Raw genomic sequence first — 57,671 nt, forward strand, 5'->3', positions numbered from 1 at the left:
TCATTAACAGTAGATGTTGTAGACGGTGCTGTATTTTTATCATCGACTGTTGAAGTTGTCGTCTTTGTTGTCTCATCAGTGTGTTGTTGATCTGAGTCATGCGCTGTATGATGAGCCGCAGCAACACCACTTGCAGCAGTCGTTGACTTTAAGCTGTCTGAAGACGATGTGCTTGTCTTATTTTCATCTTTAACACTATCTTCATCAACATCATCATCAGTTTGTGCATCGTTTTCAGAAGTTTCATTAACGTGATCAAGGTAGTTGTTATCATCCACTTCATCTAAATTACGTTTTGTGAAGAAATAAAGAATCGAACGAACGATAATACTTAATAGAATGTAAACAGCAGCAACAGCGGCTGTAGTTAAAGCAATTACTTTCATTGGGAACACATCGCCCAATTCTTCGTTAAATAAGAAAACGAATCCAAATGACATTGTCGCATGGAATATTGTCGCAATGTATATTGTACGTCCTTTTGTAGCACGAATAAGTTCTCCAATAATCATTGAAAAAGCGAAAGAATAAAGGAAACTATATATCGCATAATCAAAGCTAAATGAAATATTAACATTCCATATTGAATACATAATGCCCACGATAATAGATGCGATAAATGTATTCATCTTAGTTTCAACAATATGTTGTAAATAAGAACGGAAACCAAACTCTACTAAGAAAGCCATGATAATTTGACCAATAATAATTGATATAATTGAAACAGATAAATCGTCTGTTTGTAGAAGTACAAAACTATCAGCATAAACATTGAAGCAAATCATAGCAATAATAAAAATAATTAATGGTATGACAAGTGCTAAAATGATACGTTCTATAACTTTTAAACTAATTGAAAACTTTAAACTACCAAGTTGCGTACCTCTGTGTTTAAAGACGAGTAAACATATAACGGCAGCAATAAATGGTGCTAAGCTGCTCATGTCAAAGACAAAAGTTTTAAGAGAAATTGTACCTTGAAAATCTTTAAGTATAATAGGTGCTGCATAAGCAATAATGAAGAAAATAAATATCATCATTGCCCATTGAAAACCTGGTATACGTTTTGTATTCATTATGTAACCTCCAATAGGGTTCAGAAAAATCATTTATTCCTAATTATACATACTTCTTAGTGATAAATAAATTAAATTCAAATATTTATCATTGAAATGTAATACTTTTACAAAATCAAACGTCTAAATGCAACAATTTTAATATGAATTTCAAAATTAACTTTTAAACAAGTGGGTAAAGATAATTATAAATATAATTGAATTGGTAAAAATGTAAGCGTATACTTTAAGTGTCGATATAGTTTCAAAAGGAGGAGAACTATGTATAAATTAGCACAACGTGATTTATGGACAGGAAGAGTAGATAGTGAAACAGAGGAAACAGAATTCAGGCATTTTCAAACAATACAATTTCGTAATATTGAAGATGAGTACGATGAGCCACGTCACGGTGTAGGTATGTTAGGTTATGCGGTTGATAAGGGTGTTGAACTTAATAAAGGAAGAATTGGAGCTAAGTTAGGCCCAGACGCAATCAAGAAGACTTTTGCTAATTTACCAGTCTTGAGAACATGTTCAATTTATGATTATGGTAATGTTGAACATAATCATGAGACTTTAGAAGAAACACAACAAGAATTTGCGCATTATGTTGCTTCATCGATACAAAGACATAACCAAACCTTTTTGTTAGGGGGCGGACATGATATCGCTTATGCACAGTATTTGGGCACACGTGAGGCGTTTCCTGATGCTTCTATTGGTGTCATCAATATTGATGCACACTTTGACACTAGAAAAGAATCTGGTTCTACTTCTGGTACGAGCTTTAGACAAATTTTAGAACAGGATGAAAATACTGATTATTTAGTATTAGGTATTCAACAAGGTGGTAACACGCAAGCACTATTTGATTACGCGAAAGAAAGAGACATCGGTTTTGTTTATTCTGATGAATTGTTACATCAAATTTCTCCTCCAATTAAGGATAAGATAGAACGTTTTATACATGATCATGATGTGATTATGTTTACGATATGTATGGATGTTATTGATAGTGCATTCGCACCGGGGGTAAGTGCAAATGCTGTATTAGGCCTATCACCACATGTTGTCCTTGAATTGGCGAAACGTATTATTCCAAGTGAGAAAGTTTCGACTGTTAGTATTGCCGAAACGAATCCAAAATATGATGTGGATAATCGAACTGCTAAATTATCTGCTAATTTTTTACATCATTTTATTCTTTAATATTCCAATAATCAATGCATTGATTTATAAAAGAAAGTACTCGTTCTGAGTGCTTTCTTTTTTTTAGGTAATTGATATAAATAGAACGACCTAATTTGGGACGCATTTCCAAAGCATCCAAATCCCGAGCGTTAAATGATTGATAATATACACGTGGAATAACTGCATATCCCAATCCTCTATGGACAAAATTAGTAGCCGCTTCAAAACGATCAACTTCCATAATGATATTCGGATGTATATTCATACGTGTAAAGTAATCATCAAGATGTTTACGTACTTGAGAACCTTTGGTAGGTAAGATTAATGGCAATGATTTAATAGACGTTATTTTAGTATCTGGAAAAGCATTTTTAGGTGTAATAACGACATAGGATTCTTCATATAAAGGAATAGATTTAATATCTTCATGACTAATTTGTTCATTGGTCAATGCAAGGTGATTTTCAAAATTGATGAGCTGTTCCAGTATTTTATTTTGGTCATGCACTTCAGATACAAGATAAGTCTGGTTGGGGTTATATTTTAAATGGATAGAAAGCACTTGAGAAATCCATTGATTTGCTGATTCTAAAATAGACAATTTGATTTTAGGCGCATGTCCCATACTAAGGTCATACATTTTTTCGATTGTTTGATGATAATTCTGTATCAATTGTTGGGCGTAATTATAAAAATGAATTCCTTTTTCAGTGATTTTAATATCCTTAGTAGTTCTCATAAAAAGGTCATAACCTAAATTGGCTTCCATTTTTTTTATTGTAGTCGTTAAAGACGGTTGACTAATATGTAAAAAGTTAGCAGCTTTAGTGAAACTATTATATTTCACAACAGCGACAAAATACTCTAATTGAATGATTTTCAACACAATGCCTCCTTGAATCCGTATTTCATTTATAGTTTTAAACTATTAATAATTAGTTTATTTATATTGGTAGGATATATCATATCATATTATACTTAGTAATATAGCGGGAGGCGTACTTTCATGTTAGGGGCGTGAAGTACATGTGGAAATTTTTCATTTATAGCTTGATTGGCATTATATGTTTCTTTGTACCTATAACGATTAATGGTAAATCAACAATTCTGATTGATCATATTGTTCAGTGGATTACATATTTGGTGAATCCAATTTTGCCATATTATGTATTACTTTTAATCATTATAGGTGCATTACATCCATTTATTAATAAAAAGTGGAACAAATCAAAAACTGATATTATATTTAGCTTATTTAAAGTACTAGGCGTCTTCATTGCTTTCATGATTGTCTTTGATTTTGGACCAGGATTTGTATTGAAAGAAAGTATTGGACCGTTTTTATACGATAAATTAGCGATACCACTAAGTGTGTTAATCCCAGTAGGAGCTATTTTATTAACATTTTTAGTGGGTTACGGTTTATTAGAATTTATTGGCGTAATTATGAGACCAGTAATGAGACCTATTTTTAAAACGCCAGGTAAATCAGCAGTTGATGCGGTTGCTTCGTTTGTAGGGAGTTATTCAATTGGCTTATTAATTACAAATAAAGTCTATAAGAAAGGCGGCTATACGCATAAAGAAGCAGTTATCGTTGCGACAGGTTTTTCAACTGTATCTGCTACTTTCATGATTATAGTAGCTAATACACTAGGTATTATCGAACATTGGAACCTTTACTTTTGGTTCACACTTGCAGTGACTTTTATAGTTACTGCCATTACCGTACAACTCCCACCTATAAGATTTGAGAAAAACACGACATATCAGAACCAACCATATAAAGAAGAAAAACGCAGAAATATGCCTTTATTAAAAGAGTCTTGGTTAGAAGCTAAATTAGCTGTTAAAAATGCTGACTCGCTAATAGGAAATGTACGTGAAAATTTACGTGACGGCGTCGTAATGACAATTGCGATATTGCCTTCTATTATGTCTATTGGCTTCTTAGGTCTAATTATTGCTGAATACACACCGATAATCGAATATGTATCTTATATTTTTTATCCATTTATAAGTATATTCCCAGTCCAAGATGTAGCAATATTAGCACAAGCCTCAACCATTTCGATTGTTGAAATGCTGTTGCCTGCAGCGATTGCACAAACTGCTGATTTAGCTACGAGATTTATAGTAGGCGTAATGAGTGTTTCGGCAATTATCTTTTTCTCGAGTGTTGTACCTGTGATTCTTTCAACTGAGATAAAAATATCAGTTGGTAAATTGGTCTTGATATGGTTTGAAAGAGTAGTACTTACTTTACTCATCACGATACCATTCGCATTATGGTTATTTTAAGATTTATTAAACAAAGGTTAATTAATTAAAATGAGGAGTGATTTTTCATGAGAAAAATAGTAGCAAAAAAAGGTTTAGATATTGAATGTAAAGGCTGGGAACAAGAAGCAGTGCTTAGAATGTTGTATAACAACTTAGATCCAGAAGTAGCTGAACGTCCTGAAGATTTAGTTGTATATGGCGGTATTGGTAAAGCAGCTAGAAATTGGGAAGCATTTGAAGCGATAGAAGAGACGTTACGTTCATTAGAAGCGGATGAAACAATGTTAGTGCAATCCGGAAAACCAGTTGCTGTATTTAAAACACATGAAGAAGCGCCGCGTGTATTAATTTCAAATTCAGTGCTTGTACCAGAGTGGGCAAATTGGGATCACTTTAACGAATTAGATAAAAAAGGTTTAATGATGTATGGACAAATGACAGCAGGAAGCTGGATATATATTGGTTCCCAAGGTATTGTTCAAGGCACTTATGAAACATTTGGTGAGCTTGCTAATCAACATTACGATGGCACGTTAAATGGGACAGTGACTTTAACAGCCGGTCTAGGCGGCATGGGTGGTGCGCAACCACTGGCCGTTACAATGAATGGCGGTGTTGTAATCGGTGTAGATGTTGATGAGACACGTATTGATAAACGTATAGAAACGCGTTATTGCGATGTGAAGACACATGACTTAGATGAAGCTTTACGTTTAGCCGAAGAAGCACGACAAGAAGGCAAACCATTATCTATCGGACTTGTTGGTAATGCTGTAGATACACACAAAGCCATTTTAGATAAAGGCTTTAAAATTGATATTGTTACTGACCAGACAAGTGCACATGATCCATTGAACGGTTACATTCCACAAGGTTATTCTTTAGAGGAAGCAAAAGCACTACGTGATAAAGATCCTAAAGCATACGTTGCGTTATCGCAAGATTCAATGAGAAAACATGTTGAGTTAATGATCGAATTCCAAAAAAATGGTGCAGTTGCTTTTGATTACGGGAATAACATTAGACAAGTTGCCTATAATAATGGCTTAGAAAACGCTTTTGATTTTCCAGGATTTGTACCAGCTTATATCCGACCTTTATTCTGTGAAGGCAAAGGACCATTTCGCTTTGCAGCTTTAAGTGGAGATCCTAAAGATATTGAACGTGCAGATGAAGAAATGAGAAAACTATTCCCAGATAATGAAAAGCTCATTCGCTGGTTAGATTTAGCACAAGAAAAAATTGCATTCCAAGGATTACCTTCTCGTATAGCTTGGTTAGGTTATGAAGAACGTGCCAAAATGGGCTTAGCTTTAAATCGTTTAGTTCGTGACGGAGAAATTTCTGCACCAGTTGTTATTGGTCGTGACCATCTTGATTCAGGATCTGTTGCGAGTCCAAACCGTGAGACAGAAGGCATGAAAGATGGTTCAGATGCTGTGGGAGATTGGGCAGTATTAAATGCTTTAATTAACACAGCAGCTGGTGGTTCATGGATTTCGTTCCATCATGGCGGTGGTGTAGGTATGGGTTATTCATTACATGCTGGTATGGTCATTGTCGCTGACGGTTCAGAACGCGCAGATCGTCGTTTAGGACGTGTATTAACGACAGATCCGGGTATGGGTGTTGTAAGACATGCAGATGCAGGTTATGAATCAGCAATTAATGTTGCTAAAGAAAAAGGTATCAAAATTCCAATGATTACGGGTAAAGGAGATAAAAAATGAATGATTTAATTATACAAAATATTAAACAATTAATTTTACCAAAATCTACAGAGCGTCCTTTAAAAGGAAAAGATTTAGACAAATTAGAAATCGTTGAAAATGGAACGGTAGTTGTTAAAGATGGCAAAGTGGTTTACTCAGGTGCCCATACAGATGAATATGAGGCGAAGGAAACAATCGACGCTACAGGAAAAGTTGTATCACCATCACTTGTTGAAGCACATACGCATTTAGTACACGGCGGTTCAAGAGAACATGAAATGTCGCTTAAAAGACAAGGCGTCTCATATTTAGAAATACTTGAACAAGGTGGAGGTATTTTATCCACAGTGGAAGCTACACGAAATGCCACTGAAGAAGAGCTGTTTAAAAAAGCTGAAAAGAATTTGTTAACGATGATACAACACGGGGTTTTAGCTGTTGAAAGTAAGAGTGGTTATGGTTTAGATAAAGAAAGTGAACTCAAGCAACTACGTGTATCTAAGTGTTTAGCAGATAAATATAACTTAGATATGAAACATACTTTCCTAGGTCCACATGCAGTACCAAAAGATGCGAAATCTAATCAAGCCTTTTTACAAGAAATGATTGATTTATTACCTGAAGTTAAACAGTATGCTGATTTTGCAGATATCTTTTGCGAAACAGGCGTATTTACAGTAGAAGAATCTAGAAGATATATGCAAGCAGCAAAAGATCTAGGTTTTGATGTTAAAATTCATGCGGATGAAATTGATCCATTAGGTGGTCTTGAATTAGCAATTGATGAAGGCGCAATTTCTGCAGACCATTTAGTAGCATCAAGTACAGAGGGCAAAGCGAAACTTAAAGATAGCGATACAGTAGCTGTATTATTACCAGGTACAACGTTTTATTTAGGAAAAGAGCAATACGCAGATGCTAGAGGGATGTTAGATAATGATGGAGCTATCGCAATTGCAACAGACTTTAATCCAGGAAGTTGTGTAACGAATAATTTACAACTTGTAATGTCGATTGCTGCATTGAAATTAAAATTATCACCAAATGAAATTTGGAATGCCGTTACGGTAAATGCAGCGAAAGCAATTGATGTTGACGCTGGTACAATTAATAAAGGTGACAAAGCCAATATTGTCATTTGGGATGCACCAAACCATGAGTATATTCCGTATCATTATGGTATAAACCATGCTGAAAAAGTAATTAAAGATGGCAAATTATTGGTTGATAACCAAGTTAAGTTAAATAACTAATAACATTGAGTCTGGGGCATAAATACATGTCTCAGACTCAATTTTTTTCTAGTCAACATTATGGGCGGGAATACGAAATCAAATTTGATATCTATCCCGCTTCATTTTAAGGGTAAAACAAATTAAGTTTGAGTTGATTAAATATTTCGACAATTATGGTACCATGTTATTTAAAGCATACATGGGAGGTGACATCGAATGTGGGGCAAATTACTTATGTTAAACAATGGAGCGGGGATTTAAGTCAAAATATGCTCACAGGTATATTACTTGCCCTTGCATTACTTCCAGGCGCAATTGCATTCTCTTTCATCGCTGGTGTAAGTCCAACGATAGGCATGTTAAGTACTGGTTTGATGATGCTCGTGTTGAGCTTTACTGGGAATAGAACGTTGATGGTCTCAGCGCCAAGTAGTGGTGTGTCGCTAGTAGTCGCACCATTAATGGCAAGTCATGGTCTAAACGCGCTTATATTAGCTACATTGTTTATGGGTGTCATACAAATTATATTGGGATATTGTCACATAAATAAATTGTTAGACTTCATACCTACGGGTGTAGTCATTGGTTTTATGAATGCATTAGGTTTATTATTGTTTACCTCCCAATTAAAGCATATATTTAACATTTCAGCCTCGACATATGTGTTTGCAATTGCTTCATTCTTTATTATTTGGCTTGCAGGGCAATATATCAAACTTATACCAGCACCTTTAATAGCTATTATTATATTGACGCTACTTGCAGGAGTGATGAAACCAAACATTCAATATGTTTCTGATATGGCTTCAATACATATAAAAATGCCAATACCTTCCATACCAAATGAAATAAGTGATTTGAATATAGTGGTGATTGCATTGCTTTATGGTATAGCAATGGCTATTGTAGCCGTGATACAAACGACTTTAACTGCGCAAATGGTTGATGTTGTAACTTCGACAACCAGTGATAAGAATAAGGAATCTATTGGTCAAGGCATCGCGAACTTTATCGTTGGCTTGTTTGGAGGGTTTGGCGGTAGTGCACTTGTTGGACAATCACGCTTTAATGTAGCAATGGGTGCGAATTCAAGGTTGTCGACTTTCATCACAGGCAGCTTTTTATTGATATGTTTATTTATTTTTGGAGAGATTATCGGACGCATACCTATGGCCGTGTTAGCCACTGTGTTAATTACGATTTCACTTGGTACGTTTGATAGACGAACGTTGCCATTCATTCGCAAAGCACCTTTGTTAAATAGCATTTTAATTATTTCTACCGTAGTGATTATTTTAATTACGAATAATCTTGCCTTAGGCGTCGTTGTTGTAACAATAAGTTATTACATGATTTACCGTTTTATTAATAAGAAAGGACGTGACATATAATGCCACAATATGAAGATTACGTGAATTGGAGAAGAACATTACATCAATACCCTGAACTTTCAGATGCTGAATATGAGACGACAAAAAGATTGAAACGAATATTAGAAGCATATGATATTAAAATAATTGATTTACCACTAGAGACTGGTTTAGTTGCTGAAGTAGGACAAGGTGAAACATTCGTAGCTGTAAGAACAGACATTGATGCTTTGCCTATCCATGAGCAAGTGGTACATGAATTCACTTCAACGAATGAAGGTGTGATGCATGCATGTGGACATGATATACACATGGCCAGTATTTTAGCGGTAGCAACAAGACTTAAAGACATTGAAAGCCAATTAAAAGGGCGTGTCCGTATTATTTTTCAACCTGCAGAAGAACTGGGTTATGGGGCGCTACATATCACTGAATCAGGAGCGATTGATGGCGCAAAAGCTGTATTAGGCTATCACAATTATCCGTCGTTAGATGTGGGTGAATTTGCAGTGAAGTCGGGTGTAATTACATCATCTGTAGACCGTTTTGAATTTAAAATAAAAGGCACAGGTGCGCATGCTGCTAAACCAGAACAGGGTAACGACCCTGTCATCGTTCTAGGACAATTAATTAATAGTATTCAATCGATTGTAAGTAGAAATTTATCTGCTTTTGATAGTGCAGTCGTAACTATAGGTGAAGTATCTAGTGGCAATACATGGAATGTTATTGCTGATCAAGCGTACGTACAAGGTACTGTGAGAAGCTTTGATGAAGATAAACGTGTTTATATTGAAGAACGACTTAGAGCAATTGGAAGTGGACTTGCAGAAGCATTTGATGTCGAAATAGAAACACTATATCATCGTTTACCAGGTGCCGTTAAAAACGATGAAAAATTAACGAATGACGCTATCGAAGTTGCCAAACAAGTTGGATATAATGTAGAAGTTATGGATAAACCTTTAACAATTGGCGAAGACTTTTCTGGTTTTGCAAATAAATATCCAAGCGTCTTTGCATTCATTGGGTCGAATAGTGAATATGATTTACATCACCCTAAGTATGACCCAGATGAACGTATTCTAGAAAAAGTACCTGAGTATTTTGTTACATTTGTTCAAAAATTATTGAACGAAGTATAAGTTGTTAAACAATTTGTATATGTATTAACTCCTATGAAATTTGGGTAATGTATAGATATAATAATTATTTAAGGAGTGTTGTATTATGGCAGCCCAAGATCCAAGAACAAAATTTTCAAATGAAGATTTTCCAAAGCAAGAACAAACGGTTCCTGGTTTACAAAAAGAATTAGAACCTAAACCAGATTGTGGGGAAACTTCATATATTGGTTATGGTAGATTAACAGATTATAAAATGTTAGTGACGGGTGGAGATTCTGCCATTGGAAGAGCTGCTGCTATAGCGTATGCGAAAGAAGGCGCAGATGTAGCGATAAATTATCTTCCTGAAGAACAAGCAGACGCCGAAGAAGTACAAGAAGTGATTGAATCAGTAGGTAGAAAAGCTGTTTTAATACCAGGAGATCTCCGAAATGAACAATTTAACTATGATTTAGTTGAGCAAGCTTATAATGAATTAGGTGGTTTAGACAATGTAACCCTTGTAGCAGGACATCAACAATACAGAGATGATTTAAAAAGTTTCGATACAGCTAAATTTACTGAAACATTTGAAACAAACGTTTATCCTATATTTTGGACAGTTCAAAAAGCACTAGATTATTTACAACCGGGTGCTACAATTACGACAACATCATCCGTGCAAGGATATAATCCAAGTCCTATCCTACATGATTATGCAGCATCAAAAGCAGCAATCATTTCATTAACTAAAAGTTTATCAGAAGAATTAGGTGCCAAAGGTATTCGTGTAAATTGTGTAGCACCTGGGCCATTTTGGTCACCCCTACAAATATCTGGCGGACAACCACAATCGAAGATACCTACATTTGGTCAAAAAGAAGCGTTAGGTAGAGCAGGACAACCTGTTGAACTTTCAGGAGTATATGTACATTTAGCTGCTGAAGAGTCGAGTTATACGACTGGGCAAGTTTATGGTGTAACAGGCGGAACTCAGTTAGACTAATGATATCAAAAGTTAGTAATCTCTTATAGATTATCTAGCTTTTATTTTTTGAAGGGTATGGTAATAAAATATGAAACAATTTAAAGCAGATAGACTCTCTAAAAAACAAAATTATAAATTATTGAGTGGGAGTATAATTCCAAGACCGATAGCATTTGTTACTTCTCAAGATAAATCAGGTCATTTAAATGCAGCGCCATTCAGTTTCTTTAATATAGTGAATAGCGCACCACCAATGATTATGATTTCTACGGTCCGTTCAGAAGGTGAACGAAAAGATACCTCAGTAAATATCGAAGAAACCGAAGAATTTGTCGTTCATATTACTGATGAAACAATTGTTGAAGAAGTTAATAAAACGGCAGCACCAATAGAGCATAAGCGTAATGAGCTAGAAAGAACAAATTTAACATGTATTGATTCAGAACTTGTTTCTGTCCCAGGGATACAACAAGCAAAAGTCCGCATGGAATGTAAATTAAACAGAATTATTCCATTAGGCGATCCACAAGAAGGCTCTGATTTAATTATTGGTGAAGTCGTTATGTTTCATATCGATGATGATGTATACTTTGAAGACAGTAAAATTGATGCTCAGGCATTAGCAGCTGTTTCGCGCTTAGCCGGTAATGACTATGCATCATTAGGAGAAACATTTACGATTGTGCGACCTACTGAATAAGGGGGTCGCACTTTTTGTATATAGCGTATGATTGCAAAGTAATGTTGACAAACGTGCTTTAACGTATTAAGCTAAATCAGTATTTGACGAATTACAGTTCAAAATGTACTGTAATAGAACAATTTAATAACTTATCTAGAGAAGTGGAGGGACTGGCCCGTTGATACTTCGGCAACATGATGATGCGTGTGCCAATTCCAGTAGCATAAATGTATGCTAGAAGATAAGAATGAAAACACAACGTTTACTCTTTTCTTCAATAGAAAAGAGTTTTTTTATTTTCAAAAAAGGAAACACAAAGAAATAGCGATGAGTAAATTTCACGCTTTTACCCTTATAGAAAGTTGGTTTTGTATGGAGAAGACAAAGAAAGGTAACGCTTGGGCATTGATTCCATTGCTCGTATTTGTAGGCTTATTTTTAGGTGTAGGTATTGGTACAGGAGATTTTTCAACAATGCCGTTAAATGTAGCTATTCTAGTAGCATCTATTGTAGCTTTGATTTTAAATAGAAAAGAAACGTTTCATAAAAAAGTGGAAGTTTTCACAAAAGGCGCGGGTCATTCAAACATTATTTTAATGATGCTCATCTTTATACTGGCTGGAGCCTTCTCTCAAACTACTGAAGACATGGGTGGCGTGCAATCTACAGTTAATTTAGGATTGTCACTTATTCCAGAAAATTTAATTATCGTAGGCTTATTTATTATTTGTATGTTTGTTTCGCTTTCAATGGGCACCTCTGTAGGTACAGTAGCAGCAATAGCGCCTGTTGGATTTGGATTGAGTCAAGCAACTGATGTCTCAGCAGCTATTACGATGGCTACGGTTGTAGGTGGTGCAATGTTTGGTGATAATTTATCAATGATTTCAGATACAACAATTGCAGCCGTACGTACTCAAAAGACAAAAATGAGTGATAAATTTAAAGTGAATATTAAAATTGTGTTGCCAGGTGCTATATTTACGATTATAGCTTTGTGGTTTTTAACAAATGGAGCACAAATTGATGCAACTAAAAGTTATGACTATAACATTATCAAAGTCTTACCTTATTTAATGGTACTGATATTAGCATTAATTGGTATTAATGTGATTATTGTACTTATAGGTGGTATCGCACTATCAGCAATAATTGGACTTATAGATGGATCATTTGGTTGGACAGGATTATTAGGATCTATTTCAAAAGGTATTATTGGTATGGAAGATATAGCGATGATTGCCTTACTTATCGGAGGTCTTGTAGCACTTATTCAACATAACGGCGGTATTACATGGTTACTCCACTTTGTTCGTAATAGAGTGAAATCAAAACGTGGCGCAGAATTAGGTATAGCTGGGTTAGTCAGTGCAGCGGATATTTCAACAGCGAATAATACGATATCGATATTGATGGCTGGTCCACTAGCAAAAGAAATTTCGGAAGAATACGATGTAGACCCAAGAAAATCTGCAAGTATTTTGGATATGTTTGCGAGTTGTTTCCAAGGACTCTTACCTTATAGTCCACAGTTAATTGCAGCAGCAGGTGTGGCATCTATATCTCCATTTGAGTTATTACCTTACTCTATTTATCCTATGATTTTAGGAGTTTGTGGTTTGATTGCAATCTTCTTTAACTTACCAAGATTAAATAAAAAATAAGGGGTTAAAAGGGAAGGAGAATCAGTGCATTGTTTGTATCTGATGAACCTCCCTTTTTATTATGCTGGAATATACTGTGATTTTATAAAAAGTCTTAAATACATGTTTTTACGGAAGTGACGTTTAAAATTTTGACGTTTACTGACTATTGACGATAAAATATAGAAGTTGATCGTTTTAAAGTAAAGACTAGAACATTTTATGATTCATATGATTATTGTTTAGAAGTCTTGTAGAATAGGTTAGAATAGAATTAAGAGTGAAAGTAGGTGAACAATCGTGGGTAAATATAATGTTGAAAATGAATACGTTGAGATTCGACTTGAACGACTATTTAAAGTTGAACCAGAATTATTATATCAAGCATGGACAGATCAACGTTTTCTTAAACAATGGTTTATGACAACAGATAGAACAAATAAATCAATTCATATTAACGCTGAACAAAATGGAAGTTATGAAATAGTTGACGTTCGTAAAGGGAAAGAAAATGTAGTAAAAGGTTCTTTTATTACGTTAACACCGTATGAATATATCGTCATGACAATTGGTATGCCAGAGTTAAGTGATTCTGAAGATACAATTGAAATTGAAATATTCGAAAGAGAAGCGGGCATCACACAAATGATTTTTAATTATAAAGCTTTTGTGCCAAAAGAACGTAGATATACAACACTGGAATATAAGCAGAAGAAAAAAGAATATCATGATTCTACTGCGCATGGTTTTGAAATATTATTTGATAAATTACAAGTGGTATTGGAAGAATTTGAATCAGACCTTTAACATGTAATGAGATGTTGTGAATATAAACTGTTAGCAAAGTTGTCGCTTTGTTGGCAGTTTTTTTGTGCGTTTTCGGCCAAGTATAACTTCTACTGTACAATATATACTTCATACTCGCTTACCTAGGGCATGGTCTCAGCTTGTATATAGTCTTCGGCTCGTGCTGTTCCTCTCAGGCGTCTCGTATGTAATCAGGTTGAAAATACCGTAGAACAAATTAAAATAACACCACGCCATAAGTAGATGTTAATGGTGTGGCGTACTGATATTTGAACTTAGAGAAGTTTAGTTGTATTGCAATAGTAAGCTCAGCATAAAGTTTGTGAATTATTAAGAAATAATTTCACCTTTTTCTATGCGCTCGTTAAACTTACGCAATAATGTTTCGAAAAATATGTGATAACTTATAAAGCTTGAATAATCTATACCGTCAGCAAGATAAAAAGTATTGCTAGAGACATAAATATTATAATCAGCTTTTTGAGCAAGTGTATTATCATTTAAAGTAGTTATGGAGAAAAAATATTTTTGACGTAACTGTAATAAGTTGGTGATATCTGTTAATTGATGAGATTCACCAGAAAGAGAAATAATGAAGAAAATATCTGTAGGTGTTGTTCTATTAAGGACCATTTTAAATTCGTGTACATCATGTAATACAATAATATTTTTATGAATTGTTAACAAAATGCGTTGCGCTTCTTGGGCGACATTCATTTGCGCGACGCCTGTCCCATACAAATAGACGGTCTCTGCTTCATTGATTTTATCAGTGACAAGATTATAATCAATGCGTTCTAAATATGTAAAAGTATTTTCGACGTCTTGTTTAAAACCTTCGATAGAGTCGGAAGGGAGATTATGAGATTTTTCAGTTTCAAACTTTAAATAAGATTTAAAGTCACTATAACCATCAAAACCTAATTTACGTGTAAAACGATGAATAGTTGCATTTGAAGCATGTGTATATTCTGCTAAGTCTTGAATTTTCATTGTTTTACATTTTGTCGTATGTGTATTGATAAAATGAGCAATATGTAAGTCATTCTCATTTAATTTATTAAAGTTATTATTAACGCGTTCATCTAAAAACAATATGATAACCTCGCACTTCATGAAAATATTTTCAACTTTTGGAAATATAATCTGATTATACAAAACTATTCGTAATATAGTCAAACCATTGCTTATATGTAAGCGTTTCCTTTAGTATTGAGATAAGATTTGAAACAGACGTATCTAAAAAATGATAAGTTTACATATAAGTATTTGAATGTAAGTTATCTAAATTTAATAGAATTTGGGGGGTATATTTCTATGAACGCAATTAAACGATTTGGGAGTGCGATGATAGTTCCAGTACTGATGTTTGCTTTCTTCGGTATTGTTTTAGGGTTTGCTACATTATTTAAAAATCCGGCAATAATGGGAAGTATTGCAGAAGATGGGACGACTTGGTTTAGAATATGGTCCGTAATAGAATCTGGTGGTTGGGTAATATTCGATCATATGGAAATTGTATTTGCTGTCGGATTGCCACTTTCTTTAGCTAAAAAAGCACCTGGACATGCTGCACTAGCAGCGTTAATGGGCTATCTCATGTTTAATACATTTATTAACGCTATTCTTACACAATGGCCACATACTTTTGGGGCTAATTTTGAAAAAGGAGTCGAGAATGTTACTGGACTCAAAGCAATTGCTGGGATTGAAACGTTAGATACCAATATTTTAGGTGGTATCATAATTTCTAGTATTGTGACATGGATACATAATAGGTTCTACAGTAAGAAACTGCCTGAAATGCTAGGTGTGTTCCAAGGATTAACATTTGTAGTAACGATTTCGTTTATTGTTATGTTGCCGATTGCATTGATAACATGTATTGTTTGGCCGACGATTCAAGGTGGTATTTCTTCATTACAAGGATTTATCATAGGATCAGGTTACATTGGGGTATGGCTATATCACTTCTTAGAAAGAGTACTTATTCCAACAGGTTTACATCACTTTATATATGCACCAATTGAAGTAGGTCCAGTAGTGGTAAACCACGGATTAAAAGCAGAGTGGTTTGCGCATGTAAATGAATTTGCGACGAGTACGAAGTCATTGAAAGAACAATTCCCTTATGGATTTATGTTACAAGGTAATGGTAAAGTATTTGGTTCGATAGGTATTGCATTAGCAATGTATTCAACTACACCTAAAGAGAATAAGAAAAAAATTGCAGCGTTACTTATTCCAGCTACATTAACTGCTGTAGTTGTAGGTATTACAGAGCCATTAGAATTTACATTCTTGTTTATTGCACCTTATTTATTTGTATTGCACGCACTATTAGCTGCAACAATGGATACACTGATGTATGGATTTGGCCTTGTAGGTAACTTTGGTGGCGGTCTATTAGACTTCTTTGCTACCAATTGGATACCTTTAGCACAAAATCATTGGTTAACATATGTAATTCAAATCATTATTGGTCTTGTATTTACAGCTATTTATTATTTCTTATTCAGATTCTTAATTTTAAAATTCAATATTCCACTTCCTGGTCGTAAGAAAGACGAAGAAGACGTGAAGTTGTATAGTAAAAATGATTATAAGAGTAAAAAAGGCAGTGATGACAAAGGAAACGCAACATCTACTGGTAATGAATACGAAGATAAAGCAAATTATTATTTAGAAGGCCTTGGTGGTAAAGAAAATATCAAGGACGTAACAAATTGTACGACACGCTTAAGATTAACAGTGAATGATATAGATAAAGTAGAAGATAGTGGTTATTTCACACATAATCAAATGGCACATGGATTAGTTAAAAGTGGTAAAAATGTCCAAGTCGTTGTTGGTATGTCAGTACCACAAGTAAGAGAAGCCTTTGAAAACATCGTTAACGAGGGAGAGCAAGATTAAATAGATAATAAAAAATAAGCACAGCCCGTATGGAATCGTTCCATGGGCTGTGCTTTATTATATAAACGAATTACGAAATTCTAGCTTTATTCATTAATCGTGGTTGATATATTGCACCAAGTACATCAATGTTATGAGTAGCAATCATTTGGATGAGTTTTGCGAAAACTTTAGGAGAACAAGAAACATTTATTTTATCTCTATTGAAGGTATATGTAATATGCTCCGTTTGATTGATTAAGTTCAAAATATCAATGACTTTGTCTTTAACAAAAGCGTCGTAAAGTCCATCGATAGTTAGTTCAAAACGTTTAGAAGATAACAATAAATGATCAAGATCTAATAGTTTTTCAGAATGATTACTTTCTATAATTTGATAAATTAAATAATTATGGAAGCTCAGAAAACTAATAATATATGGTAACTGGTATTTTGGTAAGTTGACCTTTAATGCATACAAGTTATTTTCTTTGAAAATTGAAAACTTGAATGAGTTGCAAAAATTAATTTGCTTACATAATTTAGTTAAATTTTTACGTGTGGCACGTTTGTTAAGTCCACCTATATTTAACACAAAAGTTTCTGTTCTATCTAAAAACATATTATACCTCCATATCTATATAAAGTGTCATATGGATATTAATCATAATATTCTTTACACTTAAAATTATACAAGTTTTTATTTCTATTAAATTGTACCACTCTTTTAAAATGTTGGCACTAGGTCTTTAGAACGAAGTTGAAAATTATTTTTGAAGTTAAATTTTTGGCTTTTAAAAAGTTGGAATATTTTGAAAATTCAGTTGTATAGCTGTTTAAAGTATGATACATTTTTCATTATTAATACATAGAGGAAGTGTTTAGAGATGTTATCAAAAGTGAGTAAGTTTGCAACAAACACATTCTTGATATGGATGTTAATCGCTGCAATAATTGGCTTTATTTTTCCAACTCAGTTAGCTACGTTAAGTGGTTGGGTGCCATATTTACTTGGTATCGTAATGTTAGGGATGGGATTGACCATTGACCCTAAAGATTTTAAGATTGTATTTCAATCGCCTAAGTGCGTAATAATTGGTGTGATTTTGCAATACACAATCATGCCTTTAGCGGCTTTTTTAATTGCTAAATTATTTCAATTACCACCAGAAATTGCAATTGGTGTGATATTAGTTGGGTGTTGTCCAGGGGGAACATCAAGTAACGTTATGAGTTATTTAGCAAATGCGAATGTTGCGTTGTCTGTAGCTATTACAAGCGTCTCTACGTTACTTGCTCCGTTCTTAACGCCAGCATTAATTTATTTATTCGCACATGAATGGTTACAAGTTTCATTTATGAGTATGTTTTGGTCAGTAGTGCAAGTGATACTTATTCCTATTGCGATTGGTTTTATATTACAAAAAGTATTTAAAAAATTCGCTGATAAGACTGCAACTGCATTGCCAATCGTTTCTGTAATTGCTATTTCACTGATACTCGCTTCTGTAGTAGGTGGGAGTAAATCACAAATACTAGAAACAGGATTGCTCATTTTTGCAGTAGTCATACTACATAACATTGTTGGTTATGTATTAGGATATACATTAGCAAATATATTTAAACTGGAACGCGCTGATAAAAAAGCTGTTTCGATTGAAGTTGGTATGCAGAATTCAGGGTTAGCAGTAACATTAGCTACTGTACACTTTAGTCCTTTATCGGCAGTGCCTGGGGCAGTATTTAGTTTGGTACACAATATTACCGGACCAATTTTAGCAAAATATTGGAATAAACGGTAATAACACTAGAAGCATAAACAATGAGGCTGGGACATATCACATGTCTCAGCCTCAATTGCTATATTACCATTTTAAAATCTAAACTACATATTTCGATTTTAAAATATGATAAGCTAGCATTAATATAATTTAACGAAACAACAAGTGGACAGAGGAGGATATATTATGTATAGAGCAGTCATATTTGATTTTGATGGCACGATTATTGATACAGAAAGGCATCTATTTGAAATCATTAATAAGCACTTGAAAAAACATAATTTAACTGAAATAACATTGGATTTTTATCGTCAATCTATTGGCGGAGCTGCGACGGATTTACATCATTATTTAGAAAGTCAATTAGGCAAAGAACATAAGCATGAAATTTATGTCGAACATAGTAGCACAAGCGTTGATTTGCCAATCATTGATGCAATGAAACAGTTAATGGACTATTGCAAAAAATGTCATATACCCATGGCGATTGCGACGAGTAGCTATAGAGCTGACATCAAACCAGCTTTTGAAAGTCTAGGATTAAGCAATTATATCGATATCGTTGTAGGTCGAGAAGATGTTGAAGCAGTTAAACCAAGCCCTGAGCCATACCTCACTGCTGTTCAAAAACTGAATTACAATCCTGGAAATTGTTTAGCAATCGAAGACTCAGTTAATGGTGCAACTGCCGCAGTTTTAGCCGGTTTAGATGTTATCGTCAATACAAATACAATGACAGAAAAACAAGATTTTAGCGAAGTGGCATTTACTGGAAAAGATTTAACCGGTGAAGAAATCATTAAGACGTACTTTGAGAAAAATAGAGGCTAATTAAATGAGTGGATATTTAATTTTATTTTTCTTGGGTGGGCCCATTGTATTGGCGATAAGTAATTTGGTATTAGGTCCGATTTTTAATAAAAAAATACCTTTTAAAATACAATTTAGATCATTTATGGTAGGAACAGTGGTTTATTTGTTAGGCGCTAGTTTAATATATTATTTTGTGCTTCAAGATAAATTATAAATTTGTACCTGATTTTAAATATAAAAAGGGAGCTTCCATATGGAGGCTCCCTTTAGCACGCAAACAAAGCACTGTTGCGAACTCAACTGCATTATATATGTTAGCTTATATTTAATATAAACATTGTTAATTATAAAAGTTGGAAAATCAATGTTGCTACAACGAGGACAAGTAGTATTGAATCTATACCTACCATGATTGCAAAACGCGTATTTTTTTCCCCAGTTTCTTTAGAGGCTTTTACTGCTTTTAAATTAGGAATCAAACTTACAATCAGTAAAATAATTACAATAACGCCTATAATCATACTCATGATTTGTCACCACCATTTTTATTTTTTTCTATATATTCCCAAACATAACCAGCGATGATACCAACAATTAAACCGACAATAATACCAACTTTTATGGTAGATATTAAAGCACATATGATAATAGCTAATAACAATGCGATTGGAATCGTGATACCAAATTTATATTTTCGTTCTGGTGAATCAACAATAGAAAATAAGACATAATATAATATAGCAAATACTACAATTACAAGTAGACTTTTTAAAATTAATTGTCCAATTGAACTATCTGAACCAGTAACATAATTTAATAAGAAAAATAACACACCAAAGATAAGAGAAACTGTAATTGTTTTTTTAAGTAAAATTTTATTCATGTTGAACTCCTTTGTAATAAAATCTAATGAAAATTATACCATAGAAAGTTTGAAATATAGAACGTCACAAAATTAATGCAACCTTTGGCCGTCATATTGATGATGATCATTTAAATAGGCGTAAAACAATCCGATGATCAAACCCCCGCCAATATAGTTTCCAATTGCAGCACCAAGTAAATTGATTAATGTAGGAATAACTGCCAATAAATCACTTTGATAAACGAGTCCACCAGCAAATAATACAGAATTATAAACGACATGTTCATAACCCATAAAGGCGAATATGGATACGCCAAACATCATGACAAACATTTTAGCTAGAATGTCATCAATTTGCATGGCGATGACTAATGAAATATTGATAAAAAAATTAGCGAATATCCCTTTGATTAAAATTGCCAAAAATCCTGCGGCAAATAGTTTATGCTCTATTGTAATTTCAAGCTGTATGAACATCTCCGGAGACATAATATCTGAATGTCGTGTGAGTGTGAAAAATATTAATCCTCCTGCCACGTTTCCTATAAAGCATAAGGTGAAAATTTTTAAGATACGCATAGGGCTAATAACACGATAATACAATCCAACAGTGAAATACACAAAATTACTTTGCTTTTTTTGACGAAATAAAATACAATTAATAACGGAAATGTAAGCCCTTACATAAATCAAAAAATAATTGTTCCAATTTTTAGATTTTATAGTATAATGGCGACATGATAAGTGTTTCATCTTTATTTATAATCGAAAGAGATGGGGTTTGAATTATGAATGAGAACAATGAGTTACAGAGGGGACTAGGTGCGCGTCAGATGAGAATGATTGCACTTGGTGGAACAATTGGAGTCGGACTGTTTTTAGGAGCTACAAGCACTATAAAATGGACAGGTCCTTCAGTTATATTTGCATATTTAATTGCAGGTATATTTATATTTTTAGTAATGAGAGCAATGGGAGAGATGGTTTATTTACACCCAACTTCTGGTTCCTTTGCTAACTTTGCAAGTGATTACATACATCCAGTAGCTGGTTATTTAACAGCCTGGAGCAATATTTTCCAATGGGTAGTTGTTGGTATGAGTGAGGTAATAGCTGTTGGAGAATATATGAATTATTGGTTTCCTGATTTACCGCAATGGATACCAGGCGTTATTGTAGTAGTATTATTGGCTTGTGCAAATCTTGTGTCAGTTAAAGCTTTTGGTGAATTTGAATTCTGGTTTGCAATGATCAAAATCGTAACGATTATCTTAATGATAATTGCTGGTTTTGGAATTATCTTCTTCGGGTTAGGTAATGGAGGAGAGGCAATTGGACTTTCTAATTTATGGTCTCACGGTGGTTTTATGCCTAATGGTTGGTTAGGATTCTTCTTTGCACTATCTATTGTAATTGGTTCATATCAAGGTGTAGAGTTAATTGGAATCACTGCCGGAGAAACAAAAGACCCACAAAAAAATATAAAAAGTGCAGTTAATGGTGTCATTTGGCGTATATTAATTTTCTATATTGGAGCTATTTTTGTAATTGTTACAGTTTATCCTTGGGATCAATTAGGTAACATTGGTAGTCCATTTGTTGCTACATTTGCAAAAGTTGGTATTACATTTGCTGCTGGACTAATAAACTTTGTTGTACTTACTGCAGCAATGTCTGGCTGTAACTCAGGTATATTTAGTGCAAGTCGTATGACATTGAATTTATCTCAAAAAGGTATGCTACCTAAATTCTTTGGTAAAGTTATGAAAAATGGTGTGCCAGTCTGGACTGTAATTGCAATTGCATTAGGTATTTTAATCGGTGCATTATTGAACGTTATTTTACCACTATTTATTAAAGGTGCAGATAGTATATTTGTATATGTTTATAGTGCATCTATATTACCAGGCATGGTGCCTTGGTTTATGATTTTAATTAGTCACTTAAGGTTTAGAAAAAATCATCCTGAAGAAATAAAAGGGCATCCATTTAAAATGCCAGGTGGGGCTTTTACTAACTATATTACAATGGCATTCTTTATTGTCGTATTGATAGGCATGCTATTTAATAAAGAAACAGTAGTCTCAGTAGTAATAGGTATAGTATTCTTATTATTCATGACGATGTTCTTTTTCTTAAAAGGCTATCATAAGTTAGGTAAAGATAAACAAATTTAACATAGGTTGATAATTCAAATGAAATATAGGTTAGCTATTTTATGACTGAAACTACTAAGTTATAAAATAGCTAACCTTTTTATTATAAAAAATAGCTCTAAAACTGTGGATATAAGTGCTTGTACAACTACTATTTTACAGAAAATTTACATTATTAAAATGTTGACGCAAAATTAATGGATTACACTTAACATGTAAGCACAATAATACATATCAAAGGAGTTATTAATTTATGAAACTATTTAATAAGTTAGCAACTGTAACTGTAGCTAGTGCAATTGTTGTTGGCTCGGCATTAGGCAATGTACAACCAACATATGCTTCTGGTAATGGAAAAGCATCAAATGATACACCTGATGTATCGTATATGGGAAATACTGAAAACCCTAAAAATGTAATATTCTTAGTAGGCGATGGTATGGGACCATCTTATAATTCAGCGTATCGTTATTTCGCAGATAATCCTGAAACAAAAGAAATGGAAAAAACTGCGTTCGATAAACATCTTGTCGGTAATCAACGTACAAATCCAGCTGATCCAAAAGAGAATGTAACGGATTCAGCAGCATCTGCTACTGCATTTAGCTCTGGTCATAAGACATATAATGGCGCAATAGGTGTAGATGAAAATAAAGAAAATGTTAAAACAGTATTAGAACAAGCGAAAGAAAATGGTAAATCTACCGGTTTAGTTTCAACTGCTGAGATTACAGATGCAACACCTGCAGCTTATGCATCACACGTAGATTCACGCGATAAAAAAGATGAAATCGCACAACAATTTTATAATGATAAAATTAATGGCGAACATAAAGTAGATGTCTTACTCGGTGGTGGTGCAAAATATTTCGGTGAAGAAAATGGTAATTTAACAGATAAATTTAAAAAAGATGGCTATGATGTTGTAGATAATAAAACCGATTTACAAAAATCAACAAGTAAACAAATATTAGGTTTGTTCGCTGATGGAAATATGCCATTACAAATAGACGCACCTGATAAAAATCCTAAACTATTAGATATGACAGAAACTGCAGTTAATAAATTACAGCAAAATGATAAAGGTTTCTTTTTAATGGTGGAAGGCGCTTCGATTGATAAAGCAGGGCATCCAAATGATGTTACTGGTGTAATGTCAGAAATGGAAGGTTTTGAAAAATCATTTGATTATGCCATGAACTATGCTAAAGAACATAAAGATACACTTGTAGTAGCAACTGCAGATCACTCGACAGGTGGTTTATCAATTGCCAAAGGTGAAGATTACCTTTGGAATCCTCAAGTAATTCACGATATGAAACATTCAGGCACATACATGACTGAACAAATTGCCAAAGGTGAAGATGCTGAACAAGTAATTAATGAAGGTTATGGTTTTGATGTAGAAGCAGCTCAAATTGATAAAATTAAAGATGAAGCTGAGAAACTGAAAAAATTAAATGAAGATGATGAGGCATATGAAGGGCAATTACAAGAATTACAAAATGCAATTCAAAAACCAATCAATGATAAATCGAATACGGGGTGGACTACAACTGGACATACAGGTGAAGACGTGAACACATATGCGTTTGGTCCTGGTAGTGATAAATTCCAAGGAAATATAGATAATACAGATAATGCTAAAAACATTTTTGAACTCTTAAAAAGTGATGCTAAATAAACAGAATATCAATATTTAGGGTAACTTGTAATAAGGGACTAAAAATCGCTATACGTTTTACTAGTCCCTTATTCAAATTCATAAAAAAGCACCTATCAAAACAGCGTATTATGCTGACGATAGGTGCTTTTCTTTAATATAGTTCAACTTAACATATCGATTAATGTTTAAATTGAATTTTAGATAAATGCTTACGGTAATTATCTAAAGCCATTTTAGACTGCGTAATAGAGTCTAGTGCACTTTGATAATTCAATGCAATATAACGATAGTAAAGTATATCTACTGTAAAAAGTTGAGCAAATAATGATGTTGTCGCGGCCATACGCAGTTCGTTTTCATCCGTTTGACCATATATTAAAGTATGGTCTGAAACTTTTGCGACTGGATTATCATTAGAACTAGAAATTGTAATAATTGGAATATTATAGTCCATTGCGACTTTAGCCATAGATTGCATTTCACTGTGATTACCTTGATTTGTTACAAAGATAATACAGTCATTTTCATCGTGTGTTGCTAATGTTGACATAAATAAATGCGTTTCCTGTAACAAACGGACATTGAGTCCAATGCGTGATAATTTTTGAAATAAATCAGTAACGATGACGAGTGAAGCACCATAACCAAATAGGAATATTGTGTTTGAACGCTTCATTGTTTCACAAATACTATCAATACTATATTCATCTATGTACGTTGATACATAGTTCATCGTCTCTGTTGCACGAGATAGCATTTTTGTTTTTAGCGTATCGACTGACTCATTATCCGCCAATTCAAGGTGATTATTATGGATTGCATCATCAGGTAAATAACGAGAAATGGCAATTTTTAATTCTTGGAAACCTTTATCTGTAATTTTTTTACTAAATCTAACGATGGATGCAGTGCTAGTATGAATCTCGTTAGATAAATCTTGAACTGACATATTGATGATTTTATGTGGTGAATTCAAAATAAAATCTGCAATCTTTTTCTCACTTTTAGTTAACTGAGCATAATTGCTGTCAATTTTGTAAAGTACGTTGGTCATAGTTAATCACCTAAGCTATCAGATTCTCTCATAGTCTTCGTCGTACCTAAGAAATAGGTGAAGACGAAACCACCTGCATACGCAGCGAGTAGTCCAGCAATATATCCTAAATACATATGATCTGAAATCAAAGGTAACAATGAGATCCCACTAGGTCCGATTGCAGTTGCCCCAATGTGACCAATACCTCCAACAACAGCGCCACCAATACCTCCACCAATACATGCAGTGAAGAATGGTTTGCCTAATGGTAAAGTGACACCATAAATTAAAGGTTCTCCTATTCCTAAAAATCCTACAGGTAGTGCACCTTTGAGTGTATTTCTTAAAGTCGTATTTTTTCTACATCTTACCCATAAAGCTAAAGCAGCACCAACTTGACCAGCACCTGCCATTGCAGCAATAGGAAGTAAATAAGTTGCACCCGTTTGATTGATCATTTCAATATGAATAGGCGTAAATATATGATGTAATCCTAACATAACTAGTGGTAGGAAAAAAGCACCGATGATAAAGCCGCTAAAAACGCCACCGATACTGATTGTAGCATTGATGACAGATACTAAACCGTCAGAAACAAAACCAGCTAATGGCATAAAGATAAATATAGTTAATAAACCGATGATAAATAACGTAATAGTTGGTGTGACAATAATATCTACTGCATTAGGGACAATTTTATGTAATCGTTTTTCAACGATACTAAGAAGCCAAACTGCAAAAATAACGCCAATAATACCACCTTGACCAGGTTGTAGTGGTTCGCCTGTAAATATGTTAATAATCGCATTTTCATCAGTTAATCCTGTGAGTAATGTAGTACCACCAATAACACCACCTAATCCTGGTGTTGCGCCGAATTCTTTGGCTGCATTAATACCTGTAAAGATAGCTAGATAAGCTAACATACCATCTTTAATTACATTGAACACTGTGACAAGTTGTGTAACCCAGTCACCTGAAATTTGACCAGCAGCTAAAAGGTTACTTAATACTGCTGCAATACCACCAATTAATCCGGCACCAATAAAGGCTGGAATTAACGGAATAAAGATATTGGCAATTGTTTTTAATAATTTATTAAAGGCGCCGCGCTTTTGTTTGCTTTGAATTGCTGTTTTATTTTCTTGTGCTTTTGCTTCAGCATCAGCTTTATAATTCGTTGAATTATGAGGAATTGTTTCCCCTAGACGTACACCGCTTAATTGAGATATATGATCCGCTACTTTATTAACAGTACCTGGACCAACTACTACTTGCACGCGTTCGTCTTTTACGACGCCCATAACGCCTTGAGTTGCTTTTAATTTATCATAATCTACTTTGTTTTCATCAATCACTTTAATTCTGACACGTGTCATACAATTAATAACATTATCCATATTATCAAGACCACCAACAGCGTCTATAATATGTTCTGCGAGTTTTTGTTCTTTTGTCATCCTATATACCTCCTTATTGCATCATAGTTATATGGTTCATGTGGCAACGTGACATTGCTATTTAAATCAGTGTAAATTAATTTTTTATTGCTTGTTTAATAATATTGTCATTTTGACGTAATTTTGTTTCTGCTTCAGCTTTTGAAACATCACATAGAAACATAACGACTGCTTGTTTAAGGTTTTGGTCTGCGTCATTATAAAGCTTTTGAGCTTGTTCATATGGAATATCACAAATGTCTTGAATAATGCGCACTGAACGATCAACTAATTTATGGTTTGTGGCTTTTACGTCTACCATGAGGTTGCCATAAACTTTTCCCACACCAACCATAGTTATTGTGGAAATCATATTAAGAATGAGTTTCTGTGCTGTTCCTGATTTTAATCTCGTAGATCCAGTTAATACTTCGGGACCGACATTAACTTCTACAGGGAATTCAGCTAGTTTGCTAATTTCTGTATCGACATTGCAAGAAATGGCAACTGTATGTGCACCTACCTCTGTAGCGTATTTTAAACCGCCTTTGACGTAGGGCGTAGTTCCACTGGCCGCAATGCCAATAACTACATCGTTGTCTGTTAAGTCAATGTGTTTTAAATCATCATGTGCTAGTGATTCACTATCTTCAGCACCTTCGACTGCGACTGTCATAGCAGGTTGTCCACCGGCTATTAATCCGATGAATTCATCAGGTGTTGTATTAAATGTAGGCACACATTCTGCTGCATCGAGTACGCCGAGTCTTCCACTCGTGCCTGCACCCATATAGATAATACGGCCACCTTTTTTAAATTGCTTCGTTGTAACTTCAATGACTTTAGCTAAGTCAGGCAATATTTGTTTTATCTGTTGAGGTACTTTTTGATCTTCTTCATTCATAGTCTCTAAAGCTTGTTGAATAGTCATTTCGTCTAAGTGCATTGTAGCTTCATTTCTTGATTCAGTTATTAAATTACTCATCTTTACAGCTCCTTATTCTTGTACGTAAATTCAAATGTGTCATTAGGCCGCATACATTGAATTAATGGTAAATCGTTCTTTTTCACTTCACCTACAACATTGATATGATCATGTGGTGGTAAATCATTTTTAATAATCTGTAATTCACCTTGATAACGTCCGTTCAGTTTATTATCCACGGTTATAGCACCGAAATTACGACCATTTGTTGAAAAGGGTTGAATCTCTGTATCACAATAAAGACGAGCTTCTTGTGATCTAATAACGTGAGCTGGATTATCAGCACGTACCGTATGAGGTTTAAATAATATTGATGATACTTGGTCATCTAAAAGCTCAATATTTAAGTTGAAATGTCTGTGGTGTAAAAAAGTAATGAGTTGTTGTGCAGTATGTGAATCAATGAGTGGATCTCCAATCATTACATGTTCGACTAAGTTATCTTTAAGTAACTGTGCACTTTGAATAGGATGCTGATATCTTGTGGATTCAATTGTTGGCAAACCTTTATATAGAGGGCCACGCAATGTTGAACCAGTGATGAAGCCAAATATATCTGCTTGTGCGTTATATTTTAAAATCAAATTATTTTGTGACGCTACGAATTGCGGCTCCAAACCGGTATCAGGTCTCGGATAATAATTATGGCAATAACAGAGATAAGTAAAATCTTTAAGCTCATGGTAAAGCTGTTGCAATAATTGCTCTGAGATGATGCTAGCATTGATACAACATTTGAATCCGTTACTGATAATATCGTTGACGACATTTAAAGAAGTACTATGATCGATACGGATCATAAATTCGGCTGTCTCATATTGATGTAAAAATTGGTAGAAATTGTGATCCAGCAACAAAGGATTGATATCAATCATATATGTAAGCTGATCATTAGATAAATAATCTAAAAGTTCTCCCAAATAGCGATATTTAGTACTTTCGTTTTCTTCAGGAATTTGTACAGATGTAAAAATGGTGCTGTAACCTGAAGCAATCATCCGTTTGATATATGGTTTGTCGATGGGCTGTCCAAGATATATAGAAAATCCATGCATTACTATCACTCCTTATATTGCTGTAATCGTTTTCATTGTACAACACATGAAAAACTATTACAATTTTAATTTATAAAAATCTTTTAAGTGTAATATTGTTACAAAAGAGGAGTTAATAATTGGTGGATACGAAATAAACGTTGCTGAATATCACTTATATATTTCGTTGTATTACCTATAGTTAGTTCATCTATAGGTTGCTCAATTTGATCAGAAAGAAATTTAAAGTAATTGTAGTGAATAAGAGAAGTGTGATGCTTTGAGACGCTTTTTAAAGCTGCGTATTCTTTATCGATATAATCATGAATATTTTGTTTAAAGTCGTTTTTCTTTTTATGATTGGTGACGATTGCGAATTTATATATTTCTAGTAAGTTTAATAATTTACTGATGTGTTGTTCTAAATGATGAAATTCTAAGTTATACATAAAGACTTCCTTTCATATGCTTATCGAAAAAATATAATTAATAAAAAATCCAACTGAGACAATTAGGACTCAGTTGGATTTAAAAATTGCTGATAATTATTTATTGTAATGTCTTGAGTCTTGATTGTCTTTTCAAATGAATATGAGATATCGTGTATATCAATAATAGGAATCTCATTTGTTTTACCCAAACCAATTTCAAAGACGACTGCTTTCCATAAACCTTTTTCACATAATAATCCGATAAAAATAACATTTTCAGTGCCTATATTTGTACCGTTATTGTATTCCATTGCCATAACATTTCTTTCAGTACAATAAATGAGGACTTCAGAAAATATAGGTGGTAAATTTGTATGTTGTCGGTGATCAAATTTAATATAACGATCTAGCTTTTTCAAAGCGCGTCGCATTTTTGTATAAGGTAAATTCAAACACTTTTTAATAATTGCATTAACTTCTTCTTTATAAGGTAACGTAGTGTAAGACTGACTTTCATTAAGCACTAAGAACAAAGCGGATAGTTGATTCTCAGTCAGCTCAATCTCATAACTATTTGGTGTTTCTTGAAGTTGGTAGCCACCTAGTTTACCGTGCTTTGCTAAAATTTTCACACCTTGATCTTCTAAATCTTGAATATCTCTTAAAATCGTTCGTTTTGATACTTCTAAATTTTTTGCTAACTCTGAAGCGGTAATTTGTCTATTCTCTTGAATAGCTAGAACAAGTTTATTTTGTCTCTCGCGTTTATTCATTAGAAAGTCACCTCCCAAATGATTACATATTACATTTATTATATCATAAAAGTGACAATGACGACATTTAGAAAAACTTTTTTTAAAAAAATAAAGAAAACGCTTACATTCGTTAAAAACTTATGTTAATATGTAGTTAGTAACAAGGGGGTAGCGAGTAGATGACAAAGGGGTAGGCTATTACATATAGTTTTGTTAACATCTAATTCGTTCACGTTACTAATCAAACATCTTCAATATTTATTACTTACTTTCCTTTCTATTTAACCGACTAGCTACGCTGGTCGGTTTTATTTTTATGTCATAACGTCAATATGTGTGCCAAAATGTTTTGATGGTTATGATATATCATATATTTCATTAATATTTCTATGATAAAATATAATAAATTAAAGATAGTTGATCCTTAATAAGGAACATAATAATTTATAAATATAAAGAGGTGCCTATACATGGAAAAAGAACAATTAATTTATATCGATGATGCTGTGAGAGCTTGGCTTGAAACATTGGATGAGATCATCCCGAAGTTAATTGAAGATATGGTTACAAGTACGAAACAAAATAGATTTGATTTAGTGACAAATGTTGATAAATCAATACAAAACAACTTTGAACAATTTTTAAACCAAAACTTCCCGGAACATCAGTTGTTTGCTGAAGAAAAGTCAAATGAGGAAGTGCGTCCTAAAGAAGGGCATGTATGGGTTATGGATCCTATTGATGGAACGACGAATTTAGTTAAACAACAAGAAGATTACTGCATTATTCTAGGTTATTTTGTTGATGGTGAACCAGTGCTGTCATATATTTATGACTACCCACATGGTCAACTGTACAAAGCAGCTAAAGGATACGGTGCATATGTGAATGGTAAACCACTAGAAAAACCTGAAAGTATTGATTTACAAGACGCGATTATTTCATTTAATACATTAGTTATGAATGATGAAACGATTCATGGTTTAAATGATGCTTCATTTAGTCATCGTTTTATCGGATCTTGTGGTTTAGATTCAATCCGTGTAATCAAAGGACAATTTGGTGCACATGTTAATACAAATCCCAAACCTTGGGATATCGCAGCACAATTCTTGTTTGCAAGTGAACTTGGACTTAAAATGACAACTTTAGATAATACGCCACTAGACTTTTCTAAAGCAGGTCCATTTATTATTAGTAACAATGCTTGTCATGAAAAAGTATTAGGTATACTAAATTCAGGAGATGGATACAAAATACAATAAGCAATCACTGTATTAAATATTTATTATATAAATAATAGGTCTAAAGCACTATGCCAAACCCAACTTATTAATATATAATGTATTACTAAATGAGAGAAAATTGAATACAGAAACGGAGAATGATAAGAGTGAATCGTTCTAAAAAAAATAAAAAAATGGGATTACCAACAAAATTAATATTGTGGTTCTTTGGTATATTAGTTTTATTAGCTTTATTAGCAGTTATTTATCTAGGATTTAAAATATTTTCTGTTGGTGGATCAATTCATAATCCTTTAGACAGAGATAAATCTTCATTAAGAGATAAAGACGTAAACTTAGATGATGGTGATCCATTTACGATTGCGCTGTTTGGTGTAGATTCTGACGCTAAAAGGGATGCAGATGGTGGTGGACAACGTAGTGATACAGTAATGGTATTATCAATTAATCCGCAGAAAAAAACGACAGAAATTGTCAGCATTCCAAGAGATACACAAGCAGAAATTGTCGGTAAAGGTACTACTGAAAAAATCAATCATGCATATGCGTATGGCGGACCTGACATGGCAGTGAAATCAGTAGAGAATTTATTGAATGTACCTATTGACCACTACGCAACGATAGATATGGATGGTATGCAAGATATGATAGATACTGTCGGTGGTATCAATGTAACGAGTAACGCATCATTCTCATATGATGGGTATCAGTTTAGTGAGGGCGTTCAATCCCATATGGATGGAAAAGAAGCGATGGCATTTATTAGAAGTCGTAAAGAAGATGGCGCTGGCGGAGATTTTGGTCGTCAAGAACGTCAACAACTTGTTATTCAAGGCTTAGCTAATAAACTTACAAGTATCAGTTCAGTTACACATTTTAATTCATTAATGAATCATGTTGAAGATAATGTGAAAACGGACCTTACAGTTGGAGAATTAAACAAAATAAGAAGTAATTATAATGACGCGAACGAACAAGTCAATAGACATCAATTAGATGGACAAGGTGGCATACAAGATGATGGCTTGTATTATTTTATACCAAGTGAGAGTTCACTTAGTGAAATAGAAGCAAACATTAAAGATAATTTAGGAATGTAATTTGAATGAACTATAGATTTTGGCGAATGCTAAAATCTATAGTTTTTTTATTATGCCAATATATATGAAATAATATAAAGCTTATTAATCAAGAAGAATTAGAAAAAATTTCTATAAATATTAAGTTTTGGACTATAAAGTACATCTAATATAATAAAATGTGAAATAAGGTGGAAATCCTTAACATTTATACGAAATAGATATACAATATAGATAACATTATCTTAAAAAAGTGTGGGCTTTTTAGATGGAATGTTATTCAGCACCTAATAGATATATATAACGCGGGCATCATAAATAATAATAGGGGTGAAGAGAATGCAAGAACATTTGATTGTCTCATTGGATGGCAAAGATTATCTTGTAGAACCTGGGACGAATTTACTTGAGTTCATCAAATCTCAAGATACATTTATTCCATCAATATGCTATAACGAATCGCTAGGTCCAATACAAACTTGTGACACGTGTACTGTTGAAATAGACGGTAAAATGGCACGCGCGTGTGGCACAACAATTGATAGACCGATGATTGTTAATACGCAAAATGATAACGTACAAACAAGTCAAAAAGAAGCTTTAGACAGAATCTTAGAAAATCATATGTTGTATTGCACAGTTTGTGATTATAACAATGGCGACTGTGAAATACATAATACAATGGACCAATGGGGTTTAGAGCATCAAACTTATGAATATAAAGAAAAGCCATACGAAAAAGATTACGGTCCTTTCTATCGTTATGATCCAAATCAATGTATCTTATGTGGACGTTGTGTAGAAGTATGTCAAGACGTTCAAGTAAACGAAACACTTACAATTGATTGGGAACGTCAACAACCACGAGTGATTTGGGATAACGATACATCAATCAACGAATCATCGTGTGTAGGTTGTGGTCAATGTGCAACAGTTTGTCCATGTAATGCAATGATGGAAGTCAACATGGAAGGCAGTGCCGGATATATGACTGATTTAGAGCCAGGTTCATTAGCTGCTATGATTGATTTAACGAAAAAAGCAGAACCGGGTTATGGTCCATTGTTCGCAGTTTCTGACTCAGAAGCAGCAATGCGTGAAGAACGCATCGAAAAAACTAAGACAGTATGTACATATTGTGGTGTTGGTTGTTCTTTCGATGTATGGACAAAAGACAGAGAAGTTATAAAAGTTCAACCTCAACAAGAATCACCAGCTAATAAAATTGCAACGTGTGTTAAAGGTAAATTCGGTTGGGATTATATTGATTCAGAAGAACGTCTTACAAAACCATTAGTACGTAAAGATGGTCAATTTGAAGAAGTTGAATGGGATGAAGCACTGAAAGTTGTCTCTGATAACTTTAATAAAGTTAAAGCATCACATGGTTCAGATGGTTTAGCATTTATATCATCTTCAAAAGCAACAAATGAAGAGTCTTACCTTATGCAAAAGCTTGCAAGACAAGTCATTGGCACAAACAACGTAGATAATTGTTCACGTTATTGCCAAGCACCAGCAACAAAAGGACTATTTAGAACGGTAGGTCATGGTGGTGACTCTGGTTCAATAGACGATCTTGAAATTGCAGATATGGTCGTGTTAATTGGTACGAATACAGCAGAAGCTCATCCAGTTATTGCTTCACGTATTAAACGTGGTCATAAGCTATATAACAATACTTTAAATGTGTTTGATATACGTAAGCATGAAATGGCTGAACGCGCAGATAATTTCTATCAGCCTAAACCAGGCACTGATTTAGTTTGGTTGTCAGCAGTGACTAAATATATTATCGATAACGATCTTCATGATAAAGCGTTTATCGACAAATGGGTGAACAGTTTTGAAGCGTATCATAAATCATTAGCGCCATTTACAATGGAGTTTGCTGAAGAAACAACGGGTATCTCTAAAGAGGCCTTAATAGACTTTGCACACCAAGTTGTTGATGCAGAATCAGTATCAATCGCATGGGCAATGGGCGTAACACAACAAGACATTGGTAGTGACACTTCGACAGCGATATCTAATTTATTATTAGCAACAGGTAACTATAGAAGACCAGGCACAGGCGCTTATCCTTTACGTGGTCATAATAACGTACAAGGTTGTAGTGATATGGGAAGTATGCCTGATAAATTCCCAGGATACCAAAGTGTTACTGATGAGGAAATAAGAGCGAAATTCGAACGAGAATATGGCGAAACATTACCAAACGAAGTAGGTAAAGATAACCATCAAATGATGGAAGGTATTCATGAAGGTGAAATTGATGCTCTTTATTTATACGGTGAAGATACAGGTATCGTCGACTCAAACATCAACTATGTACAAGCTGCATTAGAAAAAGTTGGTTTCTTAGTCGTACAAGATGAATTCTTTACATTTACAGCTTCATACGCAGATGTAGTGTTACCAGCTAGTCCATCATTAGAAAAAACAGGTACATTTACAAATACAGAGCGTCGTATTCAACGTCTATATCAAGCTTTAGAACCAAAAGGCGATTCTAAGCCAGACTGGGAAATTATTCAAGCTGTAGCGAAAACGTTAGGTTATGATTGGAACTATACGCATCCAAGTCAAATTATGGACGAAATTGCAAGACTCACTCCGTTATATTCAGGTGTGAACTATGATCGTTTAGAAGGATATAATAGTTTACAATGGCCAGTAGCAGAAGATGGTACAGATCAACCGACACTTTTCTTAGAAGGCTTTAACTTTGATGATGGAAAAGCGAATTTCTATCCATTAACTTTTGATAATTTCTTTAAAGTAAATGAAAAATATGATTTACACGTAAATAATGGTCGTGTATTAGAGCATTTCCATGAAGGTAATATGACTTATAAAGTGCCAGGACTTCAATACAAAATGCCAAATCCATTTGTCGAAGTGTCTCCTGAATTAGCAGAAGATAGAGGTATTCACGAAGGTGCAGAGATTAAATTGATTTCTGATACTGGTGAAGTAGAACTTGTGGCCCATGTCACAGATAGAGTTAAAGGTAAAGAAATCTATATTCCATTAAATAACAATGCTATGGAATATGGTGATCAAGGTGCCATTAACTTATTGACAAATAGTGATGTAGATAAAGACACAGACACACCATCTTATAAACGTACAAGTTGTCGTATGGAAGTGAAGACACGAAGAGGTAAATCACCACTCAATCCTACAAACTTCCGTGTAAACAAACAACGTCAACCACAATATAGCGTTCGAGTTGAAGACAAATGGAATCGTAAAGATTATACTTTCCCAGGAAGTCAGGTGGATAAATAATGGCTGAAAGAATAACAAATATTAAACGCATGCAAAAAACTGAAGCAGAGGTTAAAGAAGAAAATTTAGCTGAAGTGACCGATGCGATTGTAGCAAATAAAGACAGCATTTTAAAAGCGATTAATATCATTAGTACTTTAGATGATGCTAAATTGCTAGATGCTATGTCAGGTGCAGTTAAGAGTAGAGGTGTTATAGCCAATAAATTCTCTGTTGAATTAAATAAAGAACAATATTCAGGGTTAATTTCAAATATGGCTTCACTTGTATTTTTATTAGGCGATTTAGATGTAGATGATTTATCTGGAATGTTAAATAAAGTGAATAAAGGCTTACGCGTCGCAAATCAAGCCAATCCAAATCAAAAAACATCTATCACTGGTTTGATGGGTATGTTGAAAGATGATGAAATGAATCGTAGTTTAACATATATGATGAATATGCTTAGAGGAATGTCAAGATAAGCACTTTTAAATAAATATATAGTTAGAGGCTGGGACATAGCACATGTCTCAGTCTCATTTTTTATATTAGCAGTGGTTGACTGAATTGAAAATGCGTTTATATCAAGCTTGTATTCAACTTTACAGTCAGCTGTGCCGGGGTGGACGACGAAATTTTATTAGAAAAATTATATTTCTGTCCACTTCCTAACTGTTTATTGTTTTAAAAATGACATATTGAAACAATGGGAACTATGATACAATTTCTATTATTAGAATTAAATTTTATATATTTTTAAGGGCGAGGAGTGGAGGACTTATTAACGCGAAAATGATTAAAATCATGGCGATTATCTCAAATGTATTTCTAGTTTTGGGAATTATATTTTTAATAATGATGAATATGGTTATGGCAATTACAATGTTTGCTGTTTCATTAGTAATCAGTTTAATGATATTCAATATGTTGTTTAGAGATAAGAAAGCTATGAGGATAGCGCTTAACATTTCTTTTGTAGTTGTCTTAATTGCTATTATTATTGCTTATGTTACATTAACTAAATAAGTGTAAGCTAGGGAGTTATTATATAATGAATGGAATTTTAAAGAAAAGATTAACATTATTTATTATGCTCATTATCATCGTCATATTTGCGATTTTATTAATTATAAATGAAACACATCTATTTGATAATCAAAAGACACATTCTTTTAATGAAGCGGTAGATAAGCAACTTGGTGAAGGCACTTTAAATATGACAGAAAAAAATGGTCGATTTGTCGAGGCTTCAAAAACTGATGTTAAAAAAGCTATGGATGTAAATAATGACAAAGATAACTTAAATCATATGGATATATCTGAAAAAGTATCAATGTCAGAAAAAGAAGTAAATGATATTTTAAAAGATAAAGGTATATTGAAAAATAAAGGTGAAGCATTTTTAAAAGCACAAGATAAATATGAAGTTAATGTGTTATACCTTGTGAGTCATGCGCTTGTTGAAACTGGCAATGGTAAATCTGAATTGGCCAACGGTATAGAAGATGATGGTAAGCATTACTATAATTTTTATGGTATTGGTGCATTTGATGAAAATGCAGTACACACAGGTAGTAGCTTTGCTAAAAAGCAATCATGGACTTCACCAGAACGCGCAATTATGGGCGGAGCTAAATTTATAAGAGGTAATTATTTTAAAAATGAACAATTATCGTTATATCAAATGCGCTGGAATCCAAAATCACCTGGAGAACACCAATATGCTAGTGATGTAGAATGGGATGAAAACATCGCCACATTTATGAAGGTTTATTATGATAAACTAGGTATAAAGAAAGATCATATTAATAAAGATTATTATTTATAAAAGTTGAGTTATCATATATTTATAGGAAAGATAACAGGTGTTTTCATGATACGTTTGTTATCTTTTTTGTGTGATGACTTATTGACAATACTTAAGTTAATATCAAAGGACTTATTAATATATAGTTTTGCAAAAGTGTTAATATCGAATAGACTAGGAAAATTTGGAGTGAATTGAAAATGAAAATAGCTATAGTTGGCGCGGGCATTGGTGGATTAACAACTGCAGCATTATTAATTGAACAAGGACATGATGTCAAAGTATTTGAAAAAAATAATGAAGTAGCTGAAATAGGCGCAGGCATCGGCATTGGTGGTAACGTTATTGAAAAATTAGGAAAGCATGATTTAGCAAAAGGCATTAAAAATGTCGGGCAAATTACTGATACGATGGAAGTGCGAGATGATAAAAATAACTTGCTATCCAAAGTGAAGTTAAAAAAGAATACGGTGAACTTAACAATGTCTCGTCAAGATTTAATAGATGTTATTCAATCTTATGTACCAGACACAGCAATCTATACAAATCATTTTGTGACTCATATTGATAATGGCGATTTAAAAGTGACTATACATTTTGATACACAACAAGAAGAAGCATTTGACTTATGTATTGGTGCAGATGGTGTACATTCTAAGATAAGAAATACGGTTGAACCTAATAGTAAGCCTGAATATCAAGGCTATACGGTATTTAGAGGATTAGTAGAAGATGTGGATATTAAAGATGCTCAAATTGCTAAAGAGTATTGGTCGCCAAAGGGTAGAGTAGGTATAGTTCCCTTATTAAACAACCAAGCCTATTGGTTTATTTCTATTAATGCGAAAGAAAAAGATAGTAAAATGAAAACCTATGGTAAACCTCATTTACAAGCCAGATTTAACCGTTTTCCAAATGAAGTAAGAACTGTATTAGATAAACAAAGCGAAACAGATATTTTACTAAATGATATTTATGATCTAAAACCGCTGAAAACCTTTGTTTATCAACGTGCTATTTTACTTGGTGATGCAGCGCATGCAACGACACCAAACATGGGACAAGGGGCAGGGCAAGCAATGGAAGACGCCATTGTCTTAGCAAATTGTCTTGAGTCATATTCGTTTGATGAGGCGTTACAACGCTATGATAAATTACGTGTAAAACATACCAAAAAAGTAATTAAACGTTCTAGAAAAATAGGTAAGCTCGCACAACGTAGTAATAAACTGGTTGTAACTGTAAGAAATGGCGTTGCAAAAGCTTTGCCTAATAAGTTAGTTACGAACCAAACTAAATTTTTATATAAATCCAAAAGTAAATAAACTTGAAATATTTCAATAGAAAGCACCCATCCATATTTTTAATGGATGGGTGCTTTAATTTGTACTAAGTATTTAGAACTAAACTTTTAGCAACTCATTTGTTAATTTACTAAAAACTTAGGTTTTTTATCATTTAGCTTACTAATTGTGTCATTCGCAACAATTTTAGACATCATATCACGAGATTCAAATGTCGCATTACCAATATGTGGTGTGAGCACTACATTGTCTAGTGATTTCAATTCGTCATTTATTTCTGGTTCAAATTCGAAAACATCTAAAGCTGCGCCCTCAATTTCTTTATCTTTTAAAGCTTGTACTAAAGCTTGTTCATGGACGATAGGGCCTCTCGAAGCATTAATTAAATAACTCGTTGGCTTCATCATTTTAAATTGTTCAGTGTCAATTTGATGATGTAAATCTGGATTATATGCAGCGTTAATTGTTACAAAATCTGCATTTTTTAATAAAGTTTCTAAGTCTACATACTTGGCGCCGATTTCACGTTCTTTATCGACTTTTTGGTTAGGACCAGTATAAAGCACATTCATATCAAATGCTTTGGCACGTCTTGCTACAGCAGCACCAATTTCACCTAAACCAATAATACCAATCGTTTTACCAGAAACTTCTCTGCCACGGAAGAACAGTGGCGCCCAGCCATCGAAGCCAGTTGTACGGCATAATTTATCACCTTCAGCGATACGTCTTGCAACTGCAAGTACGAGCGCAAAAGTTAATTCAGCTGTAGAATTTGTTGAAGCTTTTGGTGTGTTTGTAACGTCAATGTCTTTTTGACGAGCATAGGCTACATCTACGTTATTAAAACCTGCACCATAGTTTGCGACGATTTTTAAATTGCTACCGACATCAATTACTTCTTTATCTACGTTGGTAGACAAAAGACTAATTAATACATCAGCATCTTTAACCCCTTGCTTTAAAGTATCTTTATCAATGATACCTTCGCCTTCATACATTTCAACTTCATAACCTTGATCTTTTAACAAGTCAAAACCTACTTCGGGTACTGGACCTGCGATATAAACTTTTACCATGTATAATCCCTCCATTATATATTTAGTATAGTAAATTTCAAAGCACTAAACAAATTATTATATTTATTAAAGAAATAGTTGGGTGTTCTTTTTATATAATGCCTAAAAGCTATAGAAAGCGATTTCTATGTTACTTATTTATATATTTTAATGTATATAAGTCAAACATAGCCATTCTCAAAAAAAAGCAATAATCCATTGTTAAACAGTGGATTATTGCTTTAGAGTGTCGACAAAGTCTCCGACTTTGTTGGCACTCTTTTGTGCACGCTTTCCGCGGGCACAGCCTCAGCCTGTAGTCTTCGGCTAGTGCTTTTCCCGCAGGAGTCGGCACAAATTACTGCTATTTTTTAAACAAAAATAATATAATATATTTAAATTAAACAGTGGATTATTGCTTTTATTTTAATATCATGATTTAGAAAGTATCTTTTTATATTTGTTTTTCTAACTTATAAGCTTTAAGCCTACAATTGAAAGAATAATCAAGCCAATAAAGAATATACGTTTTGCATTTTTAGATTCATTGTATATCAACATACCCACAAGTGTGCCACCGCCAGTACCGATGCCACTCCAAATTGCATAAGCAGTTCCCATAGGAATGTCATTCATTGCTACTTTGAGCGTGCTAAAACTACAGATAAAAGCAATTGCTAATAAGACTACTAAAGATTTCTTTTTAGTGCGTGTAATTTCATTTAATATGACTACACCGACTACTTCTAATAGCCCTGCAATAAGTAAAATAAACCAAGCCATTAGTTTTCAGCCTCCTCTGTAGTTAATTTTAGACCGATAATACCTATTACCAATAGTATAATTAAGATGATTTTCATAAAGTTAAAAGGATCACCGAAAAATAACATATCCACTAAAACAGTACCAACTGCGCCAATACCTACGAATACGGCGTAAACCGTGCCAACGGGTAATGATTTACACGCAGAAATAACAAGAAAGAAACTTATAATAATAATGATAATCGTACCAATCCAACTAAGTAATGAATCAGCAGTATTTAAGCCAGTGACCCATAATATTTCTATAAGCCCAGCAAGTATAACTTTAAACCATTGCATCGTTGTGCCTCCTTTTTCACCAAACGCTCTTATTTTCTCAAATATTCTATTATACTGCAATATTAAAAATAATCTAAAAATATTGAGCACTTAATACTGAATTTTTAGATTCGTTTTAATTATAGCGCGTGTTGTCTTGCTTAATTACTTTGATGTGGTGAACATTTATAAATGTGCAATCAATCGATATGTCTGAATGATTGAGTATATTGTTTTAAAAAGGCAGTGGTTTGCTTGGACGCTTGACTAGTTAATAAAGCACGAATTGAAGACTATAGGTTGAGGTAGCGTCCGCGAAAAGTGTGCATAAAAAAAGTGTCAACAAAGTTTTAGACTTTGTTGACACTCTATAATGTTCTAAATCCTGTTATTCTAATTTATATTGTAGTAGCGAATATTAGTTAACGTGGATATAGTTATATGAACCTGCTTCACCAGCAGAGATAGTACGTTCACTTACAGAGTAAGGTCCGCCGCTATAATTCATTTCTGAAACATTTACTGAACCGTCACTGTTTACATTTTCAACGTATGCAACGTGGCCCATTGGTCCTTCAGATGATTGTAAGATTGATCCAGCTTCTGGAGAGTTGTTAACTGTGTAGCCTGCAGATGAAGCTGCTGACGCCCAGTTATTTGCATTGCCCCAAGTAGAACCGATACCTCCGCCTACTTTATCAAATACATACCAAGTACATTGACCTGAAGTGTATAAGTTAGCACTTGAGCTTGCAGTTTCTTGTGTAGTAGTTTGGTTTGTTTGTTGAGTTTGTTCTGCTGCACTTGCTTCATTTCCTTGATCTAATCCTACGATTGCTGCGCCAATACCTGCTGTGATAGTTGTTGCTGTTACTAATTTATTCATAATTAAAAAATCCTCCCAAATTTGTTCGTTCTTTATATTTATTATTTATGTTATTCGTTCGATAGTCTTTAAAGTTAATGTTTTTATTTTTCGCTTTGCTTTCAACGACAAGTAATACTCTAACAGATGAATTTAGGTTTGTGTGGTTTGTTACGCTTTTGTAAAACAATTAAAAAAACCTCACATATCGTTGTAATAAACGACATGTGAGGTTACAGAAAGGTAGCGGCTCGTAATAGTTTGTAAAGAGCTGTGGTATAAGGTTTTACAATAAATTAACATTCAAAATAACTAATTTGTATTACAAGAGTTGTAATAAGTCACAAAATTTAGATTCGTTTTATTTGAAAAATCTAATTGAAAGTGGTGGCAGATAGTCTTCTCCATTATATGCTTTTACAGCAGCTACGATAGTAAATATGAAATTCAAAATAGCTATAATAGGGAATAAGATAAAGCCTATTATGATAAACATCGCTATTGAAGCAACGATTAACCAAATCATATAAGAAAGTAAAAAGTTGAAGTAATTTTTACCAGCCTTGTCAATGAATGGTGAATCTTCACGTTTAATAAGCCAAATAATAAGTGGTGCTATTAACGAAGTGAAAAAACTTAGCACATAGATTAAAGTTCCCATTAATCTATCGTCGCTACTTGGTTCTTGATTTATAACTGTAGAAGATTGGTTTGCATTATATTGTTCATCCATAGAATCACGCCTCCCTTATTAGCATAACTATAACAAATATTATTGTTGATTGATATTTAATTTTAAAGGCTACAATTAAAAAATTGATCATTTTAAAACGTAGTACATTTAATTGAATGAAACAAATGAATATAATGCAACTAGTAAAGGTTGAATACCAGTGTTTATAAGAAATCTAAATTGGATATACATTATAGTAATGTTTAAAACACTCATACATACAAATCATTAGAGAAAGAAGGGTATTTATGAAGATAGCAATCGTAGGATCAGGAAATGGTGCTGTTACAGCAGCATTAGATATGAAGCATAAAGGACATGAGGTGAAGTTATATTGTCGAAATCAATCTATTGATAAGTTTGACAAGGCAATAGCACAAGGCGGATTTACGTTTAATAATGAAGGAGAAGAAACGTTTATCGAATTTACTGATATCAGTGATGATATGGAATATGTTGTTAGTGATGCAGAAATCATTCAAGTCATTATACCATCTACATTTATTGAACACTATGCGCGTACGATGGCGCCATTTATTAATGATAAGCAATTAATATTCTTTAATATGGCAGCGGCAATGGCTTCGATTCGATTTATGAACGTCTTAGAAGATATGCGTATAGAAGTTATGCCGATATTTGCTGAAGTGAACACATTAACTTATGGGACGAGAGTGAATTTTGATGAAGCTCACGTGGACTTATCATTAAATGTAAGAAAAGTACATTTTTCAACTTATGATAAAGAACATTTAAGTGATAGCTTTGACAAGATTGAATCGCTATACCCATATGTTGTCAAAGAGGAAAGTCTTTGGAAAACAAATCTTGAGAACGGGAATCCAGAAGTGCATCCAGGTCCAACATTACTCAATATAGGACGTATCGATTACGCCGATGACTTTGCTTTATATGAAGAAGGCATAACGAAACACACCGTTCGTTTACTGCACGCCGTAGAGTTGGAACGATTAACTTTGGGGCGTAAGTTAGGCTTTGAATTATCTCCAGCTAAAGAAGCGCGTATTGAACGTGGCTATTTAGAAAGAAAAGATGAAGATGAACCTCTGAATAGATTGTTTAACACGAGTCCAGTATTTTCACAAATCAAAGGACCAAATCATGTGAAAAACCGTTATTTAACAGAAGATATTGCATACGGACTCGTATTATGGTCTAGTCTTGGTCGTGAAATTGAGGTTGAAACGCCAAATATTGATGCCATTATCGTGTTAGCATCTACTATTTTAGAACGTGACTTTTTTGAAGAAGGACTCACGATTAATGAATTAGGCAAAGAAAAGCTGGGGCTTAATTAATTTGAACTAACAATAGGGGGACTGTGTATGACAAGACAACCAACATTTTTAGAATCAATTTCTACTATAATAGTAATGATTATAATTGTAATCACAGGATTTGTTGTTTTTGAAATTCCAATACAAGCTTTATTAATTTTAGCGTCAGCATATGCTGCATTTATAGCAAGACGTGTTGGGTTGAAATGGCAAGATTTGGAAGAAGGTATCACACATCGGTTAGCAACAGCAATGCCAGCTATCTTTATCATTTTAGCAGTCGGAATTATCGTAGGTACTTGGATGTACTCTGGGACTGTTCCGGCTTTGATCTATTATGGCTTAGAATTTTTAAATCCTAATTTATTTTTAGTATCTGCATTTATTATATGTGCAATTACTTCAGTTGCCACAGGGACAGCATGGGGCTCTGCGTCTACTGCGGGCATAGCGTTAATGGCTATAGCGACAGAGTTACATATTACGCCAGGTATGGCAGCAGGTGCCATAATTGCAGGTGCGGTGTTTGGTGATAAAATGTCACCACTTTCAGATACGACAAATTTAGCAGCTTTAGTAACAAAAGTGAATATCTTTGCGCATATAAGAGCAATGATATGGACGACTGTACCAGCATCAATCATAGGCCTAATCGTTTGGTATTTTGCAGGTAGGCAGTTTGGTGGAAATACTAATACATCACAAGTGAATCAAATGCTTAGCGAATTATCTCAAATTTATAATATAAATATTTTTGTATGGATTCCCTTATTAATCATTATTACGTGTTTATTATTAAAAATATCGACTGTACCTGCAATGCTTATTTCAAGTTTGAGTGCAATCATTGTTGGCGCATTTAATCATGGATTTAATATTGTTGATGGATTTAAGTCCACTTTCGATGGTTTTAATAAAGGCATGGTACCCACAAGTGGTGGAGAATTATCGGATAAAGCCATTAATTTGGTCGAGCAAGGCGGCATGATGAGCATGACAGAAATCATTGTTACTATTTTTTGTGGGTATGCTTTCGCAGGTATTGTTGAAAAAGCTGGTTGCTTAGATGTTATTTTGAAAACAATATCTAAAAATATTAATTCCGTTGGACAATTGATACTAGCGACTGTAATCGGTAGTCTAATAATGGTACTCGCAGCTGGTGTGGCATCTGTAGTCATTATCATGGTCGGCGTGTTAATGATGGAAATGTATAATGATATGGATTTAGATCGTTCTAATTTATCAAGAACGCTAGAAGATTCAGGTACAATGATTATTCCACTTATTCCATGGGGAACATCAGGCATTTATTATACACAACAGTTAGGTGTTTCGGTGGATCAATTCTTTATTTGGGCAGTTCCTTGTTATCTATGTATCATATTCGCAATTTTTTATGGATTTTCAGGTATTGGCATTAAAAAAGCAAAAAGCTAATAAACTAAATAATTTAAAGGTATACAATTAACAGAGAAAAAATAATAAATCTTAATATAAAATATGAATTATAAGTTTAAAAATATATAATTCGGTTATATATAACTATGGATGAGGTGATTCTATGTTATACCTAGTGATAATTGTAGCGATATTACTATTGGCATCAGGAATTCATCAATATTTCAATGTAGATAAAAAATTAAAAACTCCTTCTATAATCTATTTTGCAATCGGTTTTGTATTGTATATTGTAGCGATATTACTTTATAAGACCGAATTGTTAGATAGTTCAACGATAATTCATGAAATTTTACTAACTACGATATTTGGACTTATTATATTTTGGATTAATTCTCATCGAAATAAGAGTAGCGATACAATTTACTATACGGTTATTATTGTTATATTAACAATCGTATTAGCGATTTTACCGTTGGCACCGACGTCAATAATTTCATTGGAAACGATGTTTATTGTAAGACTTATTTTCTCAGTTGTTTTACTCATAGTAGGTGGATTTGTATTATATAAACGGATAAAAGGCAAAGCTTCAGAAAGTTTTCCGTTACTTTATTTGATGGCCTTTATATATTGGATAGCGATAGCGTATTGGTTTTAAAAAATATAAGACTTTAGAAGTCTGAAACCTAAATAGGGACTGGCCCTATTTAGTAGGAGTGGGATGGAAATCAAATTTTGATTTCTGTCTCACTCCTTTTCCTATTCCATAACATAGTGGAATAATCACTAAAATGCATGATTTTATATTATAAGTAGAATGTCATAAGAAAAAACGGCAAAAAAAAGACAACCCATAAGGATTGTCTTTTTTATTTAAATCATTTATTAGTGAATATAGTTGTAAGATGAAGCTTGGCTAGCTGAGATTGTACGTGAAGTAACAACGCCAGCACCTTGGCCGTAGTTCATTTCAGAAACGTTAACTGAACCGTCGCTGTTTACATTTTCAACATAAGCAACGTGACCCATTGCGCCAGTTGATGATTGTAAGATTGAACCTTGAGAAGGTGAGTTGTTTACAGTGTAACCTGATGCAGCTGCAGCGCTTGCCCAGTTGTTTGCGTTACCCCAAGTAGAACCAATTTTACCGCCAACTTTATCAAATACATAATATGTACATTGACCTGAAGTGTAAAGGTTGCTTGATGAACCTGAAGTGTTAGCCATTGAGTTTGATGAACTTGATGGTGCGCTAGTAGTTGTTACTTGAACATTACTACTTGAAGTAGAAGTTGAAACAGCTCCGCCTCCACCAGTACCTTGGTTATTTGTTGTATATGATTGGTTTGAGTTATTGTTAGTAGCTGTAGAACCGTTTTGATTGTAGCTATAACCACTGTTATTGCTTTGAGCAGCAGTGTTATTGCTTTGAGCATTGTTGTTGTGACCTTGGTCAGAATTGCTTGGGTTCCAGTTACCTTGCCAAGTGTAATCATAGTTACCTTGTTGGTCTATTGTATATGAATAGCTGTATGATGTTGGATCATTTGGGTTATACCCACCATTGTTATTTTCTGAAGCGTCTGCATCATTTTGTGCAAAAGCAAAAGTAGCGATTCCTGCAGTAGCGATAGTAGCTGTAGCGATTTTTTTCATTGTTAAATTTCCTCCTAATAATTGTAAATCATTTATCCCAGTCTCTTAAAGACATTATTTATAATTTTTTTCGCTGTTTTAACGACAAGAATTACTTTATCAGAAAAATGTCTGTTTGTGGGGTTTGTTATCGTTTTGTAATTTAGTTCTAATAATAAAGTGCTTAATGTAACAAAAGGAAGATGGGTGTTTAAGGCTTAAAAGCCCGTTAATATAATATTTACAAAATTTACAGTGTATAATTGCACTTCAGTTTATTACAAAGCTGTAAAATAACAGAAAATTACAAACAATAAAATATGAGAGAATTTAGTTATTTAAATATATGAAAAAACACTATATATAAAGACTATATAAAAAGTATTGAATTAAGGTTAATGTGAATTAAAAGCCGTCTTAATAGGAAAGGAAAGAATTAGAGCATTGAAATTGACATGTTCTAAGGAAGTATTTAATATAGAGGTATAAAAATTATACTTAGTTTGTGAGGTGATTATTTGAAAATAGAACTTGGTTTGACATCATTTGCAGATAATATTGATATTCATATGGAAAGTGGACGACAAGCAGCTATAAGTAATGGACAAAGAATTAGAAATATAATAGAAGAAATAGAGACAGCTGACCAATATGGTTTAGATGTATATGGTTTGGGAGAACATCACCGAGCAGATTATGCAGTATCTGATCCCGTTACAGTGTTAGCAGCAGCAGCTCGTAATACAACGCATATAAAGTTGAGTAGTGCAGTAACAGTATTATCTTCAGATGATCCTGTTCGAGTTTACGAACGTTTCTCTACATTAAATGCAGTTTCCAATGGACGTGCAGAAATAATGGTGGGCAGAGGTTCATTTATTGAATCATTTCCATTATTTGGTTATGAGTTAAAAGACTATGAACAACTCTTTAATGAGAAAATAGATTTATTAATGACCATTAATAAACATGAAATTGTAAATTGGGAAGGGGAGTTACGACCTTCTATTGAAAACTTAAGTGTTTATCCTAAGGCGGAGCATGGGCCTTTACCAATTACGATTGCAACTGGAGGAACACCAGAATCTTCATTAAAAGCAGGAGCATTAGGATTACCTATAACTTATGCTATAATTGGCGGTGACCCAAAAAGGTTTAGAAGAAACATAGATATGTACAAATCTATTGCTAGATCTTACGGACATAATATAAATGAATTGCCTATTGCTACGCATTCATGGGGCTATATTGCTGAAACAGATGAATTGGCTAAACGTGAGTTTTTCCCATCGGTAAAAGCGAGTCATGATATATTAGCCAAAGAACGGGGTTGGTCACCATATGATGAAAACAGCTTCGATCGTGAAGCAGGTCCACATGGCGCTTTGTATGTTGGAAGTCCGGAAACCGTTGCACAAAAGATAATTGAAACAATTGAAACACTAGGTCTTACTCGTTTTATGCTTCATACACCTGTAGGTTCTATGCCACATGATAAAACAATCAATACAATTAAATTATTAGCAGAGCGAGTAAAGCCTATTGTAGATAAATATTTTGAAAACAAATAAAAGGAGCGTTTATAATGATATTACGTTATTTAACAAATTTAAAATTAGCTAAGGAATTATATGGTGCATCAAAACCTAAACTTAAAGGTGACCAGTCAATGAAAGAATCTTTTGTTGAAGTGTTTAATTTGCCATCAAATGCAGTGCCATTGGCAGGAGCACTTGAAGCATTAAGTGCTGTATTTTTCGTTTTAAGCTTTGCAAGTAAAAGATTATCACGTATTGCATCACTTTTAACAATTTCAGTTTTAGGTGTAGCAGCAATTAAACACTTTGAAGCAGGACATGGTAAAGCAGGTGCTAAACATGCATTAGATTTATCAGGTTTAGCAGCATTAAGCTTCTTAGATACAATTGATATTAAGAAAAAATAATAATGGTTGAACTCAATCATTTAAAATAGCAATAGCTTAAATGCACAGCAAATGTTGGATAATAGTCTAACACGTGCTGTGCATTTTTGTATGAATTTTTATGACATATTTAAGATATCAAAATGCATTATTTTAAATAGAGATATTTGATAATTGAAATTTTTATACCTATGTCTTTTTTTAGTAATAAAAAGGGTGAATGAACCACTAAAATTTAAAAATAAAAATAAAAGATTAAAAAAAGAGTAGGAATTGTTCATATTTTTCATAGTTAAGCATATTGAATTAAAGGCGTTAAATAGGATAAAATTAAGTTATTAACATCAAGATATAACAAAAGGAGTGGTTTTGTGAATGAACAAAATTTCAAGTCACTAAATGAACTTATTGCAACTTATCAACAAGGTAGGAAATTTTTTAAAACAACGAAAAAGAACTATAAACTAAATTATGAAGAAGTACTGATATTAAATTATCTGTATAATTGTAAAGAAAATGACGTCACTGCAAAAGAAATTGCTCAATACTCAGAATTGAAACCCTACTATTTAACGAAGGCTTTGCAAAAGCTTATAAAAATGGATTTTTTAAATAAAAAAAGAAGCAATATAGATGAAAGAACTGTGGTAGTATATATAAATCAAGCACAACGTGATAAAATTAATGAACTTATAGAGAACTTACAGGAACAGTTTTAAAGTGTGAAAGCTTGATGATAATAAGGTTGTGCGTAAGTCTAAAAGATTTGAATATTCTGAATAATGTAATTTTATAATTATAGTTATATATTGTACAAAAATATGATTTGAGAACCAAATTAAATGTGCTATACTAATATTTGTCTAATGAAAGCGCATACAAAATGGTTTGGAAAGGTGTTTTTATGAATTTATTAATCGGGATCATATTTTTAGGGATTGTTTTAGCTTTGTTTACATTGTTCACGAGTAAAGCACCAAATGGAGGCAAGGCTATGGGGGCCCTTGCTAACGCAGCTATTGCTTCATTTCTAGTAGAGGCTTTTCACAAATATGTAGGCGGTGACTTGTTTGGTATTCCATTCTTAGGTGAGTTGGGTGATGCAGCTGGAGGACTTGGCGGTGTTGCAGCTGCAGGACTTGTAGCTTTAGCTATGGGGGTATCTCCAGTTTATGCATTTGTCATTGCTGTCTCATGTGGAAGCATGGATCTTTTACCTGGCTTTGTTGCAGCTTATATTGCGAGTTTCGGTATGAAATGGATGGAACAAAAATTACCAGATGGGCTTGATTTAATTGCTGCGATTATTGTCATCGCGCCTATTACACGTTTAATTGCTATTGGTACAACGCCTTTAGTAGATGCGACGTTATTACAAATTGGAAATATCATTAAAGAATCTACGACTTCAAGTCCTATTCTTATGGGCATTGTACTTGGTGGTATTATTACTGTTGTTGCTACTGCACCTTTAAGTTCAATGGCATTAACAGCATTATTAGGATTAACTGGTACGCCAATGGCTATCGGTGCTTTAGCAGTATTTGGTTCATCATTTATGAACTTTGTATTATTTAAGCGTATGAAATTTGGAGATCGTAAAACAACGATTTCAGTTGCAATAGAGCCTTTATCTCAAGCAGATATTGTGACAGCAAATCCAGTACCAGTATATTTAACCAATTTTGTAGGTGGTGCGCTCTCAGGTGTAATTATCTCTATGTTTGGTTTAGTAAATGAGGCGACAGGTACAGCTACACCAATTGCAGGGCTTATGGTTATGTTTGGATTTAATAATGCATTAACTGTAATAATTGTGGCACTCATGTGTGCATCAGGTAGTGCACTTTGTGGTTATATAGGCTCAGTTGTTTTTAAAAACTATCCTATAGTTACTAAAGATGAATTACAACATGGCACAATGCCGAAAAAGGTAAAACAATATTATAAACTTAAAGCGCAATGCATGGAAAGTTTAGCTTAAATATAATAAAGTATAAAAAACTGTTTCTGAAATAACATTTCAGAAACAGTTTTTTTGTTTGATATCGTTACCTAAGAAGCATTTGCGCTTAAGTAACGCGTCGTATTACGTTCCATTTTTGCAAAGATGAACTCTAATATTATTGCTAACAACCAATAAAATATAGCTGCTACTGTATATACAGGAATAAAACGATAACCTTCATTTGCAATAACACGACTGACTGCCATAATTTCAGTTACTTGAACAGCGAATGCTAGGGAAGTACCTTTGATTAACATAATGAATTGATTTTCTATGTTAGGCAATGCATAAGCAAAAGCTTGTGGTAATACAATTTCTTTATAAATGTTGAATTTTGATAGTCCGACTGTTTGGGCAGCTTCAATTTGATTTTGGTCTACGGATTGAAGACCGCCTTTAATTGATTCAGAAAGATACGCTACGGCATGAAAAGAAAAGACGATAAAGGCAATCGTTAAAGGTGAGAATATGTCAGGATTGATTGTCCAAGAGAACTGATCATTTAAAAAAAGTATAAATGAAGGTATTCCATAATATAGTATGAACAATTGAACGATTAATGGTGTACTTCTAAAAAATGAATTATACACGATTATAAGTTGAGATAAGACAGGCACACGTTTGATACGAATAATCGCAAATAACGTTCCGATAATAAGACCTACGAACATAGCTACAATGGAAATAATAATTGTATTCGGTACGCCTTTAAGTACTTCACTTATAGTATATAGAATGAATGACAAAATGATTTTCCTCCTTAAACGCTATATGGTTTTTGTGTTCGTTTATCAATTAAAGTAAAGGTACCTTGAATAATTAGAGCAATAATCCAATATATGATGGAAATTACGATATAAACCTCTAGCATGCCGAGTCCGTAATTATTTCCAATGATGAGTTTGACTTGTCCCATCATATCGATGATACCAATGGTGAAAGCCAACGAAGTATCTTTTACAAGTTCTATGATTTGAGTCGTTAAATTCGGTATGCTATTTCGTAAAGCTTGAGGTATAATAATATCTTTTAAAATTCTAGGATAAGATAAACCAATTGTTAATCCAGCTTCAATTTGACTATAATCTACGGATTGATAACCTGCTCTGATAATTTCAGAAAGATATGCACCTGTATGTAAAGTAAAGGCTAAGATAACAAAAAACAATCTACTGAAATGGTTAATATCTATATGAATAAGTAACAATAATTGTGGTAATGCAAAATATACTAAAAAGAGTTGTAATAATAACGGTGTACTCCGTATAAATGAAAGATAAACTCTTACAATAGGAGCAAGTACTTTTGTCTTTTTAATACGAATCATTGCTAAAATAAAACCAAGTATGATTGCGAAAAAGAGTGCAACAATTATCATCAATAAAGTTAAAGGTAATTGTTGCAACACTTGTCCAAACAAATCTAACCAATTGACTGACCCCATTAGTTTGTCACCTCCAATTTATCTTTTTGCTCATTGATTTCACTTAAGTCATCAAAGACATTAATATCAAAATATTTTTTTGAAAGTGATTGTAATTTGCCTTCATCTTTAAGTTCTTGGGTCGCGCGATCCACGTCATCGTGAAGTTTTTGGTGTTTTTTATTATAAACGATATGCAATGGTTCTTTCTTCACAATACCTCCTATTTTAACGTCGGCATTTATTTGTTCTTGAATTGCTTTATATGTGTTCCAATTTAAAAACATGGCATCACGACGTCCTTGGCTGACCATTTTTAAATTGTCACCATTTGAAGGTTCTTGTATTGTATTGATGTCGATTTTGGAACTATGGTCTTTATTAAACTGTGTGAGTATAGAATATAAACCACCACTTGGCGCCATAGGAGTAATTTTTTTACCAGGTAAATCTTGTAAACTATGTATGTCACTGTTGTCTTTGTTTACAACTAATAAAGGTAGCGCATAACTGTAAGGCTCATCTTGATAGAGAAACTGTTTTTCACGTTCTGGTGTTTTGAAAAACCAATTTATCCCCATGTCAAACTTGCCTGAACCAATCCCAACTAAATTCGATTCCTCTTCACCGACTTCATATTTAAAATCATATTGAGGTAATTTCTTTTCAATTAATTTCATATAATCCATATCTAAGCCGACAAACTCATTATCTTTATTAGTATATAAATAAGGTGGATTAACTTCAGCAGAAAGTGCTACTTTAACTTCTTTTTTCTGAGATTTACTATCGGAAGCATCATTATTACCACATGCTGTTAGTACGGAAACCATCATTAACATTAATAAAAATGTGAAACTTCTTTTTAATGTCATTAAATGTCACGCTCCGTTTCAACTCTGTTTAAAAAGCGATGGATTCTTTCAGATTTTGAATCTTCCAATACTTCTTGTGGCGTTCCACGATGGATGATTTGCCCATCATCAATAAATATAACTTGATCAGCAATTGCTTTTGCAAATTGTATTTCATGTGTAACGAGTACCATCGTCATACCTTCTTGAGCAATCGATCTAATCAGAGATAAGACGCTTTGAATTGATTCAGGGTCTAAAGCAGAAGTAGGTTCATCTAGTAAAAGAACTTTTGGATTGAGCGCAAGTGCACGAATAATACCTACACGTTGGCTTTGACCTCCAGATAGCTGAATAGGGTATTTATCTTTTTGATTTAATAAATTCACGCGCTCTAAATAAGATGTGGCAATATCATTAGCTTGTTTGGTATTGTAATTTTGACCATGTATTAAACCTAACGTGATATTTTCAAGTATTGTTTTGTTTTTAAATAAATTGTAATTTTGAAACACCATAGCTGATTTTTTACGTAATTTAGCAATATCTTTATTTGTATGATGTGCAGCATCAAAAATTTCATCCCCGATTTCAATGGTGCCAGATTTAGGAAGTGCGAGTGCATTTAACGTTCTAAGTAAGGTTGTTTTCCCAGAACCACTTGGTCCTATAATTGCAGTAACGGTGCCTTGTTCTTGTGCAAAGCCGACATCGTTAAGTATCGTGTTTTCGTTGTATTTATGTATAAGATTTTTAACTGTAATCATTCAATTTCCCCCAGTATGTCAATAAATACAAAGTATCATATTAATTCTTATCGGTAAAGTAGGATTTATTGCTGAAAAGCTTTCTTTCAATAATGGCGAGTGTTAAACTAAGTTTAAATAGGAGTAAAGTTAATGATGAGGTGATGAAAGTGAATTATTCCGCATTAATACATACGGATATTCAAGAAAAATGGATTGCAAAACTAGATACAGTTAAAACGCAATTTAAAGAGAAAGCGGAATATAATGATATCCATTCGCGTTTTCCTTATGAAAATATTGAATGGTTAGTAAAAGAAGGGTACACACTGCTTACTTTACCTAAAGCGTACGGTGGTGAAGGAGCAACTGTTGAAGATATGGTTATAATACAAAGCTATTTAGGATCTATTGATGGCGCGACTGCACTTTCTATAGGATGGCATTTAAGTGTAGTAGGCCAGTTATATGAACAACAAATGTGGGAACCCAATATGCTAGATCGCTTTGCTGAAGCAGTGAAAAATGGGGCATTAGTAAATCGAGCAGTTAGTGAAGCTGATACTGGTAGCCCAACACGTGGGGGAAGACCTGCGACAAACGCTGTTAAAGTAGATGATGGATTTGTTGTTAATGGAGTAAAAACGTTTACTTCAATGAGTAAAGGGCTGACCCATTTTGTTGTGAGTGCTTATTATGAAGATATCGATCAAGTTGGCTTTTTCTTAATCGAAAAAGATACACCTGGTGTAGAAATTGCAGATAACTGGAATATGGTAGGTATGCGTGCAACTGAAAGTCATGATTTATTATTAAATGATGTACATATCCCACAAGAAAACTTTGTTGAAATAAGAGGCGCGGGTGGTAAAAAACCGAATGGCTGGATTTTACATATACCAAGTGTGTATCTTGGTATTGCACAAGCAGCAAGAGATTATGCTGTTGATTTTGCGAAAAATTATAGCCCAAATAGTATTGAAGGCACAATCGGTGATATACCAACTGTGCAACAAAATATTGGAAAGATGGAAGCGCAATTATTATCTGCGCGCCATTTCTTGTGGAGCACAGCGGCTTTATATAATCAGGAGGTTTCAGGTAGCCAAATATGGAATGAAACCTCAGCAAGTAAAGTGTTAGTAATGAATCAAGGCTTAGAAGTTATAGATATTGCTATGCGTATTGTTGGTGCTAAAAGCCTTCAAATGGAAAGACCATTACAACGCTATTATAGAGATATGCGCGCAGGTTTACACAATCCGCCGATGGAAGATATGGCATATACGAATATTGCACATAGTGTATTAGATCATTTTTAAAAATATATAAATAAACAGTTAAAATACATTTAGACAAATTGTCTAAATGTATTTTTTTGTAATTTAAAAAATGTGAAGATACTTATGATTACTATTGTAAATTTACTTTAGTCATTATATAATCAATTGGTAGTGATAATCATTTTCAATGGAGGAAAATTTATGAAAAAATTATTGTTTCCGTTAATTGCTTTAGTGCTTATTTTAGCAGCATGTGGTAATAATTCGGACAGTGACTCAAAAGCTGAAACAAAGTCTTATAAATTAGATAGCGGGAAAAAGATAGATATACCAAAAAATCCAAAACGTATAGCAGTAGTTGCTCCTACATATGCTGGTGGAATTAAATATCTTGGTGGGAATATTGTTGCAGTAAATGAACAAGTCGATAGTAGTAGCCTCCTTAAAGATAAATTTAAAGATGTTGAAAAAGTTGGCGAGAATGATGTTGAGAAAGTAGCAAAAACGAAACCAGATCTAATCGTTGTATATTCTACTGACAAAAATATTAAAAAATATAAAAAAATTGCGCCGACAGTCGTATTTGATTATGGCAAACATAAATATTTAGACCAACAAAGAGAATTAGGTAAGTTACTTGGTAAAGAAGATGAAGTAAAAGAATGGGAAGACAAATGGAAAGCGCAAACTAAAAAAGACGGTAAAGAAATTAAAGATAAAATTGGTGAAGACGCAACAGTTTCAATTTTTGATGAATTCGAGAAAAAACTATATAGTTATGGACCAAACTGGGGTCGTGGCGGAGAAGTATTGTATCAAGCATTTGGACTTAAAATGCCTGAAAAATTAAATGATTTAGTTGAAAAAGAAGGCTGGGCTGAAGTGAAACAAGAAAAAATAGCAGATTATGCTGGCGATTATATTGTTTCGACAAGTAAAGGGAAATCAACACCTGCTTATGCCAAAACTAATCTATGGAATAACTTACCAGCAGTTCAAAATGACAATGTGCTTGAAGTGCAAGCTGAAACTTATTGGTATAATGACCCATATACTTTAGAATTTATGAGAAAAGATTTAAAAGATAAACTTTTAAATAACTAATATACACGAGTTAAATTAATAAGCATTATAATCAGCTTTAAAAAAGCGCAATTCAACGAATTAACACCGTTGAGTTGTGCTTTTTTTATTATATATAAGATATTGTAAACTTTTTATTTTTAACAGTTAACATTTATGGTATAATTTTTTTCATTAGGAGGATTGACTATGACGACAAAATATTTAGTATACACTGCTTTAATGACAGCAATTATTGGTGTATTAGGATTTGTGCCAGCGATTCCATTACCAATTATGCCAGTACCTATCGTTTTACAAAATATAGGTATTTTCTTAGCGGGAATTTTACTTGGACGTAAATACGGTGCGCTTAGTGTAATCGTATTATTATTACTTGTAGCAACTGGATTACCATTATTATCTGGCGGACGTGGCGGTATAGGTGTATTTGCAGGCCCCTCTACTGGCTTTTTAATCATGTATCCAGTAATTGCATATCTAATTGGTTTAGTAAGAGATTTGTATTTCAAAAAAATAAACTTTACTGTATTATTAGGTACAACAATTATCTTTGGTGTTATTTTATTAGATATTGTAGGTACAATTGTTATGGGGCTTATGACTAATTTACCGATTTCAAAATCAGTGACTTTATCCCTTGTCTTCATGCCTGCGGATTTAGTCAAAGCAGTTATTGCAAGTTTGATTGGTAATATTATGCTGAATCATAGTCGGTTTAAACAATTAATAAAATAAATATATAAGGGTAGGTGATTGAATCGTGGTGATTTCGATGAATGATATATTTCAACAAGGTGATGTTTATGTCGATGATACACTAAAGACAATCTATCTAACACCTGAAGAACCCTTAGTATATGACGTGAATAAATGGGATTATAAACAGATGCCTTCTATTATATCTTGGGAACAAGATATGAAAACTCAATTAGATATGCATAAAAAGCAAGCATCTCATCATTTAGCATTTACGTTTCCTGAGAATACACTTTTAGATCAACAATGGTTAGATAAACTTCAAACATATGAATTTGAACTAGGACTAATGGAACTTTATGCAATTGAGTCACAGAATATAAAAAAACATGAAAATGATCAAATTAAAGTCATGTTTGTTACTGAACAAACATTAGAAGATTATATTACAATTTATCGTCAATTTGCTGAACCCTTTGGCAAGGCGTACGCAGATGAAAGTATTGAAGTAATTCGCAATCAATTCAATAAAGATAGTAAATCTCGTGTAATCGCATATAAAGCAGATGTGCCTGTAGGGATTTTGGATTTAATCATTTCACAATGTACTGTGGAAATTGATGGCTTCGGTGTAGATGAAAGTTATCAGAAACAAGGTATTGGCAGTATGATGCAAACTTTTGTTGCGGAAATAGCTGATACGAAACCGATTATATTAATAGCTGACGGTGAAGACAGTGCTAAGGAAATGTATATCCGACAAGGTTACATATATATAAGTTACTGCTATCAGATTTTAAAAGAAAATGCTAAATACAGTTAATTCATATAATTATAGAAACTGAGACATGAATACTCACGCTCAAAATAAAAAGGGCTCATCCGTATCAAATGGATGAGTTCTTTTTATTTTTAAAAACTTATTTTTGCA

General features: G+C 33.5%; 56 protein-coding genes, 1 pseudogene and 1 riboswitch (1 of these 58 only partly in view). Of the genes and pseudogenes, 34 read left to right on the forward strand and 23 right to left on the reverse strand.

Annotated features, from left to right (window positions below):
- On the reverse strand, positions 1-1,076 hold the 5' portion of the coding sequence (locus AST02_RS09165) for a CPBP family intramembrane glutamic endopeptidase (RefSeq protein ID WP_069817596.1). Its footprint begins 439 nt before the window's first position; the window shows 1,076 of its 1,515 coding nt (coding positions 1-1,076); the start codon lies at positions 1,074-1,076; its stop codon lies off the left edge, out of view.
- 261 nt (positions 1,077-1,337) lie between these two features.
- Between AST02_RS09165 and hutG the strand changes: the two genes are divergently transcribed.
- Positions 1,338-2,267, forward strand: coding sequence for a formimidoylglutamase (gene hutG / locus AST02_RS09170; RefSeq protein ID WP_069817597.1), 930 nt, complete (start codon positions 1,338-1,340; stop codon positions 2,265-2,267).
- Here the strand turns inward: hutG and AST02_RS09175 are convergent.
- On the reverse strand, positions 2,257-3,132 hold the full coding sequence (locus AST02_RS09175) for a LysR family transcriptional regulator (RefSeq protein ID WP_065338604.1): 876 nt from the start codon (positions 3,130-3,132) through the stop codon (positions 2,257-2,259). The two genes, hutG and AST02_RS09175, sit on opposite strands and share 11 nt — an antisense overlap.
- Before the next feature lie 143 nt (positions 3,133-3,275).
- Here AST02_RS09175 and AST02_RS09180 point away from each other — a divergent pair, with 143 nt between their 5' ends.
- The 9 genes from AST02_RS09180 to AST02_RS09220 all read left to right on the forward strand — a co-directional run bounded on the left by AST02_RS09180 (position 3,276) and on the right by AST02_RS09220 (position 14,076).
- Positions 3,276-4,550, forward strand: coding sequence for a YjiH family protein (locus tag AST02_RS09180; protein WP_069817598.1), 1,275 nt, complete (start codon positions 3,276-3,278; stop codon positions 4,548-4,550).
- 47 nt (positions 4,551-4,597) lie between these two features.
- On the forward strand, positions 4,598-6,262 hold the full coding sequence (gene hutU / locus AST02_RS09185; RefSeq protein ID WP_069817599.1) for a urocanate hydratase: 1,665 nt from the start codon (positions 4,598-4,600) through the stop codon (positions 6,260-6,262).
- A complete protein-coding gene (gene hutI / locus AST02_RS09190; RefSeq protein WP_069817600.1) occupies positions 6,259-7,497 on the forward strand; it encodes an imidazolonepropionase in 1,239 nt (412 codons plus the stop codon). The genes hutU and hutI overlap by 4 nt, the downstream gene beginning before the upstream one ends.
- Before the next feature lie 200 nt (positions 7,498-7,697).
- Positions 7,698-8,870 carry a SulP family inorganic anion transporter gene (locus AST02_RS09195; RefSeq protein WP_081332992.1) on the forward strand — a complete coding sequence of 391 codons (1,173 nt, stop codon included), beginning with the start codon at positions 7,698-7,700 and terminating at the stop codon, positions 8,868-8,870.
- Positions 8,870-9,994 (forward strand): amidohydrolase, encoded by a 1,125-nt coding sequence (locus AST02_RS09200; protein WP_069817602.1) that lies wholly within the window; start codon positions 8,870-8,872, stop codon positions 9,992-9,994. The genes AST02_RS09195 and AST02_RS09200 overlap by 1 nt, the downstream gene beginning before the upstream one ends.
- A gap of 85 nt (positions 9,995-10,079) precedes the next feature.
- A complete protein-coding gene (locus AST02_RS09205) occupies positions 10,080-10,961 on the forward strand; it encodes an SDR family oxidoreductase (protein WP_069817603.1) in 882 nt (293 codons plus the stop codon).
- A 70-nt stretch (positions 10,962-11,031) separates the two neighbouring features.
- Positions 11,032-11,643 carry a flavin reductase family protein gene (locus AST02_RS09210; protein ID WP_069817604.1) on the forward strand — a complete coding sequence of 204 codons (612 nt, stop codon included), beginning with the start codon at positions 11,032-11,034 and terminating at the stop codon, positions 11,641-11,643.
- 128 nt (positions 11,644-11,771) lie between these two features.
- Positions 11,772-11,873, forward strand: a riboswitch (SAM riboswitch).
- The gene (locus AST02_RS09215) at positions 11,857-13,290 is read left to right on the forward strand and encodes a Na+/H+ antiporter NhaC family protein (RefSeq protein ID WP_226957432.1); all 1,434 of its coding nucleotides are present in this window, start codon (positions 11,857-11,859) and stop codon (positions 13,288-13,290) included. (Overlaps the previous riboswitch by 17 nt.)
- A 279-nt stretch (positions 13,291-13,569) precedes the next feature.
- A complete protein-coding gene (locus AST02_RS09220; protein ID WP_046465894.1) occupies positions 13,570-14,076 on the forward strand; it encodes an SRPBCC family protein in 507 nt (168 codons plus the stop codon).
- Between the two features lie 330 nt (positions 14,077-14,406).
- Here AST02_RS09220 and AST02_RS09225 read toward each other — a convergent pair whose 3' ends face one another.
- Positions 14,407-15,171 (reverse strand): MurR/RpiR family transcriptional regulator, encoded by a 765-nt coding sequence (locus AST02_RS09225; protein WP_046465893.1) that lies wholly within the window; start codon positions 15,169-15,171, stop codon positions 14,407-14,409.
- Positions 15,172-15,393: 222 nt separating this feature from the next.
- On the opposite strand from AST02_RS09225, the gene AST02_RS09230 reads away from it, so the two are divergent.
- Positions 15,394-16,992, forward strand: a complete 1,599-nt coding sequence (locus AST02_RS09230; protein WP_046465892.1) for an alpha-glucoside-specific PTS transporter subunit IIBC — start codon at positions 15,394-15,396, stop codon at positions 16,990-16,992.
- 70 nt (positions 16,993-17,062) lie between these two features.
- On the opposite strand, the gene AST02_RS09235 is transcribed toward AST02_RS09230, so the two are convergent.
- Positions 17,063-17,593, reverse strand: coding sequence for a hypothetical protein (locus AST02_RS09235; protein WP_046465891.1), 531 nt, complete (start codon positions 17,591-17,593; stop codon positions 17,063-17,065).
- Positions 17,594-17,858: 265 nt separating this feature from the next.
- On the opposite strand from AST02_RS09235, the gene AST02_RS09240 reads away from it, so the two are divergent.
- From AST02_RS09240 to AST02_RS14550, 3 genes are all read left to right on the forward strand, one after another.
- Positions 17,859-18,773, forward strand: a complete 915-nt coding sequence (locus AST02_RS09240) for a bile acid:sodium symporter family protein (protein ID WP_069817605.1) — start codon at positions 17,859-17,861, stop codon at positions 18,771-18,773.
- A 165-nt stretch (positions 18,774-18,938) separates the two neighbouring features.
- On the forward strand, positions 18,939-19,583 hold the full coding sequence (locus AST02_RS09245; protein WP_069817606.1) for an HAD family hydrolase: 645 nt from the start codon (positions 18,939-18,941) through the stop codon (positions 19,581-19,583).
- Between the two features lie 4 nt (positions 19,584-19,587).
- The gene (locus tag AST02_RS14550; protein ID WP_046465888.1) at positions 19,588-19,779 is read left to right on the forward strand and encodes a hypothetical protein; all 192 of its coding nucleotides are present in this window, start codon (positions 19,588-19,590) and stop codon (positions 19,777-19,779) included.
- A gap of 130 nt (positions 19,780-19,909) precedes the next feature.
- Here the strand turns inward: AST02_RS14550 and AST02_RS09255 are convergent, their stop codons facing one another.
- The 3 genes and pseudogenes from AST02_RS09255 to AST02_RS09265 all read right to left on the reverse strand — a co-directional run.
- Positions 19,910-20,092, reverse strand: a complete 183-nt coding sequence (locus AST02_RS09255) for a hypothetical protein (RefSeq protein ID WP_002506889.1) — start codon at positions 20,090-20,092, stop codon at positions 19,910-19,912.
- The gene (locus AST02_RS09260) at positions 20,089-20,448 is read right to left on the reverse strand and encodes a hypothetical protein (RefSeq protein WP_046465887.1); all 360 of its coding nucleotides are present in this window, start codon (positions 20,446-20,448) and stop codon (positions 20,089-20,091) included. The genes AST02_RS09255 and AST02_RS09260 overlap by 4 nt, the downstream gene beginning before the upstream one ends.
- A 72-nt stretch (positions 20,449-20,520) precedes the next feature.
- A pseudogene (locus AST02_RS09265) lies at positions 20,521-21,060 on the reverse strand (formate/nitrite transporter family protein); the annotation flags it as partial.
- Between the two features lie 158 nt (positions 21,061-21,218).
- Between AST02_RS09265 and AST02_RS09270 the strand changes: the two are divergent.
- On the forward strand, positions 21,219-22,607 hold the full coding sequence (locus AST02_RS09270; protein ID WP_046465885.1) for an amino acid permease: 1,389 nt from the start codon (positions 21,219-21,221) through the stop codon (positions 22,605-22,607).
- A 232-nt stretch (positions 22,608-22,839) separates the two neighbouring features.
- Positions 22,840-24,270 (forward strand): alkaline phosphatase, encoded by a 1,431-nt coding sequence (locus tag AST02_RS09275; RefSeq protein ID WP_046465884.1) that lies wholly within the window; start codon positions 22,840-22,842, stop codon positions 24,268-24,270.
- A gap of 160 nt (positions 24,271-24,430) precedes the next feature.
- Here the strand turns inward: AST02_RS09275 and AST02_RS09280 are convergent, their stop codons facing one another.
- From AST02_RS09280 to AST02_RS09305, 6 genes are all read right to left on the reverse strand, one after another.
- Positions 24,431-25,306 carry a MurR/RpiR family transcriptional regulator gene (locus tag AST02_RS09280; RefSeq protein ID WP_069817607.1) on the reverse strand — a complete coding sequence of 292 codons (876 nt, stop codon included), beginning with the start codon at positions 25,304-25,306 and terminating at the stop codon, positions 24,431-24,433.
- Positions 25,307-25,308: 2 nt separating this feature from the next.
- The gene (locus tag AST02_RS09285; RefSeq protein WP_046465882.1) at positions 25,309-26,748 is read right to left on the reverse strand and encodes a PTS transporter subunit EIIC; all 1,440 of its coding nucleotides are present in this window, start codon (positions 26,746-26,748) and stop codon (positions 25,309-25,311) included.
- Between the two features lie 76 nt (positions 26,749-26,824).
- Positions 26,825-27,712 (reverse strand): N-acetylmuramic acid 6-phosphate etherase, encoded by an 888-nt coding sequence (gene murQ, locus AST02_RS09290; RefSeq protein ID WP_069817608.1) that lies wholly within the window; start codon positions 27,710-27,712, stop codon positions 26,825-26,827.
- A gap of 2 nt (positions 27,713-27,714) precedes the next feature.
- On the reverse strand, positions 27,715-28,767 hold the full coding sequence (locus AST02_RS09295) for a MupG family TIM beta-alpha barrel fold protein (RefSeq protein WP_069817609.1): 1,053 nt from the start codon (positions 28,765-28,767) through the stop codon (positions 27,715-27,717).
- A gap of 98 nt (positions 28,768-28,865) precedes the next feature.
- The gene (locus AST02_RS09300) at positions 28,866-29,195 is read right to left on the reverse strand and encodes a hypothetical protein (RefSeq protein WP_069817610.1); all 330 of its coding nucleotides are present in this window, start codon (positions 29,193-29,195) and stop codon (positions 28,866-28,868) included.
- Positions 29,196-29,257: 62 nt separating this feature from the next.
- Positions 29,258-29,950: a helix-turn-helix transcriptional regulator gene (locus tag AST02_RS09305; RefSeq protein ID WP_046465878.1), complete on the reverse strand. Its 693-nt coding sequence runs from the start codon at positions 29,948-29,950 to the stop codon at positions 29,258-29,260.
- A gap of 452 nt (positions 29,951-30,402) precedes the next feature.
- On the opposite strand from AST02_RS09305, the gene AST02_RS09310 reads away from it, so the two are divergent.
- The 7 genes from AST02_RS09310 (at position 30,403) to AST02_RS09340 (ending at position 38,666) form a co-directional block, all read left to right on the forward strand.
- A complete protein-coding gene (locus tag AST02_RS09310) occupies positions 30,403-31,197 on the forward strand; it encodes an inositol monophosphatase family protein (RefSeq protein ID WP_069817611.1) in 795 nt (264 codons plus the stop codon).
- A 128-nt stretch (positions 31,198-31,325) separates the two neighbouring features.
- Entirely contained in the window at positions 31,326-32,279 is a 954-nt protein-coding gene (locus tag AST02_RS09315) for an LCP family glycopolymer transferase (protein ID WP_046465876.1), read from the forward strand.
- Between the two features lie 318 nt (positions 32,280-32,597).
- Positions 32,598-35,552, forward strand: a complete 2,955-nt coding sequence (gene fdhF, locus AST02_RS09320; RefSeq protein WP_069817612.1) for a formate dehydrogenase subunit alpha — start codon at positions 32,598-32,600, stop codon at positions 35,550-35,552.
- Complete coding sequence (locus AST02_RS09325) at positions 35,552-36,016, forward strand: DUF1641 domain-containing protein (protein WP_046465874.1); 465 nt, start codon at positions 35,552-35,554, stop codon at positions 36,014-36,016. Before fdhF ends, AST02_RS09325 begins: the two co-directional genes overlap by 1 nt.
- Positions 36,017-36,326: 310 nt before the next feature.
- On the forward strand, positions 36,327-36,560 hold the full coding sequence (locus AST02_RS09330) for a hypothetical protein (protein ID WP_080947915.1): 234 nt from the start codon (positions 36,327-36,329) through the stop codon (positions 36,558-36,560).
- Positions 36,561-36,585: 25 nt separating this feature from the next.
- A complete protein-coding gene (locus AST02_RS09335) occupies positions 36,586-37,362 on the forward strand; it encodes an N-acetylglucosaminidase (RefSeq protein ID WP_069817613.1) in 777 nt (258 codons plus the stop codon).
- A 179-nt stretch (positions 37,363-37,541) separates the two neighbouring features.
- The gene (locus tag AST02_RS09340; protein ID WP_069817614.1) at positions 37,542-38,666 is read left to right on the forward strand and encodes an FAD-dependent monooxygenase; all 1,125 of its coding nucleotides are present in this window, start codon (positions 37,542-37,544) and stop codon (positions 38,664-38,666) included.
- A gap of 101 nt (positions 38,667-38,767) precedes the next feature.
- On the opposite strand, the gene AST02_RS09345 is transcribed toward AST02_RS09340, so the two are convergent.
- The 5 genes from AST02_RS09345 to AST02_RS09365 all read right to left on the reverse strand — a co-directional run bounded on the left by AST02_RS09345 (position 38,768) and on the right by AST02_RS09365 (position 42,383).
- On the reverse strand, positions 38,768-39,724 hold the full coding sequence (locus AST02_RS09345; RefSeq protein WP_069817615.1) for a 2-hydroxyacid dehydrogenase family protein: 957 nt from the start codon (positions 39,722-39,724) through the stop codon (positions 38,768-38,770).
- A gap of 447 nt (positions 39,725-40,171) precedes the next feature.
- On the reverse strand, positions 40,172-40,486 hold the full coding sequence (locus AST02_RS09350; RefSeq protein ID WP_069817616.1) for a DMT family transporter: 315 nt from the start codon (positions 40,484-40,486) through the stop codon (positions 40,172-40,174).
- Positions 40,486-40,806: a DMT family transporter gene (locus AST02_RS09355; protein ID WP_046465869.1), complete on the reverse strand. Its 321-nt coding sequence runs from the start codon at positions 40,804-40,806 to the stop codon at positions 40,486-40,488. The genes AST02_RS09350 and AST02_RS09355 overlap by 1 nt, the downstream gene beginning before the upstream one ends.
- Positions 40,807-41,203: 397 nt before the next feature.
- Entirely contained in the window at positions 41,204-41,671 is a 468-nt protein-coding gene (locus AST02_RS09360) for a CHAP domain-containing protein (protein ID WP_046465868.1), read from the reverse strand.
- 340 nt (positions 41,672-42,011) lie between these two features.
- Positions 42,012-42,383: a DUF4870 domain-containing protein gene (locus AST02_RS09365; RefSeq protein WP_046465867.1), complete on the reverse strand. Its 372-nt coding sequence runs from the start codon at positions 42,381-42,383 to the stop codon at positions 42,012-42,014.
- Between the two features lie 248 nt (positions 42,384-42,631).
- Here AST02_RS09365 and AST02_RS09370 point away from each other — a divergent pair, with 248 nt between their 5' ends.
- The 3 genes from AST02_RS09370 (at position 42,632) to AST02_RS09380 (ending at position 45,743) form a co-directional block, all read left to right on the forward strand.
- Positions 42,632-43,702 carry an NAD/NADP-dependent octopine/nopaline dehydrogenase family protein gene (locus AST02_RS09370; RefSeq protein WP_069817617.1) on the forward strand — a complete coding sequence of 357 codons (1,071 nt, stop codon included), beginning with the start codon at positions 42,632-42,634 and terminating at the stop codon, positions 43,700-43,702.
- A 27-nt stretch (positions 43,703-43,729) separates the two neighbouring features.
- On the forward strand, positions 43,730-45,121 hold the full coding sequence (nhaC, locus tag AST02_RS09375; protein WP_069817618.1) for a Na+/H+ antiporter NhaC: 1,392 nt from the start codon (positions 43,730-43,732) through the stop codon (positions 45,119-45,121).
- 124 nt (positions 45,122-45,245) lie between these two features.
- On the forward strand, positions 45,246-45,743 hold the full coding sequence (locus tag AST02_RS09380) for a hypothetical protein (protein WP_069817619.1): 498 nt from the start codon (positions 45,246-45,248) through the stop codon (positions 45,741-45,743).
- Between the two features lie 227 nt (positions 45,744-45,970).
- Here the strand turns inward: AST02_RS09380 and AST02_RS09385 are convergent, their stop codons facing one another.
- Positions 45,971-46,741, reverse strand: a complete 771-nt coding sequence (locus AST02_RS09385; RefSeq protein ID WP_069817620.1) for a CHAP domain-containing protein — start codon at positions 46,739-46,741, stop codon at positions 45,971-45,973.
- Between the two features lie 497 nt (positions 46,742-47,238).
- On the opposite strand from AST02_RS09385, the gene AST02_RS09390 reads away from it, so the two are divergent.
- The 4 genes from AST02_RS09390 to AST02_RS09405 all read left to right on the forward strand — a co-directional run bounded on the left by AST02_RS09390 (position 47,239) and on the right by AST02_RS09405 (position 50,628).
- Positions 47,239-48,291, forward strand: coding sequence for an LLM class flavin-dependent oxidoreductase (locus AST02_RS09390; protein ID WP_069817621.1), 1,053 nt, complete (start codon positions 47,239-47,241; stop codon positions 48,289-48,291).
- Positions 48,292-48,305: 14 nt separating this feature from the next.
- Positions 48,306-48,665 (forward strand): DoxX family protein, encoded by a 360-nt coding sequence (locus tag AST02_RS09395; RefSeq protein WP_046465861.1) that lies wholly within the window; start codon positions 48,306-48,308, stop codon positions 48,663-48,665.
- A gap of 350 nt (positions 48,666-49,015) precedes the next feature.
- On the forward strand, positions 49,016-49,363 hold the full coding sequence (locus AST02_RS09400) for a transcriptional regulator, SarA/Rot family (RefSeq protein WP_046465860.1): 348 nt from the start codon (positions 49,016-49,018) through the stop codon (positions 49,361-49,363).
- Between the two features lie 185 nt (positions 49,364-49,548).
- Positions 49,549-50,628, forward strand: a complete 1,080-nt coding sequence (locus AST02_RS09405; protein WP_046465859.1) for a PTS sugar transporter subunit IIC — start codon at positions 49,549-49,551, stop codon at positions 50,626-50,628.
- Between the two features lie 71 nt (positions 50,629-50,699).
- Here the strand turns inward: AST02_RS09405 and AST02_RS09410 are convergent, their stop codons facing one another.
- The 4 genes from AST02_RS09410 to AST02_RS09425 are packed head-to-tail and all read right to left on the reverse strand — an operon-like array spanning position 50,700 to position 53,696.
- On the reverse strand, positions 50,700-51,398 hold the full coding sequence (locus AST02_RS09410) for an amino acid ABC transporter permease (protein ID WP_069817622.1): 699 nt from the start codon (positions 51,396-51,398) through the stop codon (positions 50,700-50,702).
- A 14-nt stretch (positions 51,399-51,412) separates the two neighbouring features.
- The gene (locus AST02_RS09415; protein WP_069817623.1) at positions 51,413-52,096 is read right to left on the reverse strand and encodes an amino acid ABC transporter permease; all 684 of its coding nucleotides are present in this window, start codon (positions 52,094-52,096) and stop codon (positions 51,413-51,415) included.
- Positions 52,096-52,950, reverse strand: a complete 855-nt coding sequence (locus AST02_RS09420; protein WP_046465856.1) for an amino acid ABC transporter substrate-binding protein — start codon at positions 52,948-52,950, stop codon at positions 52,096-52,098. Before AST02_RS09420 ends, AST02_RS09415 begins: the two co-directional genes overlap by 1 nt.
- Positions 52,950-53,696 carry an amino acid ABC transporter ATP-binding protein gene (locus AST02_RS09425; RefSeq protein ID WP_046465855.1) on the reverse strand — a complete coding sequence of 249 codons (747 nt, stop codon included), beginning with the start codon at positions 53,694-53,696 and terminating at the stop codon, positions 52,950-52,952. Before AST02_RS09425 ends, AST02_RS09420 begins: the two co-directional genes overlap by 1 nt.
- Before the next feature lie 143 nt (positions 53,697-53,839).
- Here AST02_RS09425 and AST02_RS09430 point away from each other — a divergent pair, with 143 nt between their 5' ends.
- The 4 genes from AST02_RS09430 (at position 53,840) to AST02_RS09445 (ending at position 57,563) form a co-directional block, all read left to right on the forward strand.
- Complete coding sequence (locus AST02_RS09430) at positions 53,840-54,997, forward strand: acyl-CoA dehydrogenase family protein (protein WP_046465854.1); 1,158 nt, start codon at positions 53,840-53,842, stop codon at positions 54,995-54,997.
- Between the two features lie 162 nt (positions 54,998-55,159).
- Positions 55,160-56,062 (forward strand): ABC transporter substrate-binding protein, encoded by a 903-nt coding sequence (locus AST02_RS09435; protein ID WP_046465853.1) that lies wholly within the window; start codon positions 55,160-55,162, stop codon positions 56,060-56,062.
- A gap of 168 nt (positions 56,063-56,230) precedes the next feature.
- A complete protein-coding gene (locus tag AST02_RS09440; protein WP_046465852.1) occupies positions 56,231-56,779 on the forward strand; it encodes a biotin transporter BioY in 549 nt (182 codons plus the stop codon).
- Positions 56,780-56,816: 37 nt separating this feature from the next.
- Positions 56,817-57,563 carry a GNAT family N-acetyltransferase gene (locus AST02_RS09445; protein WP_046466038.1) on the forward strand — a complete coding sequence of 249 codons (747 nt, stop codon included), beginning with the start codon at positions 56,817-56,819 and terminating at the stop codon, positions 57,561-57,563.
- Positions 57,564-57,671 lie beyond the last annotated feature (108 nt).

This window comes from Staphylococcus equorum (assembly GCF_001747895.1).
In the GTDB taxonomy this organism is placed as follows: domain Bacteria; phylum Bacillota; class Bacilli; order Staphylococcales; family Staphylococcaceae; genus Staphylococcus; species Staphylococcus equorum_A.

Coding starts and splice junctions, on each gene's coding strand:
- AST02_RS09385 (WP_069817620.1), bottom strand. CDS start 46,741: ATGAAAAAAATCGCTACAGCTACTATCGCTACTGCAGGAATCGCTACT.
- AST02_RS09420 (WP_046465856.1), bottom strand. CDS start 52,950: ATGACATTAAAAAGAAGTTTCACATTTTTATTAATGTTAATGATGGTT.
- AST02_RS14550 (WP_046465888.1), top strand. CDS start 19,588: ATGAGTGGATATTTAATTTTATTTTTCTTGGGTGGGCCCATTGTATTG.
- AST02_RS09345 (WP_069817615.1), bottom strand. CDS start 39,724: ATGGTAAAAGTTTATATCGCAGGTCCAGTACCCGAAGTAGGTTTTGAC.
- AST02_RS09405 (WP_046465859.1), top strand. CDS start 49,549: ATGAATTTATTAATCGGGATCATATTTTTAGGGATTGTTTTAGCTTTG.
- AST02_RS09255 (WP_002506889.1), bottom strand. CDS start 20,092: ATGAGTATGATTATAGGCGTTATTGTAATTATTTTACTGATTGTAAGT.
- AST02_RS09440 (WP_046465852.1), top strand. CDS start 56,231: ATGACGACAAAATATTTAGTATACACTGCTTTAATGACAGCAATTATT.
- AST02_RS09380 (WP_069817619.1), top strand. CDS start 45,246: ATGTTATACCTAGTGATAATTGTAGCGATATTACTATTGGCATCAGGA.
- AST02_RS09430 (WP_046465854.1), top strand. CDS start 53,840: ATGAAAGTGAATTATTCCGCATTAATACATACGGATATTCAAGAAAAA.
- AST02_RS09200 (WP_069817602.1), top strand. CDS start 8,870: ATGCCACAATATGAAGATTACGTGAATTGGAGAAGAACATTACATCAA.
- AST02_RS09180 (WP_069817598.1), top strand. CDS start 3,276: ATGTGGAAATTTTTCATTTATAGCTTGATTGGCATTATATGTTTCTTT.
- AST02_RS09415 (WP_069817623.1), bottom strand. CDS start 52,096: ATGGGGTCAGTCAATTGGTTAGATTTGTTTGGACAAGTGTTGCAACAA.
- AST02_RS09330 (WP_080947915.1), top strand. CDS start 36,327: ATGATTAAAATCATGGCGATTATCTCAAATGTATTTCTAGTTTTGGGA.
- AST02_RS09210 (WP_069817604.1), top strand. CDS start 11,032: ATGAAACAATTTAAAGCAGATAGACTCTCTAAAAAACAAAATTATAAA.
- AST02_RS09260 (WP_046465887.1), bottom strand. CDS start 20,448: ATGAATAAAATTTTACTTAAAAAAACAATTACAGTTTCTCTTATCTTT.
- AST02_RS09300 (WP_069817610.1), bottom strand. CDS start 29,195: ATGTATAACTTAGAATTTCATCATTTAGAACAACACATCAGTAAATTA.
- AST02_RS09365 (WP_046465867.1), bottom strand. CDS start 42,383: ATGGATGAACAATATAATGCAAACCAATCTTCTACAGTTATAAATCAA.
- AST02_RS09335 (WP_069817613.1), top strand. CDS start 36,586: ATGAATGGAATTTTAAAGAAAAGATTAACATTATTTATTATGCTCATT.
- murQ (WP_069817608.1), bottom strand. CDS start 27,712: ATGAGTAATTTAATAACTGAATCAAGAAATGAAGCTACAATGCACTTA.
- hutI (WP_069817600.1), top strand. CDS start 6,259: ATGAATGATTTAATTATACAAAATATTAAACAATTAATTTTACCAAAA.
- AST02_RS09280 (WP_069817607.1), bottom strand. CDS start 25,306: ATGACCAACGTACTTTACAAAATTGACAGCAATTATGCTCAGTTAACT.
- AST02_RS09230 (WP_046465892.1), top strand. CDS start 15,394: ATGAACGCAATTAAACGATTTGGGAGTGCGATGATAGTTCCAGTACTG.
- hutG (WP_069817597.1), top strand. CDS start 1,338: ATGTATAAATTAGCACAACGTGATTTATGGACAGGAAGAGTAGATAGT.
- AST02_RS09205 (WP_069817603.1), top strand. CDS start 10,080: ATGGCAGCCCAAGATCCAAGAACAAAATTTTCAAATGAAGATTTTCCA.
- nhaC (WP_069817618.1), top strand. CDS start 43,730: ATGACAAGACAACCAACATTTTTAGAATCAATTTCTACTATAATAGTA.
- hutU (WP_069817599.1), top strand. CDS start 4,598: ATGAGAAAAATAGTAGCAAAAAAAGGTTTAGATATTGAATGTAAAGGC.
- AST02_RS09445 (WP_046466038.1), top strand. CDS start 56,817: ATGAATGATATATTTCAACAAGGTGATGTTTATGTCGATGATACACTA.
- AST02_RS09425 (WP_046465855.1), bottom strand. CDS start 53,696: ATGATTACAGTTAAAAATCTTATACATAAATACAACGAAAACACGATA.
- AST02_RS09395 (WP_046465861.1), top strand. CDS start 48,306: ATGATATTACGTTATTTAACAAATTTAAAATTAGCTAAGGAATTATAT.
- fdhF (WP_069817612.1), top strand. CDS start 32,598: ATGCAAGAACATTTGATTGTCTCATTGGATGGCAAAGATTATCTTGTA.
- AST02_RS09360 (WP_046465868.1), bottom strand. CDS start 41,671: ATGAATAAATTAGTAACAGCAACAACTATCACAGCAGGTATTGGCGCA.
- AST02_RS09435 (WP_046465853.1), top strand. CDS start 55,160: ATGAAAAAATTATTGTTTCCGTTAATTGCTTTAGTGCTTATTTTAGCA.
- AST02_RS09235 (WP_046465891.1), bottom strand. CDS start 17,593: ATGTTTTTAGATAGAACAGAAACTTTTGTGTTAAATATAGGTGGACTT.
- AST02_RS09305 (WP_046465878.1), bottom strand. CDS start 29,950: ATGAATAAACGCGAGAGACAAAATAAACTTGTTCTAGCTATTCAAGAG.
- AST02_RS09245 (WP_069817606.1), top strand. CDS start 18,939: ATGTATAGAGCAGTCATATTTGATTTTGATGGCACGATTATTGATACA.
- AST02_RS09370 (WP_069817617.1), top strand. CDS start 42,632: ATGAAGATAGCAATCGTAGGATCAGGAAATGGTGCTGTTACAGCAGCA.
- AST02_RS09270 (WP_046465885.1), top strand. CDS start 21,219: ATGAATGAGAACAATGAGTTACAGAGGGGACTAGGTGCGCGTCAGATG.
- AST02_RS09215 (WP_226957432.1), top strand. CDS start 11,857: ATGCTAGAAGATAAGAATGAAAACACAACGTTTACTCTTTTCTTCAAT.
- AST02_RS09310 (WP_069817611.1), top strand. CDS start 30,403: ATGGAAAAAGAACAATTAATTTATATCGATGATGCTGTGAGAGCTTGG.
- AST02_RS09240 (WP_069817605.1), top strand. CDS start 17,859: ATGTTATCAAAAGTGAGTAAGTTTGCAACAAACACATTCTTGATATGG.
- AST02_RS09325 (WP_046465874.1), top strand. CDS start 35,552: ATGGCTGAAAGAATAACAAATATTAAACGCATGCAAAAAACTGAAGCA.
- AST02_RS09350 (WP_069817616.1), bottom strand. CDS start 40,486: ATGGCTTGGTTTATTTTACTTATTGCAGGGCTATTAGAAGTAGTCGGT.
- AST02_RS09340 (WP_069817614.1), top strand. CDS start 37,542: ATGAAAATAGCTATAGTTGGCGCGGGCATTGGTGGATTAACAACTGCA.
- AST02_RS09355 (WP_046465869.1), bottom strand. CDS start 40,806: ATGCAATGGTTTAAAGTTATACTTGCTGGGCTTATAGAAATATTATGG.
- AST02_RS09295 (WP_069817609.1), bottom strand. CDS start 28,767: ATGCATGGATTTTCTATATATCTTGGACAGCCCATCGACAAACCATAT.
- AST02_RS09275 (WP_046465884.1), top strand. CDS start 22,840: ATGAAACTATTTAATAAGTTAGCAACTGTAACTGTAGCTAGTGCAATT.
- AST02_RS09285 (WP_046465882.1), bottom strand. CDS start 26,748: ATGACAAAAGAACAAAAACTCGCAGAACATATTATAGACGCTGTTGGT.